The sequence below is a fragment of the Streptomyces sp. NPDC014623 genome, assembly GCF_043088245.1.
Lineage (GTDB): Bacteria > Actinomycetota > Actinomycetes > Streptomycetales > Streptomycetaceae > Streptomyces.
In genome coordinates this window covers 1-57,671 of sequence record NZ_JBIBZU010000026.1, presented here as the reverse complement: position 1 = coordinate 57,671, position 57,671 = coordinate 1, and the positions used below count along the sequence as shown (strand labels likewise).

At 71.1% G+C, this 57,671-nt stretch carries 43 protein-coding genes and 7 pseudogenes; 33 read left to right on the top strand and 17 right to left on the bottom strand.

Translation table 11 applies throughout. The features are described from left to right. The first annotated feature begins 372 nt into the window (after positions 1-372). From ACF1FZ_RS31035 to ACF1FZ_RS30975, 13 genes are all read left to right on the top strand, one after another. Positions 373-852 (top strand): GntR family transcriptional regulator, encoded by a 480-nt coding sequence (locus tag ACF1FZ_RS31035; RefSeq protein ID WP_391776709.1) that lies wholly within the window; start codon positions 373-375, stop codon positions 850-852. 252 nt (positions 853-1,104) lie between these two features. After that, positions 1,105-1,224 (top strand): keywimysin-related RiPP, encoded by a 120-nt coding sequence (locus ACF1FZ_RS31030; RefSeq protein ID WP_107069644.1) that lies wholly within the window; start codon positions 1,105-1,107, stop codon positions 1,222-1,224. A 4-nt stretch (positions 1,225-1,228) separates the two neighbouring features. Continuing rightward, positions 1,229-3,022 (top strand): asparagine synthase-related protein, encoded by a 1,794-nt coding sequence (locus tag ACF1FZ_RS31025; protein WP_391776708.1) that lies wholly within the window; start codon positions 1,229-1,231, stop codon positions 3,020-3,022. Between the two features lie 12 nt (positions 3,023-3,034). After that, entirely contained in the window at positions 3,035-3,286 is a 252-nt protein-coding gene (locus ACF1FZ_RS31020) for a lasso peptide biosynthesis PqqD family chaperone (RefSeq protein WP_391776707.1), read from the top strand. Beyond that, on the top strand, positions 3,283-3,723 hold the full coding sequence (locus ACF1FZ_RS31015) for a lasso peptide biosynthesis B2 protein (protein WP_391776706.1): 441 nt from the start codon (positions 3,283-3,285) through the stop codon (positions 3,721-3,723). The genes ACF1FZ_RS31020 and ACF1FZ_RS31015 overlap by 4 nt, the downstream gene beginning before the upstream one ends. Further along, complete coding sequence (locus ACF1FZ_RS31010) at positions 3,720-5,666, top strand: ABC transporter ATP-binding protein (RefSeq protein WP_391776705.1); 1,947 nt, start codon at positions 3,720-3,722, stop codon at positions 5,664-5,666. The genes ACF1FZ_RS31015 and ACF1FZ_RS31010 overlap by 4 nt, the downstream gene beginning before the upstream one ends. After that, positions 5,663-5,953 carry a helix-turn-helix transcriptional regulator gene (locus tag ACF1FZ_RS31005; protein WP_364940739.1) on the top strand — a complete coding sequence of 97 codons (291 nt, stop codon included), beginning with the start codon at positions 5,663-5,665 and terminating at the stop codon, positions 5,951-5,953. The genes ACF1FZ_RS31010 and ACF1FZ_RS31005 overlap by 4 nt, the downstream gene beginning before the upstream one ends. Before the next feature lie 123 nt (positions 5,954-6,076). Next, complete coding sequence (locus ACF1FZ_RS31000; protein WP_230071712.1) at positions 6,077-6,265, top strand: FDLD family class I lanthipeptide; 189 nt, start codon at positions 6,077-6,079, stop codon at positions 6,263-6,265. Between the two features lie 100 nt (positions 6,266-6,365). Beyond that, positions 6,366-7,703: a lanthionine synthetase C family protein gene (locus tag ACF1FZ_RS30995; RefSeq protein WP_391776704.1), complete on the top strand. Its 1,338-nt coding sequence runs from the start codon at positions 6,366-6,368 to the stop codon at positions 7,701-7,703. Positions 7,704-7,708: 5 nt separating this feature from the next. Beyond that, positions 7,709-10,810 (top strand): lantibiotic dehydratase, encoded by a 3,102-nt coding sequence (locus ACF1FZ_RS30990; RefSeq protein ID WP_391776703.1) that lies wholly within the window; start codon positions 7,709-7,711, stop codon positions 10,808-10,810. Beyond that, a complete protein-coding gene (locus ACF1FZ_RS30985) occupies positions 10,807-12,591 on the top strand; it encodes an ABC transporter ATP-binding protein (protein WP_391776702.1) in 1,785 nt (594 codons plus the stop codon). The genes ACF1FZ_RS30990 and ACF1FZ_RS30985 overlap by 4 nt, the downstream gene beginning before the upstream one ends. 9 nt (positions 12,592-12,600) lie before the next feature. After that, a complete protein-coding gene (locus tag ACF1FZ_RS30980) occupies positions 12,601-13,548 on the top strand; it encodes an LLM class flavin-dependent oxidoreductase (protein WP_391776701.1) in 948 nt (315 codons plus the stop codon). 76 nt (positions 13,549-13,624) lie between these two features. Beyond that, positions 13,625-14,830 (top strand): erythromycin esterase family protein, encoded by a 1,206-nt coding sequence (locus tag ACF1FZ_RS30975; RefSeq protein WP_391776700.1) that lies wholly within the window; start codon positions 13,625-13,627, stop codon positions 14,828-14,830. Between the two features lie 12 nt (positions 14,831-14,842). Here ACF1FZ_RS30975 and ACF1FZ_RS30970 read toward each other — a convergent pair whose 3' ends face one another. Then, positions 14,843-15,373 (bottom strand): hypothetical protein, encoded by a 531-nt coding sequence (locus ACF1FZ_RS30970; protein ID WP_391776699.1) that lies wholly within the window; start codon positions 15,371-15,373, stop codon positions 14,843-14,845. A gap of 1,665 nt (positions 15,374-17,038) precedes the next feature. Between ACF1FZ_RS30970 and ACF1FZ_RS30965 the strand changes: the two genes are divergently transcribed. From ACF1FZ_RS30965 to ACF1FZ_RS30950, 4 genes are read left to right on the top strand one after another with little or no spacing between them, the layout of a single operon-like run. Then, positions 17,039-18,649 (top strand): TIGR02677 family protein, encoded by a 1,611-nt coding sequence (locus ACF1FZ_RS30965; protein WP_391776698.1) that lies wholly within the window; start codon positions 17,039-17,041, stop codon positions 18,647-18,649. Then, positions 18,646-19,878: a TIGR02678 family protein gene (locus ACF1FZ_RS30960; RefSeq protein WP_391776697.1), complete on the top strand. Its 1,233-nt coding sequence runs from the start codon at positions 18,646-18,648 to the stop codon at positions 19,876-19,878. Before ACF1FZ_RS30965 ends, ACF1FZ_RS30960 begins: the two co-directional genes overlap by 4 nt. After that, the gene (locus ACF1FZ_RS30955; RefSeq protein WP_391776696.1) at positions 19,875-23,990 is read left to right on the top strand and encodes a TIGR02680 family protein; all 4,116 of its coding nucleotides are present in this window, start codon (positions 19,875-19,877) and stop codon (positions 23,988-23,990) included. The genes ACF1FZ_RS30960 and ACF1FZ_RS30955 overlap by 4 nt, the downstream gene beginning before the upstream one ends. Further along, on the top strand, positions 23,981-25,240 hold the full coding sequence (locus ACF1FZ_RS30950) for a TIGR02679 family protein (RefSeq protein ID WP_391776695.1): 1,260 nt from the start codon (positions 23,981-23,983) through the stop codon (positions 25,238-25,240). Before ACF1FZ_RS30955 ends, ACF1FZ_RS30950 begins: the two co-directional genes overlap by 10 nt. Before the next feature lie 553 nt (positions 25,241-25,793). Here ACF1FZ_RS30950 and ACF1FZ_RS30945 read toward each other — a convergent pair. Beyond that, positions 25,794-27,137, bottom strand: coding sequence for an endonuclease domain-containing protein (locus ACF1FZ_RS30945; RefSeq protein ID WP_391776694.1), 1,344 nt, complete (start codon positions 27,135-27,137; stop codon positions 25,794-25,796). A 491-nt stretch (positions 27,138-27,628) separates the two neighbouring features. Between ACF1FZ_RS30945 and tap the strand changes: the two genes are divergently transcribed. After that, the gene (tap, locus tag ACF1FZ_RS30940) at positions 27,629-29,887 is read left to right on the top strand and encodes a telomere-associated protein Tap (protein WP_391776693.1); all 2,259 of its coding nucleotides are present in this window, start codon (positions 27,629-27,631) and stop codon (positions 29,885-29,887) included. Positions 29,888-29,899: 12 nt separating this feature from the next. After that, complete coding sequence (tpg, locus tag ACF1FZ_RS30935; RefSeq protein WP_391776692.1) at positions 29,900-30,457, top strand: telomere-protecting terminal protein Tpg; 558 nt, start codon at positions 29,900-29,902, stop codon at positions 30,455-30,457. Positions 30,458-30,621: 164 nt separating this feature from the next. Here the strand turns inward: tpg and ACF1FZ_RS30930 are convergent, their stop codons facing one another. From ACF1FZ_RS30930 to ACF1FZ_RS30920, 3 genes and pseudogenes are all read right to left on the bottom strand, one after another. Further along, positions 30,622-31,065: a hypothetical protein gene (locus ACF1FZ_RS30930; RefSeq protein ID WP_391776691.1), complete on the bottom strand. Its 444-nt coding sequence runs from the start codon at positions 31,063-31,065 to the stop codon at positions 30,622-30,624. Positions 31,066-31,435: 370 nt separating this feature from the next. Then, positions 31,436-31,925, bottom strand: a pseudogene (locus ACF1FZ_RS30925) (transcriptional regulator); the annotation flags it as partial. Between the two features lie 205 nt (positions 31,926-32,130). Further along, positions 32,131-32,766 carry a TetR/AcrR family transcriptional regulator gene (locus tag ACF1FZ_RS30920; RefSeq protein WP_391776690.1) on the bottom strand — a complete coding sequence of 212 codons (636 nt, stop codon included), beginning with the start codon at positions 32,764-32,766 and terminating at the stop codon, positions 32,131-32,133. A gap of 147 nt (positions 32,767-32,913) precedes the next feature. Here ACF1FZ_RS30920 and ACF1FZ_RS30915 point away from each other — a divergent pair, with 147 nt between their 5' ends. The 3 genes and pseudogenes from ACF1FZ_RS30915 (at position 32,914) to ACF1FZ_RS30905 (ending at position 34,313) form a co-directional block, all read left to right on the top strand. Then, positions 32,914-33,672: an SDR family NAD(P)-dependent oxidoreductase gene (locus ACF1FZ_RS30915; RefSeq protein WP_391776689.1), complete on the top strand. Its 759-nt coding sequence runs from the start codon at positions 32,914-32,916 to the stop codon at positions 33,670-33,672. A gap of 200 nt (positions 33,673-33,872) precedes the next feature. Continuing rightward, positions 33,873-34,085, top strand: a pseudogene (locus ACF1FZ_RS30910) (IMP dehydrogenase); the annotation flags it as partial. A 45-nt stretch (positions 34,086-34,130) separates the two neighbouring features. Beyond that, positions 34,131-34,313 carry a hypothetical protein gene (locus ACF1FZ_RS30905; RefSeq protein ID WP_391776730.1) on the top strand — a complete coding sequence of 61 codons (183 nt, stop codon included), beginning with the start codon at positions 34,131-34,133 and terminating at the stop codon, positions 34,311-34,313. A gap of 231 nt (positions 34,314-34,544) precedes the next feature. Here ACF1FZ_RS30905 and ACF1FZ_RS30900 read toward each other — a convergent pair whose 3' ends face one another. Beyond that, positions 34,545-35,819 (bottom strand): cation:proton antiporter, encoded by a 1,275-nt coding sequence (locus ACF1FZ_RS30900; RefSeq protein ID WP_391776688.1) that lies wholly within the window; start codon positions 35,817-35,819, stop codon positions 34,545-34,547. A 226-nt stretch (positions 35,820-36,045) separates the two neighbouring features. Between ACF1FZ_RS30900 and ACF1FZ_RS30895 the strand changes: the two are divergent. The 3 genes and pseudogenes from ACF1FZ_RS30895 to ACF1FZ_RS30885 all read left to right on the top strand — a co-directional run. Next, positions 36,046-36,246: pseudogene (locus ACF1FZ_RS30895) on the top strand (conjugal transfer protein TraA); the annotation flags it as partial. After that, positions 36,241-36,437 (top strand): annotated as a pseudogene (locus ACF1FZ_RS30890) (C4-dicarboxylate transporter DctA); the annotation flags it as partial. The pseudogenes ACF1FZ_RS30895 and ACF1FZ_RS30890, both read left to right, overlap by 6 nt. 36 nt (positions 36,438-36,473) lie before the next feature. Then, positions 36,474-37,358, top strand: a complete 885-nt coding sequence (locus ACF1FZ_RS30885) for a hypothetical protein (RefSeq protein ID WP_391776737.1) — start codon at positions 36,474-36,476, stop codon at positions 37,356-37,358. A gap of 558 nt (positions 37,359-37,916) precedes the next feature. On the opposite strand, the gene ACF1FZ_RS30880 is transcribed toward ACF1FZ_RS30885, so the two are convergent. Further along, the gene (locus ACF1FZ_RS30880) at positions 37,917-39,287 is read right to left on the bottom strand and encodes an amidohydrolase (protein ID WP_391776687.1); all 1,371 of its coding nucleotides are present in this window, start codon (positions 39,285-39,287) and stop codon (positions 37,917-37,919) included. A 469-nt stretch (positions 39,288-39,756) separates the two neighbouring features. Here ACF1FZ_RS30880 and ACF1FZ_RS30875 point away from each other — a divergent pair, with 469 nt between their 5' ends. Then, complete coding sequence (locus ACF1FZ_RS30875) at positions 39,757-41,184, top strand: MFS transporter (protein ID WP_391776686.1); 1,428 nt, start codon at positions 39,757-39,759, stop codon at positions 41,182-41,184. Between the two features lie 84 nt (positions 41,185-41,268). On the opposite strand, the gene ACF1FZ_RS30870 is transcribed toward ACF1FZ_RS30875, so the two are convergent. The 4 genes from ACF1FZ_RS30870 to ACF1FZ_RS30855 all read right to left on the bottom strand — a co-directional run bounded on the left by ACF1FZ_RS30870 (position 41,269) and on the right by ACF1FZ_RS30855 (position 44,976). Beyond that, positions 41,269-41,856, bottom strand: coding sequence for an SMI1/KNR4 family protein (locus tag ACF1FZ_RS30870; protein ID WP_391776685.1), 588 nt, complete (start codon positions 41,854-41,856; stop codon positions 41,269-41,271). Positions 41,857-41,899: 43 nt separating this feature from the next. Next, positions 41,900-42,211, bottom strand: coding sequence for a transposase (locus ACF1FZ_RS30865; protein ID WP_391776684.1), 312 nt, complete (start codon positions 42,209-42,211; stop codon positions 41,900-41,902). 711 nt (positions 42,212-42,922) lie between these two features. Beyond that, the gene (locus ACF1FZ_RS30860; protein ID WP_391776683.1) at positions 42,923-43,759 is read right to left on the bottom strand and encodes a recombinase family protein; all 837 of its coding nucleotides are present in this window, start codon (positions 43,757-43,759) and stop codon (positions 42,923-42,925) included. A 311-nt stretch (positions 43,760-44,070) separates the two neighbouring features. Continuing rightward, positions 44,071-44,976 carry a helix-turn-helix domain-containing protein gene (locus ACF1FZ_RS30855; RefSeq protein WP_391776682.1) on the bottom strand — a complete coding sequence of 302 codons (906 nt, stop codon included), beginning with the start codon at positions 44,974-44,976 and terminating at the stop codon, positions 44,071-44,073. A gap of 158 nt (positions 44,977-45,134) precedes the next feature. Here ACF1FZ_RS30855 and ACF1FZ_RS30850 point away from each other — a divergent pair, with 158 nt between their 5' ends. Genes ACF1FZ_RS30850 through ACF1FZ_RS30840 form a run of 3 tightly spaced genes read left to right on the top strand, consistent with a single transcriptional unit; the run spans position 45,135 to position 47,133 of the window. Next, positions 45,135-45,920: an SDR family oxidoreductase gene (locus ACF1FZ_RS30850; protein WP_391776681.1), complete on the top strand. Its 786-nt coding sequence runs from the start codon at positions 45,135-45,137 to the stop codon at positions 45,918-45,920. A 41-nt stretch (positions 45,921-45,961) separates the two neighbouring features. Next, entirely contained in the window at positions 45,962-46,873 is a 912-nt protein-coding gene (locus tag ACF1FZ_RS30845) for an SDR family oxidoreductase (protein ID WP_391776680.1), read from the top strand. Between the two features lie 29 nt (positions 46,874-46,902). Further along, positions 46,903-47,133, top strand: coding sequence for a tautomerase family protein (locus tag ACF1FZ_RS30840; RefSeq protein WP_012013599.1), 231 nt, complete (start codon positions 46,903-46,905; stop codon positions 47,131-47,133). A 113-nt stretch (positions 47,134-47,246) separates the two neighbouring features. Here the strand turns inward: ACF1FZ_RS30840 and ACF1FZ_RS30835 are convergent, their stop codons facing one another. Next, positions 47,247-48,515, bottom strand: a complete 1,269-nt coding sequence (locus tag ACF1FZ_RS30835; RefSeq protein ID WP_391776729.1) for a transposase — start codon at positions 48,513-48,515, stop codon at positions 47,247-47,249. Then, a complete protein-coding gene (locus tag ACF1FZ_RS30830; RefSeq protein WP_391776679.1) occupies positions 48,451-50,232 on the bottom strand; it encodes a DUF4158 domain-containing protein in 1,782 nt (593 codons plus the stop codon). Before ACF1FZ_RS30830 ends, ACF1FZ_RS30835 begins: the two co-directional genes overlap by 65 nt. Positions 50,233-50,988: 756 nt before the next feature. On the opposite strand from ACF1FZ_RS30830, the gene ACF1FZ_RS30825 reads away from it, so the two are divergent. Both ACF1FZ_RS30825 and ACF1FZ_RS30820 read left to right on the top strand, forming a co-directional pair. Beyond that, positions 50,989-51,279 (top strand): helicase associated domain-containing protein, encoded by a 291-nt coding sequence (locus ACF1FZ_RS30825; protein ID WP_391776678.1) that lies wholly within the window; start codon positions 50,989-50,991, stop codon positions 51,277-51,279. A 121-nt stretch (positions 51,280-51,400) separates the two neighbouring features. After that, positions 51,401-51,703, top strand: a pseudogene (locus tag ACF1FZ_RS30820) (transposase); the annotation flags it as partial. 173 nt (positions 51,704-51,876) lie between these two features. On the opposite strand, the gene ACF1FZ_RS30815 reads toward ACF1FZ_RS30820, so the two are convergent. Continuing rightward, positions 51,877-52,845 (bottom strand): alpha/beta hydrolase, encoded by a 969-nt coding sequence (locus tag ACF1FZ_RS30815; protein WP_391776677.1) that lies wholly within the window; start codon positions 52,843-52,845, stop codon positions 51,877-51,879. Positions 52,846-52,948: 103 nt separating this feature from the next. Next, complete coding sequence (locus ACF1FZ_RS30810) at positions 52,949-53,266, bottom strand: putative quinol monooxygenase (protein WP_391776676.1); 318 nt, start codon at positions 53,264-53,266, stop codon at positions 52,949-52,951. 149 nt (positions 53,267-53,415) lie between these two features. On the opposite strand from ACF1FZ_RS30810, the gene ACF1FZ_RS30805 reads away from it, so the two are divergent. Both ACF1FZ_RS30805 and ACF1FZ_RS30800 read left to right on the top strand, forming a co-directional pair. Beyond that, complete coding sequence (locus tag ACF1FZ_RS30805; protein WP_391776675.1) at positions 53,416-54,321, top strand: AraC family transcriptional regulator N-terminal domain-containing protein; 906 nt, start codon at positions 53,416-53,418, stop codon at positions 54,319-54,321. Between the two features lie 159 nt (positions 54,322-54,480). Further along, positions 54,481-55,110 (top strand): annotated as a pseudogene (locus tag ACF1FZ_RS30800) (SDR family NAD(P)-dependent oxidoreductase); the annotation flags it as partial. A gap of 248 nt (positions 55,111-55,358) precedes the next feature. Here ACF1FZ_RS30800 and ACF1FZ_RS30795 read toward each other — a convergent pair. Both ACF1FZ_RS30795 and ACF1FZ_RS30790 read right to left on the bottom strand, forming a co-directional pair. Next, a complete protein-coding gene (locus ACF1FZ_RS30795; RefSeq protein ID WP_391776674.1) occupies positions 55,359-56,714 on the bottom strand; it encodes a hypothetical protein in 1,356 nt (451 codons plus the stop codon). Positions 56,715-56,769: 55 nt separating this feature from the next. Then, a pseudogene (locus tag ACF1FZ_RS30790) lies at positions 56,770-57,030 on the bottom strand (helix-turn-helix transcriptional regulator); the annotation flags it as partial. Positions 57,031-57,671 lie beyond the last annotated feature (641 nt).

Below are 57,671 nucleotides of genomic sequence, written 5' to 3'. Positions count from 1 at the left end.
TGATGCAGGGCTCCCGCACACACTCCGGTGCGAGATCCGGGCGGGATCCGGTACGTGTATCGCTGCGTTCTCCACTGAGGTGAATCTGCGCAACGCCCACTCTGGCCGAGCTGGTTGAAGACCGTCAAGCGCCGAGCTACGGTACCGCTGCACCGGCCGTCGACCGACGTGAAAGATCCAGATCACCGAAGAATCGACGTGAGTCGATGCCGGACCAGGAGGGAAGGCGGTGGCAGCCTTCGGCTTCCGACCCGACCACCCGGGAGCCGCCCGTCGCGCTGCCTCGACGCCAGGCCGATCTTCTGCGCCGGCGAGCCGACGGCACGGCGCGCGAGCTTGAGCACAACTTGAGCCTGAAGGGGGATCCACGACATGTCATTAGTGCCGGGAACGGCCCACATCCGCGCCCAGGCCAGCACCGGGGCAGAGCCGCTCTACGCCCGGATCCGGGCGCGACTCAGGATGGACATCGCCGCCGGACGATACGCCCAGGGGGAGCACCTCCCCCCGGCGGACCAGCTCGGCCGGGAGTACGGAGCCAACAAGAACACCATCCTGCGGGCGCTGCGGCTGCTGCGCAGCGAAGGACTTATCGACTTCGGCCGGGGGCGCGGCGCGGTCGTGCTCCACGGCACGCAGCCGATGGACCTCAACGACATCTCCGACCAGTTGCAGCGGGTCGTCAACATCGCCGACGTCTCGGGCATCCCGCGCGCCGCGATCATCTCCGCCATCGAGCGGATGCCCAGGGTGGCCGCCCGCCACGGGCGTACCGCGCGGCACGGCCGGCCGGCCTCCGGGGCCGCCGCGAGCCGGGCTGGTGTCAAGGAAGCTCATGCGGAGCGTGAGTAACAACCCAAGAAGACCATGCTGATCTACCACCCGCGGCCCACCGGATCCGGCTGAGCGGAAGGCTTCTCCTCCCAGGTGGCGACCCCACCGGAGGCGCGGGACCGTACCGACGGGCAGCACCACGGAGGGTGTTGGGCACCGGCCGCACCTTGAGCGGGCGGACGCCCGCGGCCGAGGATCCTCGTGAGCGGTCACCGCATCCCGGGACGGGGCCGGCTCGCCAGAAACCCAGCGAGAGAAGGGATCAGAACCATGGCCAAGAAGGTCTACGAGGTTCCGGCGCTTTCCAAGGCCGGCGACTTCCGCAAGGACACCGGCTTTCTGAAGCGCGGGCCGCACGAGCCCAAGGTCCGTCTGCCTCTGGGCTGGTAGTCCGATGCCAGGCCACGGCGAGGGTTGGTTCGCGCTGTTTCCGGACTGTGAGGCCGCCCTCGCCGTGGCCTCCCGCCTGGAACCGCGCGCCGCACGGACTCTCACACACCCGTCCGGAAACCCGTTCATCGTGGGCGACTGGGCCGGTTCCGTCCACGCCCGCAACAGCCACGGACTCTTCGTGGCGCTCCTCGGGCACACCCCGGTCGGCGCCGCCGAACTCGAGGCGCACCTCGCCGGGGTGCGCGAGATCGAGGCGCTCGACCGGCTGACCGCCCGCCTGCCCGGGGACTTCCACGTCGTCGTCGAGGCCCACGGCGAGATCCACGCCCGTGGCACGGCCGCCGGGCTGCGCCGCCTCTTCCACGCCACCACCGACGGGCTCACCGTCGCCGCCAACCGCGCCGACGTCCTGGCCCGGATGGTCGACGCGCCCGTCGACGAGGACGTCCTCGCGCTGCGCCTGCTGGACTTCGTCCCGCACCCGCTGGGCGATGTCCCGCTCTGGCGCGGGGTCCACGCGGTCGTCCCCGGCGAACTCCTCCGGTTCGGCCGCACCCCCACCCGCACCGCCCGCTGGTGGGAACCGCCGCGCACGCACGTCCCGCTCGCCGAAGGCGCCGAGGCGCTCCGCCGCGCGCTCGACCAGGCGGTACGGACGCGGGTGGAGGCGGCCGGCACCGTCAGCGCCGACCTGTCCGGCGGGCTGGACTCCACCACCGTCTGCGCGCTCGCCGCTCCGGTGAGCGCCGGGCTGCTGCCCGCGCTCACCATGCCGAGCCGGGACCTGGGTGACGACGACGTGCGGTGGGCGCGGCTCGCCGCCGCGGAGATCGACGGCCTCGACCACGTCCTGCTCGACATCGACGAGATCCCGCTCTTCTACAGCGGCCTGCTCGACGTGCGCGGCCCTGTCGACGAACCCCTGCCCACCATCCTCGACCAGCCGCGCCAACTCGTCGGCCACGACGCCCTCCTGGCCGGCGGTTCGCGCCTGCACCTGACCGGTATGGGCGGCGACCACGTCCTGTGGGGGCACCCGGCCCACCACCGCGACCTGCTGACCAGCCGCCCCCTCACGGCGCTGCGCAGCATCCGCGGCTACCGGGCCCAGAACCGCTGGTCGATGCGGGAGACGCTGTCGGTGCTCACCGACCGCCGCCCGTACGGCCAGTGGCTCGCCGACGCTGCCGACGAGATCACCGCGCCGCGTCCCGCCCCGCACAGCCCGGACGTTTTCGGCTGGGACATCCCGCCCCGCCTCCCCGGCTGGGCCACGCCCGACGCGGCCGCCTCCGTACGCCGGAGTCTGCGGGAGGCCGCCCGCACCGCCGAACCGCGCGGCGCGACCCGGGCTCTCCACAACGAACTCCACACCCTGCACCACGGCACGCGCGCAACGCGGATCCTGCACCAGGTCGCCGAACACAGCGGGCTGCCGCTGGCCAGCCCCTTCCTTGACGACGCGGTGGTCGAGGCGTGCTGGTCCGTCCGGTCCGAGGAGCGCGCCACGCCCTGGGACTTCAAACCACTGCTCAAGACCGCGATGCGCGGCCGGGTCCCCGACGCCCTGCTGCGCCGCACGACCAAGGGCGAGGCGTCGGCCGACGCGGCCAACGGCCTGCGCGAGAACCGGGGCCGGCTCGCCGACCTGTGGCGGGACTCGCACCTCGCCACGTCCGGGCTGGTCGACGCCGAGCGGCTCGTGGACATCACCCTGCGGCCCTCGTCTCCCGAACTGCGGCACGGTGGCCTCGACGCCACGCTCGCCTGCGAGATCTGGCTCCGCACCATTTGAAAGGGAAACGCGATGCAACTGCGCGAGGACGTGTCCTTGGTCGACACGGACTACGGCAAGGTCCTGCTCGACGGCGGCACCGGCGAGTACTGGGAGCTCAATCCGACCGGCAGTCTGGTCCTGACGGGCCTGCTCGTCGGCAGACCGGCCGGGGAGATCGCCGCCATGCTCTGCGCCGCGTTCGACGTGGACGGCGACCGTGCGACGGCCGACGTCACCGCGCTCCTGACCGCGCTGTGCGACGCCCGCCTGGTACGGCCATGAGCTTCCACCCCGTGCCGGAGACCCATACCGGGACCACGTTCGCACAGCGCGCCGCCGCCCGCCTCGCCGTGGCGGCGGCCCGCCCCCTGCTCCTGCTGTCCCCCGCCCGGCTCGGACGGTTCCTTCGCCTGTTGGCGCGTGGCGCGCGCCCGGCCGGACACAACCGTACGTACCGGGCGCGCCAGGCGGTCACCACGGTCAGCGCGGTGTGTGCGGGGCGTGAGGGCTGCCTGCCCCGGTCGGTGGCCACGGCGCTGCTGTGCCGGGCCCGGGGGGAGTGGCCCACCTGGTGCGTCGGCGTCCGCGCCGCGCCGCCCTTCGGCGCCCACGCCTGGGTGGAGGCGGAGGGTCTGCTGGTGGGCGAGGAACTGCCCGAGAGCTACTTCCGGGTGCTGATCAGCGTGGGCTCCCGGACCGAGGAGAGGAGCCGCCCATGACGGAACCACCCGTCAGCAGGCCCACGACCGACCCGCTCGCGACCGGGGACTCGCCCGGGCCCACCACCGCTCCCCGGGCCGAGCCTGTGACCGAGCCGACCGCCGGGGTTGCCGGGACCACCCGGGGCGATGAAGGAGGAGAGGACGCCGAGCCGCCCGAGGGCCCCCGCCCCGGCACCGGTGATCTGCTGCGGCTGCTGCGCGGCAGCGGCAGGACCGTCGGCGCCGCGCTCGCACTGACCTTCGTCGGCACCGTGCTCGGCCTGCTCCAGCCCCTTCTGACGATGCGTCTGATCGACCGGGTCACCGCCGACCGGACCTTCTCGCTGCTCGTCGTCGCGCTCGCCGCCCTTTTCCTCGCCCAGGCGGCGCTGGAGGCGTGCGGCCAGTACCTGCTGGACGTGACGGGCGAGAGCGTCGTGCGGCGCCTGCGCCGACGGCTTGTCGAGCGGCTGCTCTTCGTCCGGGTACGCGAGCTCGACGGCCGACGGGTCGGCGACCTGCTGTCGCGCGTCGGCACCGACACCACCGTGCTCCGCGACATGGTGGCGGGCAGCTTCGTGCAACTGGTCACCGTCTCCGTGACCGGCGTCGGCGCGGCCGGACTGATGCTCTGGATCGACCCGGTGATGTTCCTCGTCGTCGCCGCCACGCTGCTGGTCGCCGCCGTCCTCGTTGCCGGGGTGATGGCAGGCATCCGTACCAGTACGGAACAGGCCCTGGCCGGTGTCGGCGCGATGACCGCCGACCTCGAACGCGCCCTCGGCGGCATCCGGACCGTACGGGCCGCCCGCGCCGAGCCCCGGGAGGCAGAGCGCATCGGTACGGACGTGGACACGGCCTACACCGCGGGCGTGCGCTCGGCTCGGCTCGGTTCCGTCGTCGGGCCCGCCATGGAGATCGCGGTCAACGGGTCCTTCCTGCTCGTGCTGCTGATCGGAGCCGTCCGGGTCTCCGGCGGCTCCATGTCCGTCAGCGAACTGGTCGCGTTCCTGCTCTTCGCCACCTACCTCGTCATGCCGCTCGCGGGCCTCTTCAACGCGCTCAGCCTCATCCAGCGCGGCCTCGGGTCGCTCCGCCGCATCGAGGACGTCCTCCGGCTGCCCGTCGAAGGCTCCGAGGGGGCCGACCCGAGCGCGCCGGCCCCGGCCGCCGTCCCCTCCGGCCCGGTCTCCTCGCCCCTGCTCGACGTGCGCGGCGTCGCGTTCTCCTACGGGGACCGGCCCGTGCTGCGCGACGTCTCCTTCTCCGTGCCCCGGACCGGGGTCATCGCTCTCGTCGGACGGTCCGGCGCGGGGAAGACCACGCTTGTCTCGCTCGTCGAGAAGTTTTACGAGCCCGACCACGGACAGCTCCTCTTCGACGGCGAGGAGCTCCGCGGAGTCGCCCCCCGCGCCCATCGCGCCCGTATCGGCCTGGTCGAGCAGCATGCGCCCCTGCTCTACGGAACACTGCGCGACAATCTCACCTACGCGAGCCCGGAAGCCGACGAGGAGGAAATTCTCGAAACGCTGCGGATGGTGAATCTGGCCGAACTCGTCGAACGCCTTCCGGACGGCCTGGAAACCGCAGTCGGAGACCGCGGCTTCAACCTTTCCGGCGGCGAACGCCAGCGCGTCGCCATCGCCCGCGCGCTGCTTCCCAGGCCCGAACTCGTCCTGCTCGACGAACCCACCTCACAACTCGACCCGATCAACGAAGGCGACCTCACCGACATGCTCCGCGGCATCTCCCGGGAACGTGCGCTGCTCGTTGTTGCGCACCGCATGTCGACCGTGCGCGCGGCCGACCGGATCGTCGTCCTGGACGACGGCCGCGTCAGCGCCGTCGGCACCCACGAACAGCTGCTCACTGAGGACCCGTTCTACCGCAGGCTGACCACCGACCACCTCACGCGGCCGCTGGACAGGGCCGCCGCAGACAGGAGCGTCGCAGCACCGTGAGCGAGACCGAGACACCGCACGCCGCACCCGCCCGCGCGCCGGGCGGGCCGCACTGGAAAACGGCGCTGGGACGCGTCGGCCGGCTCACCCCGCGGGAGCAGGAGACCTTTCTGCTGCTCGCCGAGGGGCTCTCGAACGAGTCGATGGCGCAGCGCCTGCACGTCACCGAGAGAACCGTGCGCGCACATGTCGCCGCCGTCATGGAGAAACTGGAACTCTCGTCCCGCCTCGCCGTGTGCCTGGCTTCCTACGCATTCGCCACGGAAGGAATTCCCCGGCCGGTGTGAATATTGTCGCCACGGCCAATGGAAGAGACGAACGCGATTCGACAGGATTTCTCCAGCGCCGGGAAATCACCGGCGTCCCCGGCGGATTCGGCCGCCGGGAAAGGAACTCCGAAAGGAAGAGCCATGTCGGACGCATTCGACCTGGACGCCCGTATCTCCGCCCCCGCCGCCGGCCCCGCCGGTGAGCAGGCGCCCCCGCCGTCGATCTCGACGATCGCCACCCGCACCGTCTGCACCCGGGTTGGCTGCAGCGTCACCAAGACGTGTGCCTGCACCTCGATGTGCACGATCCTCTGCGTGGCCCCCAAGTAGGCACGGGCTGAACGTCTGACGGGTGCTGCCGTGGTGGAGACACGGCAGCACCCGTCGACGCAGCGCGAGCAGCACGCCGAACAGACAGGACTGGACTGACATGCACCTCGCCCACCACGGTACCGACACCTGGGCCGGCACGGCAGACCCCGCACTCGTGCGCCGCGCGCAGACGGCCGTCAGCCAGGTCGTGGCCGCGACCGCGACCCCCGCCCAGCTCGACGACCTCGCGCTCCGCGCAGCCGAACAGAGCGACACCTCCGGCGCCTGGTACCCGCCCAGTCTCACCCACGGCCTGGCCGGTTCGGCCCTCCTCCACCTGTACGCCGCCCGCGCCGGGCTCGGTGAACCGGAGACCGCGTACACCCACATACGCGAGGCGGTCCTGTCCACCCAGATCGAACCCCTGGAGCACCACGGCCTGTTTGCCGGCACCAGCGGTCTCGCTCTCGCCCTCACCGACATCGCCCGGGACGAGCCCCGCTTCGGGCCCAGCCTCGACCGGCTCAACGAGCAGCTCGCCGAGCAGATCCTCGCCGCGCCCCCGCACCGGATCGAGCGCTCCGTCAGCGACCTCGACTACGACCTGGTCACCGGAGCCGCCGGCACCCTCGCCCACCTCGGCGCCGTCCCCGATCCCTCGCCCCGGGTCGCCGAGACCGTCGCCGTGCTTGTGGACCACCTCGTCTGGCTCGCCGGACCCGCCGAGACCGACGGCACCCCGCACCGCTGGCTCATCACCCCGGCGCACTACCCGCCCGTCGGCGACTACCACGTCAGGTACCCGCACGGATATCTCAACCTCGGCCTCTCGCACGGCGCTCCGGGCGTGGCCGCAGCCCTCGCCGCCGCCTGGGAGGCGGGCCACCGCAGGCCCGGCCAGCGCGAGGCCGTCGCCCACCTCACCCGGTGGATCCGGGACCGGGCCGGCACCGACGAGCACGGCCCCGTTTGGGGCGACGGCGTCCCCGTCGACGAGCACGGCCACGAGGCCGCCACCGGCCGCGGACACGACCGGATCGCCTGGTGCTACGGCACGGTCGGCGTCGCGGGCGCCCTGCTGACCGTCGCCGAGGCAACCGCCGACGAGGAACTCCGCACCGCCGCCGTCGCCGCCTTCGATGGCGCGCTCGCCCGTGCCGGACACCTGCGGCCGCTCTCGCCCACGCTCTGCCACGGGCTCGCCGGACTCGTCATGCTCACCCTGGAGTTCGCGCCGCACAGCACCGCTGCCCGCGACCGGCTGCCGACCCTCGTCGGGGAACTGCTCGACGACCACGACGCGGCACGTCCGCTCGGCTTCGCCGACCTGGAGGACCCCGACGTGCCCGTCGACGACCCGGGGCTCCTCACCGGCGCCACCGGCGTGGCCCTCACCCTGCTCGCCGCCCTCGGCGAGCAGCGGCCCCTCTGGTTCCGCGTCTTCCTCGCCCGGTGATGCCCATGCCGTCCTACGAGCCCGCTGGCTTCTTCCTGCTGCGAGCCCCGGTCTTGCCCGCCCGCACCTTCCTCGACCTCACCGAGGACCCGGCCCGCACCCCGGGTGCCCTCGTCGAACGGGCCCGCCGCCCTGACGTCGCCCGCGCCCTGCTCGTCGCCAGCGAGGACCTGGCCGGCAGCCTTGACCGCCTCGACGAGCTGCCCGAGAAGCGCGTCCGCCGCCTCCGCTCCGGGCTGTTGCGCTACCTGACCCGCATGGCGACCCGGCCCACCCCCTTCGGAGCCTTCTCCGGCGTCGCGATGGGCGAGTTCGGCGCCGCCACCACCGCCCGGCTCGGCCGGCCCGAGGACCACCGGCTGCACGTCCGGGCCGACATGGGCTGGCTGCTGGCGCTCATCGAGAAGCTGGAGGAGGACGCGGACCTTCTGCGCCGGCTCCACCTCGTCCTCAACCCGACGGCCGCCCGCGCGGGCGACCGCGTCGTCCTGCCGCAGGCCGACAAGTACGGCCGCCACGACGAGCGGACCGTCCGCGTCCGGGCCACCCCCGCCGTCGACCTCGTCATGCGGACGGCCGCCGTGCCGGTCCCGTACGAGCGGCTCACCGCCGAACTCGCCGCCGCCTTCCCCGACGTGCCCGCCGAGACCGTCGAGGGCCTGGTCCGGCAGCTCTGGGACCTCGGCTTCCTCATCGGCGACCTGCGGCCGCCGCAGACCGCGGGGCGCCCCGAGCACCACGTCCTGAAGAAGCTGACCGACGTCCCCGCCGCCGCGACCACCGCCGAACGGCTCCGTGCCGTCGCCGACCTCGCCGACCGGGTTCACGACACCGCCTCGCTGCGCGCGCTCGCGGCGGCGCAGGACGAACTCGTGCCCGGTCACAGCGGGCGGAGCTATCAGGCCGACACCCTCCTCGACCTGCGCGAGCCGGTCCTCGACGCCTCGGTCGGACAGGCCGCGGCCGACGCCGTCGGCGTCCTGATGCGGCTCAGCGCCGCCCAGGGCAGGCGCGACCATCTGACGCGCTACCGCGAGGAGTTCACCGAGCGGTACGGCGCCGGGACCCGCGTTCCGGTCCTCAGCCTGCTCAGCCCCGACACCGGCCTGGACGCGCCGCCGACGTACACCAATCCGCCGCGCTCCATCGAGCTGCCCACCGCGCCGCCCGACGACACCGCCCGTCTGGACGGCGCGCTCGTCGAGTTCGCCCAGCAGGCGTGGTGGGACCGGGCCGACGAGGTCGAGCTGACCGACGCCTGGCTCGACCGGCTCGCCCCGCCCGGCCCCATGCCCGACCCGCCGCCCGCGATGGAGGCGTACCTCCAGATCCACTCCGCCGACCGGCAGGCCCTGGACCGGGGGGAGTGGCGGGCGGTCCTGCGTCACGACAGCCTCACCTACGGAGGACGCACCTTCGGCCGCTTCGGCCACCTGCTCGGCGAGGACGCCGTGGAACGGCTCCGGGGATACGCGCGGCGCGAGGAGGCCCTCTTCCCCGACGTCGCCTACGCCGAGCTCGCCTTCCTGCCGCCGTACGGCCGCGCCGCCAACGTGACGCTCCGCCCGGCCGTCCGGCCCTACGAGATCCCCGTCAACACGGCCCCGTCGGTGGGCCCGGACCGGGTCGTGCCGCTGGACGACATCCTGGTCGGCGTCTCCGGGGACCGCTTCCACCTGTGGTCGCGCCGGCTCGACCGGGAGATCGTCGTGGCCCAGCACCACATGCTCAGCCCGACCCTCGCCCCGAACGTCGCCCGTTTCCTGATCGAGGCGTCCCTGGACGGCCACATCCTGCCGACCGGCTTCCACTGGGGACCGGCGGAGGCGGCTCCGTTCCTGCCGCGTGTCAGCCGCGGCAAGGTCGTCCTGCGGCCCGCCCAGTGGCGGCTCGCCGCCGGCGCCGTCGACGACCTCGACGACCTCGACGGCTGGCGGGTCCGGTGGCGGGTGCCCCGGCACGTCTACCTCGTCGAGGCCGACCAGCGGCTGCTCCTCGACCTCGACCACCCCGCCTGCCGCGAGGAGCTCAGGGCGGAGTCGGCCAAGCGGACGAACGTCGTGCTGCACGAGATGCTGCCGTCCTTCGACGGCATGTGGCTCCAGGACGAGGCGGGCGAGCGCTACGCCGCCGAGGTCGTCGTGCCCGTCGTCGCCCGCGACGCCGTGCGCGCCACGCGAGCGCCCGTGCCGCGCCACCGCCGGGAGGTACCGGTGGAGCGCCATGCTCCCGGCGGCCCCTGGACCTTCCTCAAGGTCTACGCGGCGCCCGAACGGCAGGACGAGATCATCGCCGGCCCGCTCCTGGACCTGGTCGGAGAACTGGCCGCCCAGGAGCTCCTGGACCGCTGGTTCTACATCCGGTACGCCGACCCCTTCCCGCACCTGCGGCTGCGGGTGCGCGGCACCGACCCGGTCCGTACCCTCACCCAGGTCACCGCGTGGGGCCGGAGCCTCGTCGACCTCGGGCTCGCCCGCGACATCGAACTCGCCGCATACGCACCGGAGATCGCCCGTTACGGCGGCCCCGACGTCTTCGACGCGGCCGAACGGCTCTTCCGCGCCAACAGCGAGGCGACCGCCCTGCTGCTGTCCCGGCGGCTCGACATCAGGCCCGAGTTCCTCGCCGTCGCCGCTCTCGACACCCTCCACGTCCAGTGGGGCGTCGACCTCTCCCCGTACGCGGACCACGGCACCGGCCCGGACGAGGCCCATGTCCGCGACAGCCGCGCCCTGTTCCGTGCCCACCGCGACTACCTCTGCGAACTCCTCAGCCCCTGGGACCGCGACCCGCACCCGGAGGGCCGGGCCCACCGGTCTCTGCTCCAGGAGACCTTCGGGGCACAGGCGCCCGCGGTGGCGGAGACCGTGGAGGCGGTGCGAGCGGCCGCCCGGCAGGACGTCCTCGTCGGCTCCGAGGAGCAGGTCCTCGCCAGCCTGGCCCACATGCAGATCAACCGGCTGCTGCCCATCGACCTCGACCGGGAGGCCCGCAGCCACGCTCTGTGGGCCCACGTCCGACGCGCGCTCCGCGGCCGCGAGGCCGCCGCCGGCGTCCCGACGACGAGCACGGCGCACACGGCGGCGGCGGGGGAGGTGCGCGGATGATCTGGCTGCGCGTCAGCGGACTGTTCTGGCGGCTCAGTCCGCTGCGGGTGACGGCCTTCACGGTCGTCTCCGTCCTGCTCGCCCTGATCCCGGCCGCCCAGATCGGGCTCGTCGCCGCCGCCGTGCAGGGCGTGGCCGACGCCGTCACCGGCGACCCGGACGCCGGACGCACGGCTCTTCTCGCGGGCGGTGCGCTGCTGGGCGTGGGCCTGGTCAATCACGTCCTCGGCACCTTTCTCCAGTACCTCGACACCCTGCTGCGCCTGGAGCTCACCGCCCGCGTGGGCGAGTGGGTGATGCGCAAGGGAACCCGGCTCGACCTGGAGCAGTACGAGGACGCCGAGATCTACGACACGATGCAGCGCGCCTTCCAGGAGAGCAGCGGCGGCCGCGTCTACCAGGTCTTCACCCAGCTCCTGGAGGTCGCCCGGGAGCTGGTCACGCTGGCGACGGTCAGCATCGTGCTCTTCACCTGGAGCCCCTGGATCGCCCTGGTGATCCTGGTCTCGCCCGTCCCGTCCGTGATCTCGTACATGTTCTTCAGCCACAAGGCGTACGAGATCGAGTACGAACGGGCCCCCGACCGCCGTCGCCTGTACTACTACCAGCACCTCACGACCACCGACCACACCTACAAGGAGGTGCGCCTCTTCCAGCTCGGGCCGCACCTCCTGGAGCGGTACACCCGGCTCGTGCGGACCTTCTTCGACGTGGACCGGCGCCTTGCCCGCCAGCAGTCCGTACTCGGCGGTGTCCTCGGTCTGGTCAGCGTCGCCGCCTCGTCAGGCGCCGTGCTCTGGGCCATCCACACCACTACCGAAGCGGGCCAGGTCGGCCAGCTCGCCGGCTACCTCCAGGCGGTCGGCTCGATCCAGGTCTCCGCGCACGGCATGCTGCTCGGTATCGCCGCCCTCTACAAGGACAGCCTCTTCCTCGGCAACCTCTTCGCCTTCTTCGCCCTGCCCGAACGCCGGCTCAAGGGCGGCACCCGGCCCTTCCCGGACACGCTCCGCAAGGGCATCGAGTTCCGGGACGTGCGCTTCGTCTACCCCGGCACCGGCCGTGTCGTCCTCGACGGCGTCAGCTTCACCCTGCCGGCCGGTGAGTGCGTCGCCCTCGTCGGGCAGAACGGCGCCGGCAAGACCACCCTCGTCAAGCTCCTCACCCGCCTCTACGAACCGACGAGCGGGCAGATCCTCGTCGACGACGTGCCCATCGAGGAGTACGACCTCGACGATCTGCAACGCCACATGGGCGTCATCTTCCAGGACTTCATCCGCTACGAGCTGCCCGTCCGCGACAACATCGGCTTCGGCCGCGTCGAGGCCCGCGAGGACACCGCACGCATCGCGGAGGCGGCCCGCGCGGGCGGCGCTTCGGCGATCGTGGACGAGCTCCCGCAGGGCCACGACACCGTCCTCGGCCGCCACTTCGAGGACGGGCACCAGCTCTCCGGCGGACAGTGGCAGAAGATCGCCCTCAGCCGCGCCTTCATGAGGCGCGCCCCCGTCGTCGTCCTCGACGAGCCGACCGCGGCGATCGACGCCGAGGCCGAAGCCGAGATCTTCTCCCGGCTCCGGGACGTCGCCCGCGGCGCCACCTCCCTCGTCATCGCCCACCGCTTCTCCACGGTCCGGATGGCCGACCGGATCGTCGTCCTGGAGAACGGGAGGGTCATCGAGGACGGCGTCCACCAGGACCTGCTGCGAGCCGACGGCGTCTACGCCCGTCTCTTCCGAATCCAGGCTTCGGGCTACCTGACCGAAGCCGCGTCCTCCTGAGGCCGAACGATGCGCGTATCCGTCCTGTACCCCCTCATGCCGACGGACCCCGAGTCCCTCGTCCCGTTCGCCGCACTCGTCCGCGACAGCGGGGCCGTCCGCCTCTGGCAGGGCCAGTCGCTGAGCGCGGACACCCAGCAGGTCTTCGCCTATCTGGCCGGGCGGGGATACCGCGTCCCGGTCGGCACCAGCGTCGTCCTGATGCCGCTGCGGCACCCCATGGAGGCCGCGATCCAGTCCCGCTCCCTCGCGCTGCTCACCGGGCACCCCACCGTTCTCGGGCTCGGCCCCGCGACCCCGGACTTCGTCGCGGGACTGCACGGCAAGCCGTACGACAGCCCGCGCGACGCCTGCCTCGCCTACCTCCGGGAGGTGCGGCGGCTGCTCGGCCCCGAGGACGACGACGGCGCCATCCGGCTCCCCTCACTGGCGCACCCCGGCGTCAAGACCGGACTCGGCGTGCTGCGTCCCGCGCTCGCACGCGCCGCCGGGCAGGTCGCGGACGCCGCGATCAGCTGGATGACCCCGCACGGCTACGTCCAGGACACCCTGCTGCCCGCCATGGCCAAGGGCGCCGCCGAGGCGGGCCGCCCCGTGCCGCGGGTCGTCACCGTTGTGCACGCCGCCGTCGATCGCCCGCACCGCAACCCGTACCGTCTCGCCTACACGGCCGCACGCGCCCACCTCGCCGGACCCCACTACACCGACATGCTCCGCCGCGCCGGGCTGCGCGTGCACCACAGCCGCCCGAACCTCGGCGCCCGCGCCCTCGTCGACGCCGGCGTCTTCCTGCACGGCACCCCCCGCGAGATCGCCGCCGGACTGGCCGAATACGGACGCGCGGGCGTGGACGAAGTTGTCGTCAACGTCGCGGGCGTGTATTCCGACCATGGCCGAGAGGACGCCGTACGAGACCTCAGGGAGATCCTGACGGCGTGCCGTGAGGCCGAGAGCTGATACACGATCGCGTGCGGCGACACGGGCGGGCCGCAGGGGCCACGCCACGCCGCACGCAGGGAGGAGGGGCACCCCGGTGCCCGACGAGATCGCCCGCTGGCTGACCGAGCACGCCCGCCCCCTGGACACGCTGACCCCAGGTGCGCCCACCGACGACCTGAAGCCGCTGGGGGAGACGCTGCGCGGCGCCCGGATCGTCGGCCTCGGCGAATCCACCCACGGCACAGCCGAGTTCTTCCGGCTCAAGCACCGGATCATGGAGTTCCTGGTCCGCGAGGAAGGATTTACCACCCTCGCCATGGAGGCCAGCGAGTCCGCCGCCCGCGCTCTGGACGCCTACGTCCGGCACGGCGTCGGAGACCCGACGCGGCTCGTTGCCCGGCTCGGCTTCTGGACCTGGCGCACGCGGGAGATGGTCGACCTCGTCGAGTGGCTCCACGCGCACAACCGGGACCTGGCCGAGGAGCGCCGGGTCCGCTTCGTCGGCATCGACCCGCAGCGCGGCGCCGACTCGGTCGAGGCCGTGACGTCCTTCCTGCGCGCGCACGCGCCCGGACGCGAGGAGGACGCCCGCGCCCTGGAGGTCCTGATCCACGCCCGCCCCGGCTCGCGCCCCGACCCCGAACAGGAGCTCCGGCAGCGCGCCGAGGACGTCACCCGCCACCTCGCCGACCACGCCGACGCCGACGACGAGCTCGTGGAGCACGCGCGGATCCTTGTCCGCGCCGCAGATCTCGTGACCCGCTCGCTCGACCAGTCCGGCGGGGAGGAGAGCGCCTTCGCCGTGCGCGACCGCGCCATGGCCGATGCCGTCGTCCGCCTCGTGGACGCCGATCCGGCGGCCCGGGTCATGGTCTGGGCGCACAACGGTCACCTCGCGAAGGGCACGTACGGGGACCGGGTCACCGCGCTCGGCAGCAGGCTCCGTGAGCGTTACGGTGACCGCTACTACGCCCTGGCCCTGCTCTTCGGCAAGGGCTCCTTCCTCGCCCGCAGGGGCGACCACCTGCAGGCCCCTCCTGTACGGCACCGCATCGGCACCGGAACCCGGTCCATCGAGGCACGGCTCGCCGACGCCCTGAAGGGCGACTACTACATCGACCTGCGCTGCACCGCCCCCTGGCTGCACGCGCCACAGGCACAGCGCAGCTTCGGCGCCAACGTGCCGCGGTTCTCCTACCGCTTCCACACCGCGCCGCTCGTACCGGCGAAGGACTACGACGGCATCGCTTTCGTCGCCCGCTCGACCTGCTCACACCCGCTGCCGCAGGCTGAGAAATGAGGGCAGACCTGCTCACGGCCACATCTCCAGCAAGGCGTTCAGCGCCAGCTTCCACATCGGGTCGGCCCCCGTCCCGAAGGCGGCGGCGAGCGCGTACCCCACGGCGGCGTCGTGGGGCTCCGCGTGCTCGCCGCTGTTCGGCTCCTCCCACTCGGCGCTGACCGACCCGTCCCCGGTCGACGTGAAGACGCCAAGCAGACGGCCGTCGCGCAGCAGACGGCTGGTGCCCAGAGAGTCCGGCACCAGCAGATACCCGTGTGCCCGCGCCGAGGATTCGACCTCCACCCGGTAGGAACGCCGGGTCAGGAAGCCCTTCGCAGGGCGCAGGGCCTCGTCCGCGCCGTCCACGCTCAGGGTAAGCCGCCCCTGTTCGCGCGTACCGATCGGCACATGGCTTTCCGGCGGGGTACCGGCGCTCCGCCGGATCTCGGTGCGCGGCAGCCCGTCACCGCTCACCGTCACCGTCCCGCCCTCATGGTCGAGCGCGATGTGGACCACTCCGAAGAGCCGATCGGCGGCGGGCTCGTACGTGAACGCCTCCATCGGCACGCCCTCCTCTCCTCGTTGCCCGTGTTAATCATCGTCCGCCAGTCTCCGCGAGGGCGGCGAGGACGGAATCCTTTTCGGCCACGGAGTCGGATGTGCCGGGGAGAGCGTCGGGCGACCTGATCCAGGGAATGCCCGCGTCAAGTATCCAAAACGGGCACCGCGACTCAGCCGGTATACCGAGCTGCTTCCAAGTTCACCGCGCTCTCCCCGGTCATCCACACACGGTGCCCAGCGGTCACCGCGTTCCACTGCTCGACAAGAGGGCCCCACACTGAACAGGCCGACGTTCGCCGCGTGGAGCGCCGCTGATCGCTCCCCACGAGGGGCCACATGCGAGTACGTCGTGGCAGAGGGTGAAACGGTCCTTTGTGACGCTCGTCTGACGCTCTCGACGTCAGCAAGCAGGCTGGTGAGCCGAGAAGGTAGCTCTGACCTGCCGTTCTTCGGAATCCGGCCTATCCGACATCTTTTCGATGACTTCGCACGTTGAGTGCGTGGCGATTTTGGAGCCTGCGGCAAAGGGCGTCTGACCTGCGGTTTTGTGGTCCGGGTGGGTTGCTCGACCTGTTTCCCTCCGTGCGGCGGGTCGAGGGGACGGATCGCCCCTCGTGCCCTCCTGACCTGCGAGTTCATCAGGCAGGCGCTTGCGTCGGCGACGCCTTCAAGGTCTCGATCGGAGACTCTTGACGCTCATATGACGCTCGAACAGGAAGTCTTGACCGCCCGGAACTCTCCGGCTGGGGGCCCAGACCGAAAACCACGCTCGCCTGCCTCGACCTCTGGTGCACGGCCTTCATCTCGAGCCGTACGTCGAGATCGCCGCAGATCCGGGAGACCTCGCTCTTCGGTATGCCGGTGTCCGAGCCGAGCGCCTTGACCAGGTCGTCGACGTTGCGGGCAGAGTCCCGTTGCGGTAGTCGGTCCGAGTGGAAGCGCGATCGTTCCACGCCGTACCGATCCGCACGGTGACCTCGGCCTCGACCACTACCTGCAACAGCCGCTCGGCGACCCTCCTGGCGAGTTCAAGACCGCCCGCCGGGTGTAGTGACTCGCGCAGGCGAAGCAGGCCATGCCGGGGAGAGACCACCGTGCATCCCCTTGGGCCGACTGCCGGTTCCCCAAACAGTCGCACGGCGGCTGACCGCGTGGCCAGGGAGCGCACCCAGAACAGCCGATGCACACGACGACACGAGCAGGCGGACATCTCCGCCAGGATCTGCTGCACTTCTCCAGAGCACACCAGCGGTGCAGTGGGACGCCCGCACCGGAAGACGCTTGACCCCTGCCGATGGTCCGGTCCGCAGGATCCCTTCGGCTGTGTGAGTGCGCGGACCCGGGATCACCTTGGGAGCTGGGTCAAAGGCACCGACCCGTCCTCACCTCGACGGTCTGCCGAAGGCTGTGCGATGGCCGCGCGCGTACGGTCGGATGGTCGCGCGCCTGCAGCCAAGGGTATCGGCGGTATCCGACAGCAGGTCCCGTTCGGGGCAGGTCACCCTTGCCCCGAACGGATACAGCCCGCGGGCGGTCGGGAGACGCCCCTTCTCCGGCTTCGTCCTGACATCCTGAACCGGTCAGAACGGGGTGAATCGGCCGGTGAATCGGCCTGATATTTCGGTCTCTTTCCGAGGTTGCCGCGCCTCAGGGACAATGGCGGCGATGAATGTCACCGCCCCCAGTGCTTCCGCCGGCCCCCTTCCCGAGCCGTCGGGCTTCGGCCCCTTCGCTCATCTCACGGTGCCGAACACCCCGCTCTACCGCCACGTGATGCGGGCGTTCCTGACGGCCAAGGAGCGGTTCGCGGTCCACCTGCGGCCCGAGGACGTGCACACCGCGCTGCCGGCGGATGTCCGTCCCGCCGAGCCGGACGCCGTCGCCGGCGCACTCGACAGGCTCGTCGGCTGGGGCAATCTGCGGGCGGATCCCGATACCGCCCGGGTGACCGCGGTCGAGGACTTCTACCGGAAACGGTTCATCTACCAGCTCACGAGGGAGGGGGAGGCCGCCGAGGAGGCGCTGTCCGCCTATGACGAGGCGCTCGGGCGGCGCGGTGCCCTCCAGGCCGTGGCCCTGCACGACATCGTCACCCAGCTTCGCGCCCTTCTCGTCCTGGCTGCCGAGGAGCAGCCGGATCCGGCCAAAGCGCATCTGGCGCTCGACGCGCTGGCCAGCCGGTTCGCCGCGCTCGCCGACAACGCCCGGGCTTTCATGGGATCGCTCCAGCAGACCATCGACCTGCACGATGTCGAAGAGGCGGTCTTCCTCGCGTACAAGGACCGGCTCATCCAGTACCTGGAGCGGTTCATCCAGGACCTGATCACGCTGGGCGGACGGATCGCGCGGCTGATCCTGGAGCTGGAAGAGGACGGGAGGGTGGAGCCCCTGCTTCGCGCAGCCGCCGGACGGGAAGCCGTCGACGCCTCGCCGAAGGATGCCGCGAACGCGGAGCGGGAGATGTACGAGCGGTGGGCCGCCCGCTGGTCGGGGCTCGGCGCGTGGTTCATCAGCAGGGACGGGCGCGAATCGCAGGCCAGGCTCCTGCGCGGCCGGGCACTCGGCGCGATTCCCCAGCTCCTCGCCGTCGTACGAGCGCTGAACGAGCGCCGGGCCGGCCGCTCCGACCGGTCGGCCGACTTCCGTACGCTGGCGCGCTGGTTTGCCGAGGCGCCCGACGACGACGCCCGGCACCGGCTGTGGCGGGCCGCTTTCGGCCTCTATCCGGCCCGGCACCTCACCGTCGACGCCGACACCCTCGCCGTCCGGGCGGCGAGGCCCGTCCCGGCCGCCACTCCGTGGGCCGAGGCCGAGCCGTTGCGTATCAGCCCGCAGCTGCGCCGCACCGGCAGCTACGAGCGGCGCGGCAAGCCCCGCAAGGTCGAGGACCGGGAGGAGCTGCGGCGCTCGCTCGCCGAGACCGCTGCCAAGCAGGCCGCCGAGACGGCCGCCGCCCGCGCCCGGCTCGTCACCGAAGGCGTCACGCGCCTGTCCGGCCTCGGCGAACTCGACCCGGACTCCTTCGGGCTGTTCCTCCAGTTGCTCGGGGACGCCCTGGCCACCTGGCGGCCCGGTATGCGGCACACCACCGCCACCAGCAACGACGGCTCCATGGAGATCAGACTCACCGCACTCGCCGACGGTACGACCGCCGAGGTCCGTACCCCCGGCGGAGTCTTCAGCGGCCCGGACCACCTCATCGAAATCCTCGACCTGACGGACGGAGACGGCCTGGTGGGCGGAGACCCTCCGACGGACGGAGAACCTCGACGATGACCACACCACTCGCCGAAGTCCTGGACGGCCAGCACGCCGCCGAGCTGCGCAAGGCCGCCCGCGCCCTGCTCAAGCAGCCACTTCTGCTCGCGCGCGGCCGGTACGCAGACGAGTTCCGCCTCGCCCGCCGGCACGCGTCGGAGCTACGGGAGTGGTTCGACCGCAACACCGGCTGGGCGCTCCAGGCGGACACGGAAGCCGCGCGGCTGCGCAAGAGTCCCGGTGTCCTGACCGACCCCACCCACCCCGCACGGGACACGACCCACGGTGCTGCCCCCTTCACCCGACGCCGCTACGTCCTGCTCTGCCTCGCACTCGCCGCCCTCGAACGCGGCGAGGCCCAGATCGCCCTTGGGCGCCTCGCCGACCAGATCGTCCTCGACGCCGCCGATCCCCGACTCGCCGCGACGGGGATCGAGTGCGCCCTGGAACGCCGAGACGAGCGCCTCGATCTCGCCGCCGTCGTACGACTGCTGCTCGGCCTCGGCGTGCTGAGGCGGGTCGCGGGCGAGGAAGAGGCATACGTCAGCGGGGCGGGCGACGTCCTGTACGACGTCGAACGCCGGGTCCTCGCCGGGCTTCTGGCGTCCCGCCGCGGGCCCTCCACCGTCCACGCCGAAGCCTTCGACGACCGGCTCGCCGACCTCGTGGCCGAAACGGCCATGGACAGCGACGAGCTGCGCTTCCGCGCGATGCGCCGCTCGCTCACCCGCAGGCTCCTCGACGATCCGGTGCTCTACTACGACGACCTGAGCGACGCCGAACTCGGCTACCTCACCCGGCAGCGCGGCTTCCTCACCGCCCGGATCACCGAGCTGACCGGACTGGTCGCCGAGGTGCGGGCAGAGGGGATCGCCATGGTCGACCCCGAAGACGACCTCACTGACCTCCGCATGCCCGAACAGGGCACCTACGGCCATGTCACCCTGCTGCTCGCCGAGCACCTGGCCGCCGCCGACGGCCCCGTCGATCTCGACGAGCTTGCCCTCCGAGTCCGTGAACTCGCCTCCCAGCACGGCGGATTCTGGTCGAAGTCGGCCCGGGAGCCAGGTATGGAGACCGAGCTCGTCGAACAGGCCGTCGCCCGGCTGGCCGCGCTCGGCCTGGTCTCCCGTACTCCCTACGCGGTCGTGGTGCGACCCGCCCTCGCCCGGTATTCGGTCGGCGAGACCGTCATCCGCGAACCCGGTTCCGCCCCCGTGCCTCCGCAGCGAAAGGCCACCTCGTGACCCGCCTCCCCACCCCGCGGCGTTCCCGCTGGCAACCCCTGCGCATCGGGCTCGTCGACCTGTTCCACTACGACGTGGAGGAGTTCCGCTTCCGGGACGGGCGCCTGCTGCTGCGCGGCAACAACGGCACCGGTAAGTCCAAGGTGCTCGCCCTGACCCTGCCGTTCCTGCTCGACGGCGACCTCAGTCCGCGTCGTGTCGAACCCGACGGCGACCCTGGCAAGCGGATGGAGTGGAACCTGCTCCTCGGTGGCGAGCACCCGCACACCGAACGACTCGGCTACACCTGGATCGAATTCGGCAGGCTCGACGACGCGACCGGCGAGCAGCACTTCCGCACGCTGCTGTGCGGGCTCAAGGCCGTCAGCGGGCGGGGCATCGCCCGACACTGGTACGCCGTCACCCGCCAGCGCGTCGACCACGGCTCCACCGAACGAACGGAGGAGAGCTTCCGGCTCCTCGACGCCACCGGCACGGCCCTGTCCAGGGACCGTCTTGCCGAGACCGTCGCCGGGCACGGCATGGTGTACGACCAGGCCAAGGCGTACCGCAGGGCCGTCGACGAAGCGCTCTTCGGCCTCGGAGAGCAGCGCTACGCGGCCCTGGTCGACCTGCTCATCCAGCTGCGCCAGCCCCAGCTTTCCAAGCGGCCCAACGAAGCCGCTCTCTCCCGCGCCCTCACCGAGGCGCTGCCGCCCGTGGACCAGGCCGTCGTCGCCGACGTGGCCGAGGCGTTCCGCTCCCTGGACGAGGAGAAGGACGAGCTGGCCGCCGCGTCCGCCGCCGAGCGAGCCGCCTCCGCCTTCCTGGAGCACTACCGGCGGTACGCCCGGATCGCCACCCGGCGCCGCGCCCGGCTCCCTCGCACCGAGCACTCCCGCTACGAGCGCGTGCAGCGAGATCTGGCCGAGGACCAGGAGCGCCGAACCCGGGCAGAGGAGAAGCGAGCGGCGGCCGAAGAGGAGATCAGCTCCCTGGCCGAGACCGGTGAACGTCTGCGGGCCCAGGAGGCAGCGCTGCGCGAGGCGCCCGAGATGCGCGACGCCCGAGAGCTGGAGCACGCCGCCCAGGCCGTGACGCGAACCGGGCAGGCGGCGAACCGGGCGTGGGAGGACCAGCAGCAGGCGGACGCCCTATACACCAAGGCCCTCGGGCGGCTCGGCACCGCCGACAACCGGCTGCGTGCGGCGCGGGGCCGCGCTGAAGAGACCTGTGCCCACGTGCGGGAGCAGGCAGCCGCCGCGCACGTCACCCTGCCGGCGGACGACCTGCTGCCCGAGCCCGAATCGCGGCGGGCCGTCGGGGAAGCCACGGACCGCGCCCGGCGGGCGCTCGGCCACATCGAGGGCCGCCTCGAAGTGTCCGAGCAGGCCGCCGCCGAGCACCGCCGGGCGTCGGGCCGTCTCGACGAGGCGGAGACCGACCTCGCGCTGGCTGCCGAGACGCACGGCGAGGCGGAGGAGAACGCGGCGCGGGCGGGCCGGGCCCTCCTGGACGACGTACGCGAACGCGCCCGCGCCTGGAAGGAGCTGTCGTACGCCGACGCGACGGGCCTCCTGGACGAACTCCAGGAGTGGACCCGTCACCTCGACGGCCCCTACCCGGCGAGGGTCTCCGCCACCCGGGCGCACACTGCCCGCTCGGTGGACCTCGCCGACCAGGCGGCCGAAGCCGCCCGCGCGACCACGGAGCTGGCAGAGCGCACCGCCGAGGCCCGTCGCGAGCTCACCGCACTGGAAGCCGGCGCCGGACGCGAACCCCGGCCCCCGGCGACGCGCACCCCCGGCCTGCGCGAAACGCTGCCGGGCGCGCCGCTCTGGCGCCTGGTCGACTTCCGTGACGAACTGCCCGAAGCCGGCCGTGCCGGGCTCGAAGCGGCGCTCGAAGCCTCCGGCCTCCTCGACGCCTGGGTGCTGCCCGACGGCTCCGCCCTCGCCGTGGACGGACACGATGTCCTTCTCTCCCCGTCGAACGGACCGGTGAGCGGCCCCTCACTGGCAGACGTTCTGGGCCCCGCCGTGGACTACGGCGATGGGCGGGCCGCTGTCCTGGACGAGACGACGGTGACCCGACTGCTGGCCGCCATCGGCCTCGACGGCGGGGGAGGAGCCACGACATGGGCTGCACCCGACGGGCGCTTTCGGGTCGGTGCGCTCACCGGTACGTGGGCCAAGCCCGCCGCCACGTACATCGGCGAGGGCGCACGTGAAGCAGCGCGCCGGGCCCGGGTCGCGGCGCTCGGCATTGAACTCGCCTCTCTGCGCGAGGAGTCGGAGAATCTCGCAGCTCGGTCCGCGGCGATCGCGGCACGCCGGCGCACGCTCGACGCCGAGCTCGCAGACGTCCCCGACGAGTCGCCGCTCACCAGGGCACACGCGCTCGTCAGCGCCGCCGCCGAGACCGTGCGCAAGGCCCGTGCCCGGTACGAAGGGCGTGCCACCGAGGTCGTCGGGGCGGCTGAACTTGCCGAGCGGGCTGCCGCCGAGCTCACCGAGGCTGCCGCTGATCTGGGGCTGCCCGCCGAACGGGCCGAACTCACCGCCGTGCGTCACGCCCTCGGCTCCCTCGCCACCGCGCTGGCGGCTCTGTGGCCCGCGCTGCGCGAACAAGGGGAGGCCGCACGGCAGGTGGACGTCGAGCGTGCCGAGGCGGCCGAGGCGGAGCAGCGGGTCGTCGACCTCGCCCAGCGGGCGGAAGAGGCGACGCGCGAGGCGGCGGCGGCCGATGAGCGGCACCGGACTCTGCGTTCCACCGTCGGCGCCGCCGTCGCCGAACTCCAACGGCGCCTCGCCGAGACCATCGAGGCACAGCGGATCTGTGAGACCGACCGGAAGAACGCCGGGCAGCGTCACGCTCAGGCGGACCGGGAGGCGAGCCGGGCCGAGGGGCGGATCGAGCAGCTGGAGAAGGACCTCGCCGAAGTCGTTGACGCACGTGCGGAGGCCATTGCCGCGCTCCAGCGCTTCACGGCCACCGGCCTGGTCGCGGTCGCGCTGCCCGAGGTCACCGTCCCCGCCTCGGACGACGGCCACTGGGCCGCGACCCCGGCCATCGCGTTCGCCCGGGCCATCGACTCCGGCCTGTCGTCCGTCGACGACACGGACGCGGCCTGGGAACGCGTCCAGCGCCGACTCAGCGAGGAACTCAAGGCCCTTCAGGACACCCTGTCCCGGCACGGACACAGCGCGTCCGCCCGCATGGTCGAGGACGGCATGGTCGTCGACATCGTCTACCAGGGCCGTGAGCGCGCCGTGCCCGAACTCGCCGAAGCACTCGCCACGGAGGTTGGCGAGCTCACCCGCATCCTGTCCGCGCACGAACGCGAGATCCTCGAAACCCACCTGATCACCGAGGTCGCCGGCACCCTCCAGGAACTCATCGGTGCCGCCGAACGACAGGTGCGGGACATGAACACCGAACTGGAGGATCGCCCCACCTCCACCGGGATGAGACTCCGGCTGGTGTGGCGGGCCTCGCGCAAGGCCCCGTCCGGACTGGCCCAAGCTCGCGAGAGGCTGCGCCAGTCCGCGGACGCCTGGACGTCGGAGGATCGCGCGGCGGTGGGCGAGTTCCTCCAGGCCCAGATCGCCCGCCAGCAGTCCGACGACGGCCCGGGCAGCTGGCTCGAGCACCTCACTGCCGCGCTCGACTACCGCTCCTGGCACGAATTCGGCGTCGAACGCCACCAACACGGGCGCTGGGTACCCGCCACCGGCCCCGCCTCCGGCGGTGAACGCGTCCTCGCCGTGTCCGTACCGCTGTTCGCCGCCGCCTCCTCCCACTACGCCAGCGCGGGCAGCCCGCACGCGCCCCGCCTGGTCACCCTGGACGAGGCGTTCGCCGGCGTGGACGACGACTCCCGAGCCAAGTGCCTCGGCCTCCTGAGCGCCTTTGACCTCGATGTGGTCATGACCAGCGAACGGGAGTGGGCCTGCTATCCGCAGGTGCCCGGCATCGCCATCGCTCAACTGTCCCGGATCGACGAGGTGGCGGCGGTCCTCGTCACCCGGTGGGAATGGGACGGCACGCGACGGCAGCGCCGCGAGGACCCCGTACGTGACGCCCTCCAGGACGCGCCCGGCGTTGAGGAGCCCGAGTCGCTGTGGGGCTGACCCACGGGCCTGAGCCCGGCACCGAAGCAGTCGACAGCCCGCGGCTGGCCAGGCTGCTCGGCACGCCGGACCTCTCCTGGCTCGTCGAACGAGCACGCCGACGACTGGTGGCCGGGCAGCCCATGACTGGTTTCGTGTCCCTGGCCGATCCCACTCCGGCCCAGCGAGCAGCGGCCGAACGACTTCTCGCCCGGGCCCCCGGTGGCGGCAGGTCTCTGACCGTACGGCTGGAAGCGGTCGACGCTGTACTGCGCCGTTCGGGCGCTAGCCCGAACGGCCTCGCCGCCGCGGTCGCGGCGCTCACCGGGCCTGTCACATCGCTCGTCCAAGCCCGCCAAGAGGAGGAGGAAGCCTGGGGGAGGGCGCACACGCCGCTCGACGAGCTCGTCGCTACGGTCCCCGCGCTTGCGGAGTGGGCGGCCCGGATACGCGCCGACGGCCTGGCGCGGCGTCTGGGGCGCACACCAGACGTCACGTTCGGCCTGCTCACCGGTGTGTGTACCGCCCTGTACGCACTCCCCGCCGTCCCGGTCGTCTCGCTACCCGCCTTCGCTGCCCGGGTCCTCGGCTGGGCTCACGCCCTTGACGACGGCACACCGCTGGCCACCCTCACTCTGTCCGGGGCCCGTGCGCTGACCGGTTTCCACGATGGTCAGGGCGCCGAATGGCGACGTGAGGCCTGGGCCTCGGTGGGGCTGTTGCGGGACGAGCTGTCCTCGACCGTCCTGACCCTGAACCTGCGCGGCACGCCGGCCCTGGACCGCCTGGCCGAAGACGGCGAACCTTGTGTGCTCACCCTTCGCCAGCTCACCCGCAGCCCTCCGGCCGTCGCCGATCCCGTGGTGCGGATCTGCGAGAACCCGACCGTCCTCGCGGCGGCGGCCGACATGCTCGGCCCTGCCTGCCCGCCCCTGGTCTGCCTCCAAGGCCAGCCTTCCGCCGCCGCCCTCACACTGCTCCGGGGGTTGCACGACCACGGAGCGACCCTGTACTACCACGGGGACTTCGACTGGGGAGGGCTCCGGATCGCCGGCGTCCTTCGCCGCCGCGTCCCCTGGCTGCCCTGGCGCTACACGGCCGCGGATTACCGCGCCGCCGTGCTCCGCTGTGCCCAACCTCCGTTGTCACCGCTCGTCAGCACCCCGACGGAGACCCCCTGGGAGCCCGCACTCGCTACGGCCGTCGCCGAACTCGGTGTTCGTGTCGAGGAGGAGAGGGAGCTGGAGCTGCTGTTGTCCGATCTCACGTGAGGATCGTGACCGTACGGCTGGGCAGGGGCAGTTGAGAGTGAACCGTTCCGGGTTCGGCGGAGACATCAGCAGGGGCGGTGATGGGGTTCTCCCGGTGCAGCGCGAAGTCGTTGGCGTCCGAGACCGACGAGTTCCTCCGCCCGGGTGTGGGGTGTTGTCGGCCGGCGGGCCTGGCCCATGATGTTGGTCGGAAAGATGGTGCGGGGCATGACAGGTGAGCTGGCCTCCGGAGCCGGTGGGGGTGGACCCGATGGGTGACATGACTTCGGCGGCCTGTTCACCGGCTGTCGGCCATGACGCTCGTTTGACGCTCCAGGCCGCCACACGCAGGACGGCGAGCTGAGAAATGGTCTCTGACCTGGGCTTTTCCATCACGTGCTCAGGCCGACATCTTTCCGAGGACCCGCCACGTGAAGTGCGTCGCCCTCCTCGATCCCGCCAAGATAAGTCGCTGACCTGCGGCGCTGCGCATTTCGCCGGGACGTGCGGGGTGACCGTGCCGGGGCCGGCAGCTGCGAGGTGACGATGGGGTGCCGGGCCTGCCGACGCCCGCTCAGAACAGTGCCAGGCCCTCGCCGCTGGTGTCCACGACGACTGGCCGTGACTGGGCAGGGAGGCCGTCCAGGCGGTCAGGGCCGGCGGTGGCGGCCACGGCGGGGGCCGTCTCGGCCAGCCAGGTACGAAACCGCTCGGCGGCTTCGCGGTAGGGCACTCGCGCCAGGACGCGGTGCTCGCCGGAGGGGCAGAAGTCGACGGCGACAGTGAACAGGCAGGAACGGGGCGCGTTCTGACTGCCCGTCCACGACACACGCAGGACACCGCAGGGCTTGCGCCCGCCGGGGGCGCGGTGGGTCGGGCGCAGCGGTCGGCAGGCTGTGTGGGCGGTCCATGCGGCGAGGTGCGGCAGGGGCAGAGTGGTGCGTGCACGGCAACCGGGGCAGCGGTGCCAGTGGTGGAGCCAGGCGTCGGCGTGGGTGTGGAAGAGACGTGTGTAGCGGTTCGCCACGCGGATGTCGTTGCTGTACAGGTGGTCGGGGCGTTCCTGTGTGTTGCAGGACTGGCAGACGGGGGCGCGGACGTAGCCGTGTTCGTGGCAGTGGTCGAGCACGGTGGCGGGCGCGGTGCGGCAGACGGCGCACGCCCACCCCGCCACCCTGCGGGAGGTGCCGGGCTTCCTGCTGAGCACCGAGTACAGCTGGCCTTCCAGCTCTTTGCCGTACGGGCGCAGTGAGGCGGTGGGGCCCCCGGGGCTCGTCATCCGCCGGCCGTCGGTGTCCCGGACCTGCCGGGGACGGGAGGGCGGCTCGGTGCCGGCAGTGCCTGCCCGGTGGTCCCGTGCGGCTTGCACCCACTGTGTTTCGGCGTGCTCGGCCGCGTCCAGCAGCCTGACCACAGTGCGCGGCAGCCACCATGTGCGCTGCGTCCCGTCGCGGGTCCGTTCCACGAGTATCCGGCGCCAGTCGATCCCCGCCAGGTGGTGCGGCCGGCCGACTTCACGTCGTGCTGCCCGTCCGGGGCCGCTCGGCTCCTGCAGTTCCTCCGCGATGCGCCGACGCCAGCGCAGCGGCGTTTCCTCGCTGGACCGCTGCTTCGGCGCCCCACGGAACGGTCCGATGCGGACCAGGTCCTGCCGATCCGCCCCGACCGCGTTCAGTTCCGCGGCCGCCCGGCGCACCTCGACCTGCGAGACCCCCCACTGACCGCCGCCCGACCTCACCGTCGCCACCACGTGGCCGCCGAGCAGGACGTACCCCGCCCGGGCACGGGCAGGAGAGCAGGTGAACGCCCCGGAAGCCGTCGGCACAGCACTGCCGGCCGTCAAACCGACCCACAGAGCATCCGCGGCACCCAGGGTGATCAGGCCGTCCGTGCGACCGGGCATGACACGCTCCGACATACCCACAGGCTAACGGCGCCGACGCGACAACGGGCCTCCCAGCGCCCCGGTCAGCCGGGCCGCTGCCCGAAGCCCGCAGGCCGGCAGGGGGCAGGGGGCAGGGGGCAGGGGGAGCATGAGTGCGGTCGGGTCCAGCGCGGACAACGCCCTCGCCGGGACCTCCGAGACGGCGAGGCGGCCTTCGAGCGCGACGCCCCGCGAGGACGAAAGAGCCGGCCAGGCGAGCGCGGGACCCGACTCGACGCCTTGCTGGTTCCACCGCCACCACACCCGACGCCGGCACTCCCGTCTCGGACAACGCTCACCGATCGCCTTCGGGAACGCTCCCCACTTCACACCGACTACGCTCACACCGGCCGCATGACCCATGGTCAGGATTCGGGGGCAAGGCCCCATCCCACGCATCCGTACGCATATCGTACGCCATTCGTACGCCAGGTGGGCGCATATTGTACGTTTCGTGGAGTAAGGTGTGGGACAGGAGGTGCTCCATGTCCGAGTTGTTCGACGCGGTCGACGCACTGCTCGCGTCCCGCGCCACGCTCCCGCCCCCGGCGGAGCGCAAGCGGCTGCGTGCCGCGCACGGCCTGACGATCGATGAGGTGGCCGGTGCGCTGCAGGTGCGGCGGGCCACGGTGTCCGGCTGGGAGTCCGGCAAGACCGAGCCCCGCCCCCCGGAGCGCGACGCCTACGCCCGGCTGCTGGACAAGCTCGCGGAGCTCTACCCCGCCCCGGTCGGCGCGGCCACGCCCGTCCAGGACGCCGCGGCGACGGCCACGTTCAACGCCGCACCCGATCCGGCGGAAGCGCAGCCCCTGTCCACGGGTTCGGCGCCCGGGGCCGCGGACAGGACTGCAGCCGGGGAGAACACCCGGACCCCCGCCGCTGCTCCCGTCGCCGCTGCTCCGGCGGCCGCGCCGCGTCCGGCGCGCACCGCCAGGCCGGCGTCGTCGACGTCGCGCCGCGCGGGTCTGAAGAAGGCGGCCCCGGCCGGACCTCCGGCGGGCGAGAGCGACCCGCGGTTCGAGAACGGACCGCTGGCCGTCGTCGACGTCGAGGACGGGAAGATGCTGGCGTACTGCGTCGGCGGCCTGGTCCTGGACGCGCCCGCCAAGTCCCTGTCGGCCCTGGTGGACTGGACGCTCCAGGAGGCGAAGCTCGGTCAGCCGAAGCTGTCCGGCCCGGGACGGCCGGCCGACCCGCTGCTCGTGCTCACCGAGGCCGCCCTGGAGCGCTACGGCCTGCCCGTCGCGCTGACGGAGGAGGAGAAGCACGCCGGGCGGATCCCGGAGGGCCACAAGGTCATCAAGCAGCTGACCCGTGCCGACTGGAAGCTCACCAAGCGCGGTTTCGGGCCGTGGGCGCGGATCTACCGCCCCGTCAAGGGCTCGGACCGCCAGTGCGTCCAGCTGTGCGTCCCGTCGTGGAACGCGCTGGACACCCGGCACTGGGGCCACGCCGGACAGCTTCCGCCGGCGGAGCTCGCCCGGGTCCTGGGCGTGTACGCGTCGAGAGTGATGACGCCGCGCGGCTCCACCGCCGTCACCGGCCTGGAACTGATGACCGCGCTGCACCCGCCGACCCACGCCGTGCGGGACGAGGAGACCGGCGTCCTGCGGCAGGCCGGGACCAAGACACCCGGGTCGCTGGGCAAGGACCCGGTGGACTGCGCGCCGTGCGAGGCCCCCGACGGGCACCCGCTCCTCAAGGACCTGGCGCGCTTCCACGTGCGCGGCCCGGCGGAGAAGCTGTTCGAGGAGGCGTACGACTGGGCACGTCCGATGACCGATGCCGAGTGCACCCTGCGCCACCTGGTCGGCATCGACGTCAACATGGCCTTCGCCGCCGGCGCGAACGGGCTGAACCTCGGCCTCGGCGAGCCGACACACGTCAAGGCCCCCACGTTCGACCCGAAGCTACCCGGTTCATGGCTGGTCGACCTGAGCCACGTCGACCTGTCGAAGGTGAAGGCCGGCAAGGACAAGTGGGCGGAGCTGGACGGCAGCCTGCTGCCCTCCCCGTTCACGCCGAAGGGCGACCGTCCGACGGGCCCGGCCTGGTACGCGACGCCGACCGTGGCGTACGCGGTGGAGCTCGGCTACGACGTCGCGCCGACCGAGGCGTGGGTCCGGTACGACAACGGCCGCTACCTGGACGGCTGGTACAACCGGCTCCGTGACGCCTTCCTCGCCACGATGGCCGACCTCGGCGTCGACGCCGACCTGTCGCCCGCCGACTTCCTCACGGCGATGGACGGCTACAAGGAGCGCGACCCGGAGCTGGCGGTCGTCGTCTCGGCGGTCAAGGCGACGGTCAAGGGCGGCCTGGGCAAGCTGCGCGAGCGCCCGCGCGGGGAGGGCTGGCGGCCGGGCGAGCCGTGGCGCGCCCTGTCCCGCCCGACGTGGCGGCCCGACATCCGGGCGGCGGTCATCGCCCGCACCCGCATCAACCTCCACCGCAAGATCGTCAAGCACGCCGCGTTCACCGGGCAGTACCCGATCGCGATCCTGTCCGACTGCGTCGTCTACGCCGCCGACGGGCCCTCGCCGCTGGACTTCCTGCCCTACCGGGAGGGCAAGCCGCTGCCCGGCGGCTTCAAGCTCGGCATCAACCCGGGCCTGGTCAAGCACGAGGGCACCCAGTCCGTCCTGTGGGGCGAGGAGGTCCGCGAGCGGTTCAGCGCCCCGGAGCTCAACCTCGCCCGGTACATCAAGGACGGCACCGTCACCGACGTCGACAACGGAGAGTAGGAGAAGGCCACGATGAGCCTGATCGGGGACGGCCTGGAGAAGGCGGTGCAGAAGGCGTTCACCCGCCCGGCACCGAAGAACGCGGGACCGCAGATGCGGTACCTGGTCAGACAGCTGGGCGGCACCAAGCCGGTCGCCCGGCTGCTGCGCATCTCCCAGCGCACCGTGGAGCGGTACGTGAAGGACCAGATCAAGAAGCCCCGCCCGGGCCTCGCCGCGCGCCTGGATCGCGAGGTGAAGAAGCGCTGGCAGCCACAGATCCGGGCGAAGGCCAAGGCGAAGGCGGCGAGCACGGACGGCATCGTCATCGACACCCGGGCCCGCCTCGGCTACACCGCGCCGATCGGGTCGACGGACCAGGACCGCATCCGGCACCTGACCATCGCCCTCCCCCCGGTCTACGCCGCCCGCCTCTTCGACGCCCAGGAGCAGGGTGCCGGCGACGCCCGCCTCCAGGACATCACCGCCGAAGCGCTCAAGGAGGTCTACTTCCAGGACGGCGGCCGCCGCGCCGGCTCCCTGGAGGAGGTCCGGTTCACGGACATCGAACACCTCGAGTTCGACCTGTAGCAGCCGTAGCCCGGACAGCACACGAGCCCGGACTGAGGTGACTGAGCGGGGTGGTTGGCGCTTGAACACGCCGGTCGGCGGCTGAGCTGAGCCGAAGCGCGGTGGTGGTCACCAAGGCAGGCGTGTTGTCACGAGGGGCGACGAAGGGAGCGTGCGCGGGTGCTTCACCGCAGGGAAAGGCGTCGGCGCACTGCCACGAGGGTGCCTGTGACGAAGGCCAGGAACAGGACCGCGAGACCGGTGAAGATGACGGGATTCACCCAGCCCGGGGCCAGCTCGGTTCCGGCACCGTCCGACGTGACGCACTGAGCGCTGACCGGCAGCGTCCACCGCGTCACCACATGATCGCCCGATACGCCCTTCGACGCGCACATCTGGTCCGGGTCCAGGATGTAGAACCCCGACATCACACCCCACGAGTACGCGCCGTACGCCGCCGCGCCGGCCAGGACCGCTACCAGAGCGCAGGTGGCGACGCCGGGCAGGTGCCCGGCCAGGACCGGCTGCCGCCTACAGACCCGCCGGACGAGCGAGACGGCAGCGCCCAGGCCGATGCAGGGCGCCAGGAACGGCCCGAAGGTCAGGGCAATGAACAGAAGGTCGTCCATGCCTGCCCAGACGGCACCCAGGCAGGGCCGGTTCCACCGATCCGCCTGAGCGTTCCGTGTGGCGACCGCACCCCACCGGACTGTTCAGGCCACACGACGGCGGCCGCCCGGGCCGGCGACCAGCAGAGCGTCGGAACCGGCGACAACCACCCTGCTCCACGTGCCGCCGGAGACAGGTAACGCGCCGACTTCGTGGCAACCGCTGTGCTTCATGTGATCGATGCTGCAGGCCGGTGGACGCTCTTCCTGACGACATCTGTCGTGCTTCGGCACACGAGCGCGGTGGTTGGCGCGCAGGATGGCGTCCGGATCACCCTGATCAGGCCTCTCCGTGTGCGCTCGAGGTGGCGGATTGCCACTGTCCGGCGCGGATGATGAGGGTGAGGCCGGGTTCGGCGGCCATTTCCAGTGCCTCGTAGGCGAAGGAGAGGTCGCCGAGGGCCCGGTGGTGGAAGTGCTTGGTGCCGGTGCCGTGGTGGCGGACGTCGTGGGCCTCCAGCGGGTGCGGAAGTCGTCTCTGCGGGTGGACAGCTCGCCGGCGAGGCCGTCCAGGCCCTTGTCGTGGGGATTGCGGCCGGCTCCGGTGCGCAGGACGGCCACGGCGATGTCGGCGGCCAGGTCCCAGTCGGGGCAGAAACGGCGCGAGGCGGGGTCGAGGAACTGGTAGCGGGCCAGGTCGGCCTGGTTGCCGGCCGTGGCGCAGACGTCGTCGTAGAAGGCGCGGGCGAGCTGGTCGGTGGCGAGCAGGTCCATGCGGCCGTTGCGGACGAAGGCCGGGCCGGCGGTGACGGCTCCAGGACCCGTCGCGGGCTCCGGTGCGCGGTCCAGGCCCGGGTGGTGCGGCGGCGGGGCCGGGTGGGGGTCCGTACGGAGGACCGGCTTCTGTCTGTCGTCAAACCCTGTCGGCGATCACCATCGGATCTGATGGGAATCGCGCCGCCGCGAACCCCCGGATTGCACGGGTTCATCGGACGCGTCGCCCGCCATCGTCTGCCGACAGGCATCGCGGGTGAGGGCGTCGCGGTCTTCGGCACGGCGCGCCGGTGCCGGAGTTCTGGCTTCGGGTCAGGCCGGCGGGCCGGGGGCGTATCTGGCGAGCATCGTCTGGACGGCCTCTTCGACGGCGTTGTGGATGTCGGAGGTTGCGGGATTCCAGCCGGTCAGCAGCATGCGGGGCCACAGGACGTAGTTAGCGATCATGCCGAGGAACTGGTTCGCGGCGCTCTCGGCGTCGGGCACATCAGCGTTGCCCGCCTCATGCTCGGATTCCAGGTAGTGCTGGACGGAGGCGAAGTAGGGCAGTTTGCCGAGCTGGAACTGCATCCGTCCCAGCTCGGGGAAACGAGGCAGTTCGGCGATGACGATCCGGAACAGGCCTGTCATGCGGGGCTGGCCGATCAGGTCGGCGTAGCGGTGGCCGATGGCTGTCAGCCCGGAGCGCAGGTCTCCCGCCTGTGGCCGCGCGGCGGTATCGCCGACGTCGCGCTGCCAGGACTCGGTGACGATGGCCTCGAAGAGGGCCGCCTTGGTGGGGAACTGCTTGAACAGGGTGGACTTCGAGACCCCGGCCGCTTCGGCGATCCGTGCGAGGGAGGTGCCGTCGTAGCCACGGTCCAAGAACAGTTCTGTGGCCGCGGAGGTGATCGCCTCGCGCTTCTGCCGGGCGAGCCTGCGGTGATGCGCGGTGAGTTCTGCTGCCATGCGGAGATTATGCCGCACCCCCGAGGCGAGTCACTTGACTCGCCTCGGGAGGGCCGCTTACGGTGCACCAGCAAGGCGAGTCGAGTGACTCGTATCTGATCCGTGGCACCTGGGCGCATCCTGGTTGTCGCACGGTGGAGGAAGTTCATGACAATCGACAAGATCGCTTTGGTGACCGGTGCGAATCGCGGCCTCGGGCGCAGCGCGGCCCTCGCCCTGGCCGCACGCGGGGTGAGGGTCGTGGTCACCCACCGCGGCGATGCGGCCGGGGCTGAGAAGACGGCGGAACAGGTGCGGGCCGTGGGCGGGACTGCCGCTGTTCTCCGGCTCGACATCAGCGACATCTCCTCCTTCGCGTCCTTCACCTCCGAACTGGGCGCGCAGCTGGAGCGCTGGGGTACTTCGCGGCTCGACATCCTGGTCAACAACGCGGGAGTGGGAGTCTTCGGGCTGCTGGAGACTGTCACGGCCGACGACTTCGACACGGTGATGGGCACCAACGTCCGGGGCACGTTCTTCCTCATCCAGTCGCTCGTGCCGCTGCTGGCCCAGGGCGGCCAGGTCATCAACGTCTCGACGTCACTGACCCGCCACACCAGCCCCGCCACCTCGGTCTACTCCGCCTCGAAGGCCGCCGTCGAAGCTCTGAGCCGCACCCTCGCCGCAGAACTCGGACCTCGCGGCATCCGGGTCAACTCCATCGCCCCGGGGCCGACCGCCACCGACTTCAACGGCGGAGCGATGCGGGACGACGCCGGAATGCGCCAGGTCCTGGCCGGACAGACCGCGCTCGGCCGCGTCGGCGAACCTGAGGAGATCGGCGACGCCATCGCCACGCTGGTCTCCGAGGGACTGCGCTGGGTCACCGCCCAGCGCATCGAGGTCTCCGGCGGCGCCCTCCTGTGACGCCGGGCGACGGCCGGTAGGGAAGCAGGCGGTGAGGGCCCCGACTCACTCCGAGCCGACCGCCTCGTCCAGCTCCGGCGCCTCAGGGCCCCGAAGCGGGCGCAGAGGCGCCGGCGGCCGGAAGGGCGGCTGTGAAGCTGTAGCGGCCGAGCAGGTTCAGGTTGCGGTGCTTGAGCGGGGAGAGCCGGGCGATGTCTTCGCCCGGGCTGCTGGCCGTGTCCGACGTCATGGGCACCGGCTGGTGGGCCGCCGACGCCGCCGAGGTCGAGCCCGGCTCGACAGCCGTGGTCGTCGGTGCCGGCGCGGTCGGCCTGTGCGGGGTGATCGCCGCGAAGGAACTGGGCGCACAGCGGAGCATCGCCATGTCCCGGCACGAGAGCCGCCAAGAGCTCGCCCGGGCGTTCGGTGCCACCGCCCGCGCCTTCGCCCGGGCGGGTGCCGCCGTCGGCCTCGCCGACATCGACGAGACGGCCGTGGCCAACGCGGCGAAGGAGTTCGCCGACGCCGGCCGCCGGGCCCTCGCCCTGCTCTGCGGCCCCACCGACGAGGACCAGGCCGCCGCTGCCGTCGACCGCACCGTGGAGACCTTCGGCCGACTCGGCACGGCCTGTACGGCGCTCGGTCACCACTGCGACCACTGAGGTTGAACTCGGGATGTCGTGCTGCTGGTCGGGCAGACCGGATGGTCAGGCCGGTCCCGGTGGGACAGCCGTCTTCCCGCCTCGGACAGCGATCACCCCTCGCTTACGAGAGCACCTTCCGAACCACATCAACCACCTCGGCCCGGGCCGCACGGGCGTGTTCAAGACCCGGGGCCGAGCCCCCTCCCACTCCGCATCGGACATGCGGTCCGCGTTGCTGCCGCTCGTGCGTCACCGGTTCTCCTTTCTCGGGTGCGTGGCAGTGGTGCGCAGCCTGTCGAGCCGGGCGACGACCGGCCCTGCTGTGACTCCGTGCAGTACCACCGAGGCAAGCACGGTGAACGTCACCACCGCCCACAGTTCCCGCGCCGGCACGGGGAAGTCGTGCTGTCCCAGACCGTAGGCGAGGTAGTAGAGCGAACCGATGCCCCGGATGCCGTAGCCCGCGACAACCCACCGTTGCTCGGCGCGTAGAGGGCTCCCGAGCAGCCCGGCCCATCCGGACAACGGCCGGATCACCAGCAGGAGCACCAGCCCGGTGACAGCGCCCTGCCAGGTCAGAGAGGCAAGGCCGCCCAGTGCGATGAACGCGCCCAGCAGAAACAGCAGCACTGCGGTGAACAGGCGCTCGATCTGTTCCACGAAGTCGTGAAGGATGTTGTGGAAGCCGTTGGCGCGTTCTGCGGCCCGGATCGCACACGCGGCGGTGAACACGGCGAGAAAGCCGTAACCCCCCAGCAACTCGGTCACCCCGTAGGCCAGGAAGGTGGCACCCAGTGCGACGAAGCCTTCCCGATGTTCGGACATGCGCAACACCGGTGAGCGGGCGTGGAAGAACAGCCAGCCCAGCAGCCGGCCGACGAGCAACCCGCTCAACAAGCCCACAGTGCACTTGAGAGCGATGTCCTCCATCGCCCATGTGCCGACCCAGGTGGCCGACCAGCCGCTTCCCGCGGCAGCGGCCAGCGCGACCGCCGCGTACGTCAAGGGGAAGGCGAGCCCGTCGTTGAGGCCCGCCTCGCTGGTGAGGGCGAAGCGCACCTCGTCCTCGTCGTCCTCGTCCTCGGTGGGCTCACCCACCCGCACCTCCGAGGCGAGCACCGGATCAGTCGGAGCGAGGACGGCGGCCAGCAGCAGGGCGACGGCAGGCGGCCAGTCCAGCAGCCACCACGCGACAAGGGCGGTGGCAACGACGGTCAACACCATCGTGATGCCCAGCAGGCGCCAGGTCGTACCCCACCTACGCCAGCCCACAGGCCGGTTGAGCGCCAGCCCGGCGCCCATCAACGAGATGATCACTCCGACCTCGGTGATGTGTTCAGTCAGCTGCCGGTCTTCGACCGGATCGATCACAGGCAGCGGCAAGGGCAGCAGGTACACGCCTACGCCAGCCACCAAGAACAAGAGAGGCATCGAGAGCGGCCGGCCGGCCACCACCCGGGGGAGCACTGCCGCGAGCAGTGCTCCGGCTCCCAACCACGCGAACACCGCATCGCTGATCGTCACTGCGCTCCGCCCGTCCTTCCGCCGCATCGCCCGGTGGTCCCGCACCCGTACCGCATGGGACCGCGGCCAGCCGTCTCCGAAGATCACATGCCTGCGTGGGACCGGCACGATCTTGATCTCAGCTCACGTACCCACTATTCAGCGGCACAGCGGAATGAGCCGCACATCGTGCCGGCAAGCGGATATCCGCCCGGTGAACGGGCGGCGTCGTCTCTTCCGCGGTGTGATGGCCGGTGACGGCCACCGCCCTGCGGGCAAGACGCCGCGCGCCGTCCAGGACGAGGCCGGTGTTCCGCCCGGGGGCTGGAGGAGCCGGGACTCGGCCGTGGCCGTTCCCAGGGCCGGGGACGTGGTGACCGAGCGGCAGGCCGAGCTGCTCCTGAGGGAGGGCGGGCACCCGGACGCCGACCGGATCGAGGACGCGCTGTCTGCGACCGCCTCGGCCCTCGGGATCATCCCGGCCGGTGCGGTGGCCCTGCTGCTCGAGGTGGGCCGGATCATGGACACCATGCGAGTGGCCACCGGTCTCCTCGGCGGCTGCGGCGCTGTGTTCGCCGTGTCCCGGAGGAGGGTGCACTCGACCACGACCGCGTCCACAAGGTCCTCGACGGCGGGATCGCGTTTCGTTCCCGAGCGGGAGACGCCTTCCTCCCGATGGTCAGCCGGGACGGCCGCAGGATCGCCTGCCTGTCGACGAAGGCCGGCGGGACCTCGTTCTGGCACGACGTGGACCGTGCGGGTAAGGACGAGACGGCGGTGCTGGGACCGGAAGGCAGCGTCCGCGGCGCGGAGTTCGGGTACGAGGGGGCGATGTTACCCGGGTACCTCGGTCTCGCGGACCTCTCCCCGGACGCCCGCGAGGTGGTGACGTCGGCGAACGGGCGCGTGCCTGTCGAAACCGCTCGGCGTTCGCGACCTGGGGCTCACACGAACGGACCCCCGGGCTTCACCGCCTCCTTCCACCCGGAGCCGGGGCACGTGCAGCTCGCGATGTACGGCCAAGGGTTCCTCCACGCCTTCTCTCTGCGCACGGGCCGGGAGAACAAGGCACTCGGCACCGACCTGGGACCGGAAGCAGACTCCTCGGTTCCCGGCCGGACCGGGAACTTCGCCTCCGTGCGGACCAAGGGGTCCATGATGGAACTGTGGTCGGTCGGGCGGACGGGAAAGCCCCCGCAGCGGGTGCTCGGCCCGATGGGGCCCCTGAACCCCTGGGAGTACCGGGAGGGCTCCCAGGACGACAGCTCGGTGCATTTCCTGGCCAACGGGAACTCCGTACGGTTCCAGGACGCGGCGGACCCCGAGGGCCGAGGTGAGTCCCACGTGTTCGCGGAGGAGCAGAAGTTCCTGGCGGTCTCCCGCGACGGCAGAACCCTGCTCCGCACCGTCGGCAAGAACACCGTGGGCATCCTCCACCTCGATCCGGCGCTCTGGAAGAAGGAGCTGTGCGACATCCTCGGCCGTGACCTTTCCGGGAACGAACGCCGGGGCCTGCCCGTCTGGCTGCCGGACCGGATCTGCCCGCCGGGCGGCCGCTGAGCGTTTTCAGCTTGCCCTCTCCGGGGTGAGGACAGCCCTGGCGGCTGACGTCATGCGGTGTCCTGGACCGCCGCGCCCGGGCCACTCGCGAAGCCCTCCGTACCGCGATCGTCACCTGGACCGGGCGGAGCTGCCGCCGACGCCGACGACGACTACGGCTGGGCCGTTTGACCCCACCGAGTTCGAGACCACCATGAGACCCGCCGCCCTCGTGGCATGAGCCCCCGCTGCCACCTGTCCGCGCGGCAGTCCCGCGCCAGCTGGTGCGCGGTACCGGGGGTCGTTCTGTGCCAGGGGGCCGGCACGCCTTGGCAGGTGACAAGAGAATGAACAGCCGTGCGGGGCGTGCGGGAGCATGTCACGGCGCGTGCTGTCTCCACCGCATTCCCTCGGGCGACGGATGCCGGCGTGTGCCGGACTGCCCCGCGCGGTACGCCGACGGTCGCGGCCGTGTCGCGGAGGTACGGGCGGCCAGGTAGAAGTCCAGGACCGCGTCGCCGCCCGATTCGGTCAGCCCCGGTGGCCCCGAGGGGACCCGGGTCCAGGTGGGCGGCCGGGTCAGGTGTCGTACTCCTGGATGCGCCGTCCGTGCTCGCGTGCGGTCAGCCCGGGCAGCCGGTCCGTCAGTTCCCGTACCACGGCTTGCACGTCGAGGGTGAGCAGGACGCGGTCCCGCATCAGGACGCGGCCGTCGACGATTGTCGTGCGGACGTCGGCCGCGCGGGAGCTGTGCACCAAGGTGGCGGCGAGGTCGTGGACCGGTTGGGTGTGCGGGCCGGTGAGGTCGACGAGGACGAGGTCGGCGCGTCGGCCGGGGGCGAGGGAACCGATCCGGTTCCTGAGGCCGACCGCGCGGGCGCTCTGCGAGGTGGCGTGGTGCAGGGCCTGGCGGGCGGTCAGCCAGCGCGGATCGCCCTCGGTGGACTTCTGTATCAGGGAGGTGAGCGCCATGGCCTCCCACACGTCGAGGGAGTTGTTGGAGGCGGCGCCGTCGGTGGCGAGGCCGACGGGGACGCCTGCCGCGCGCAGGGCCCGTACCGGAGTGGTGGTCGGCCAGGCGAACTTCAGATAGCCGCGGGGTGCGGTGGCCACCGCCGTACGGCCGTCCGTGCGTTCGAGCAGCGGCAGGTCCCGCTCCAGGATGCCGGTGCCGTGGGCGATGAGCAGGTCGGTGCCGAGCAGGCCGGTGCGCTCCAGGATCTCGATGGGGGTGCGGCCGTACCGGGCCAGGCTGGTGTCGGTCTGGTCGCGGTTCTCGGCGGCGTGGATGTGGACGGGCAGGCCGTGTGCGCGGGCGAGGTCGGCGGTGGCGGCGAGGTCGGCGTCGGTGACGGTGTAGGGGGCGTGCGGGGCGAGCGCGGTGGTGATGCGGCCGTCGGCAGTGCCGCGCCGGGTGAGCGCGAACTCCAGGGACGCCTCGCGGCCCCGGGGGCCCTGGTCGGAGAAGTACGCCTGACCGAGGTGGGCGCGCAGTCCGCACTCGGCGACGACGTCGGCGACCGTGTCCATGTGGAAGTAGTGGTCGGCGAAGCAGGTCACCCCGCCCCGGATCATCTCGGCGCAGGCGAGCCGCGCTCCCAGTTCCACATCCCGCTCGGTGAGGTTGGTCTCGACGGGCCAGACGACGTCGTTGAACCACTCCTGCGTCGGCAGGTCTTCGGCGAGCCCTCGCAGAACCACCATCGGGGCGTGTGTGTGGCAGTTGACCAGACCGGGCAACGCGATCTGTCCGGGTGCCTCGATCCGTGTCACGGCCGGCACGTCCCGCGCGGCGGCAGCCGTGGTGACCGCGTCGATCACCCGGTCGCGGATGACGATCGCGGCGTCCTCGCGGAATCCGATCCGTTCCGCGTCGTCGTGCACCAGGACCGCACACCCGGTGACGACGAGGTCGGCGGGAGAACCGCCCGGAGTTGCGACATCGCTCATGGAACCAACGTACGGGCCGCCGTACGGCGCGGCCGGGAATCGCATCGGGTACGGCCGGCCGGAGACGGGGTGTGCCGGCCCTTGCCGCGTCCGTGGATGTGGCACAGGAGCCGCTGCGGCGAGGTGCGGGCATCGGGCCGTAGCCAGCAGGTGAGGCCGATGGCCGGGAACAGCGGCCGTCGGCAGCCCTGGCAGCGGGACTTCGGTCAGGGACCGCCGCAGCCGGCCGGCGCCGGTCTCTCCACGGGCCACCACCGCATAGACCCTCCGGCGACCGCGTTGGTGTTCGCTCGCTGTTCCATAATCCCATATTCTGGACGATATCTAACCGACCTGTGAGATGCGTGAGATCGTTACGGCGCCCGCACCGGTCACGCGGCCTTGCCACGGGGAGACCTGCGCCGCCGTGCGGGACCGCCGGCCCTTCACGTCGGCGGCCGCATTCCGCCCTCGTGTGAAAGTCCCAGAGATGTACGCTCCCACCACCGGGTCCGCCCAGACCCCGTCGCAGTCCCCGGTCGATGCCGTGCCCGCCAACTCCCGGTCCCGCGTCCTGATCGCCAGTCTCATCGGCACGACGATCGAGTTCTACGACTTCTACGTCTACGCGACCGCCGCGGTCCTGGTCTTCCCGAAGCTTTTCTTCCCGAGCAGCGACGCGACCACAGCCCTGCTCTCCTCCTTCGCGGTCTTCGGCGCGGCGATGGTGGCCCGCCCGATCGGCGCGATCGTCTTCGGCCACCTCGGCGACCGTCTCGGCCGCAAGGGCACCCTGGTGGCCTCGCTGCTCACGATGGGCATCGCCACCTTCCTGATCGGCGTTCTGCCGACGTACGCGCAAGCCGGCTGGGTGGCCACGGCACTGCTGGTGCTGATGCGGCTCGCGCAGGGCTTCGCGCTCGGCGGCGAGTGGAGCGGCGCGGCCCTGGTCGCCACCGAGAACGCACCCGCCGGGAAGCGCGCGCTGTGGGGCACGTTCCCGCAGCTGGGCGCTCCGCTCGGGTTCATCATCGGCAACGGCCTCTTCCTGGTCATCGGCGCGCTGCTGCCCTCCGCGGCGGGCGCCGACCCCTCGCAGCCCTCCGACGCCTTCCTGAGCTGGGGCTGGCGGATCCCGTTCCTGTTCTCGGCCGTCATGGTCGCGATCGGTCTGTGGGTACGCATGCGCCTGGTCGAGTCGCAGGTCTTCGCGAAGACGCAGGAGACCGGCAAGGTCCGCAAGCTGCCGCTGGCCACCGTCTTCCGCCACCACTGGAAGCAGCTGGTCCTCGGCAGCTTCGCGATGCTGGCGACGTACGTCCTCTTCTATCTGATGACGACGTTCTCGCTGAGCTACGGCCGCACCGCCGAGGACGCGGACGTCCCGGGCCTCGGCTACAGCTACACCACGTTCGTCCTGATGATGATCTTCGGTGTGCTGTTCTTCGCCGCGTTCACCCTGGTCTCCGGCCCGCTCGCGGACAAGTACGGCCGCCGCAGGACCCTCGCCTGGGTCACCGCCGGCATCATCGTCTTCGGCCTGCTCTGGGTGCCGCTGATCAACCTGGGCACACTCGGCGTGGTCCTGTGGCTGGTCCTCGGCTTCACCCTGATGGGCACGACGTTCGGCCCGATGGGCGCGATGCTCCCGGAGCTCTTCCCGACCAGCGTCCGCTACACAGGCTCCGGCATCGCCTACAACGTCAGTTCCATCCTCGGCGCGGCCGTCGCCCCGTTCGTCGCGGTCGCCCTCTGGGAGGCCGGCGACGGCTCCCCGTGGCTGGTCGGCGTCTACCTCTCCGTGATGGGCGTCCTCACCCTGACCGCCCTCCTCATCGGCAAGGAGACGAAGGACGTCGCCCTGGACGAGGGCGAGGCCCCGGCGACCCCCGCCCGGGCCGAGGCCCCGTCCGCCTGAGACCGTGTCCTGCATGGTCTTACTCACCCTGATTGTTCATGAGAACTGGTTCTGGCTCACTTCCCGTGGAGTGGTTACGGAGAGTCAGGTCTTCGGGGCCATGCGATGGCGGTCTGGATGGGCGCGAAGTCGGGGCGAAGTGAGTTCCAGGGCCCGGTTGTCGCGTCCGGCGCTCATGTGGTTGAGCCAGCGTGCGTACCAGTCGAGGAAGTCGGGGGCGGAGGAGACGTTTGGGCCCCAGTACCCGTCGGTGTTGCCGATGAGGACGCGGCCGGTGAGGGGGCCGGTCACCGCGACGACGCATACGTCAGTGCAGCCCATCTCGATGATGTGGAGGAAGAGATCGCGGCCGTGGGCCCTGGGTTCTGTGCCCTTGAAGCCGCGGGGTGTCCCTGGTTCTCCACGCGGATTCATGACCAGCAGGGAACACCGTTCCAGAGGCATGAGGCCGTAGAACGGCGCCGCGCCTGAGCCGCCGATGCGCGTGAGGAACTGCCGGTAGGCGCCGGGCAGGGCGATGCCGTGCTCGGCCTCGAACGCAGCGACGCGTGCTTCCGCCAGCTTCGGACCGAGGCGGAACTCGTGTTGCTCTTCCCCGAAGGAGTGGCTGCGCAGGGGTTGGAACGGGATCGCGGCCAGCTTGCGACGCAGGCGGGATAGGCGGGGATCCATGGTGCATCTTCTCTCGTCCCCGTCACCCTATGGGTGGCTGTGGTCAGCTGGCCAGAAGAACCCTCTTCCGCAGGAGAGCGAAGCCGGCCCGGCCGAACATCTGGCGCTTGAGCATCTTGATCCGGTTGACGTGTCCTGCGACCACGCCTGAGTTCCAGGGCAGGGTGAGCCCGGCGATGACGGCGTCGCGGTCACGCTCGATGCCTGCGGCAAGGGTGTGGAGGCTGGGAAGGTCATCGCGCCGGACGGCATCAAGCCACTGCGGCAGCCGTTCGCCCTGGCGCTCGGTGAGCATCTGGGCGAAGGACCGCACGTGAGTGGTGAGGGCGTCGAGTTCGTGGCAGTGGACCAGCACGGCCTTGAGCCGAAGGTGGTCGATTTCCGGGAGGGTCCCGGAGCGCCGGAGGATCCAGCCGGCGACAACGCGGGGTGACGGTGGCCGAGCTGTGACGACGCCAGGAGAGAGCCGCTTCTCCCGGAAGTAGGCTGCAGCGCGACCTGGCGGACGAGTAGCACGCTCCACTCGCACGGGTTCGCGTCAGCGCCGCGAACCCGTGCGAGACGAGAGAGCCGCGGCGGGTCTGCAGCAACATCGGGTCCCCGTCACCGAGCGGGGTGAACAGAAGTGCCCGGAAGCCGTCGAACTTGGGCTGGAAGGCGATGGTGCCGAGTGGGAGAGTGCCATGGGCTTGCGCGAGCATCGGCTCCACCGGCGGCTTCAGAACCCCCTGCAGGCTCCCTCCGGGGCGTCGGGGGCGGGGTGTCAGGAGTCGGGGTGGGCGTCCGTACGGCCCCGGACTCCCAGCTCTGTCCCCAGGGGCAAAGTAGCCGTCTGTGATGTTCAGGCCGTTGGTTCGACGGTGTCCGGCGGCTCGCCCGTGCTCCCAGGCGGTGAGCACACGCTCACGGCTGTCCGTTTCCTCTACGAGTCGGATGACCACGTTCTCGTCGCTCCCGTAGTGCCCGACCCAGCCTCGCCATGTCCGCCGGGCGGCGGTGCCGGCGGCCCACTCCCCAGTCACCTTGGGGCCGTTCGCGGTGAACCGGAGGACCGTACGGTACGTGGTCACGCGTTCACCTCCACAACGGCTGTGGCCTTCTGCGCGTCGTACTCGCGGAGCATCCGCATGACGGTCGCGGGCGAGGGGTGCTGGCCCTTCTTCTTGCCGGTGGTGATGACGAGCCGTTTAGCGATGTCACGCAGGCTCATCTCCTGCTCGCGCAGGTGGAGGGCCATGGACAGCATGGACTCGTCTGCGACGCTGGCGCCGCCGATGGTCTTGCCGCGCTTGCGGGCGGACTCGTGGCCTTCGAGGGTGCGGTCGCGGATGTACTCGCGTTCCATGCCGGACATGGCGGCCAGCACCGTGAACACGATGCCCGAGGGATCGTGGGAGCCCTTCAGTTCCCCGGTGAGGAACTCCAGGCCGACGTCGCTGGCCTTCAGTTCCTCGGCGAGCATGGCGAGTTCGATGCCGCGGCCGAGGCGCTTGTGTTCGTGGACGACGAGGGTGACGGCGACGCCGGAGGAGCGGATCTCCCCGGCGAGTTTGACGGCGGCCTCCAGTTCGGGGCGTCTGGTGGCGCGGGTGGAGATTTTCTCCGAGAAGACGCGGGTCACCTGGGCCTCGGTCAGGGAGTCGAGCTGCGCGTCGAGGGACTGCCGGGCGGTCGAGGCGCGGGCGTACCCGAGGCGGACGTGCCCGACTGGTTCGGCGCCGGCGCTCACGGGCCGAGGCAGCTTGGTCCAGACCGAGCCGGGCTTGCGCACGGCGGGGGTCGGCACGCTGAGCGTTTTGGCGAGTTGGGGCACGAGGCGGAAGCGGGCGGTGTGGTACTGGATGGCCACCTTGCCCTTGCCGGTGCGGCACGGCGAGCCGGCCGGGGCGGCGCAGGTGGACATCGGGCAGTCGTGCGATTCCACGCGCTTGAAGTCGTCGCTTACGGCCCCGACTGTTTCATGTGACGGTTCATCCCGTCGAGTCGTCTGCAACAACCCATGAAACTGGGAAAGCCCAGCATAATCGGCGCGCGGGGCCGAGTTTCACGAGTGACCGCCTATGAAACACCCGCACTGCCGCACCCGGTCAACTTGCCGCTGTGAGTACCATCCCGTGAGCGTGGGGAAACGGGAATCAAGGGGGTAATCGTGAACCCTGGGCCGGAGAACAGCCACGCCTTGCTGGGAAGGCGGTCCTCCCTCTGCGGCGCGGGTCAGCGCTGCGATCCGGATTCGGCCGCGGACAAACCCTCCGGTGCCGTGCCGTCGGTGACGCTCAGGTCCTGGGTTCCTATGACGGACAGCAGTTCCAGCTGCTCGGCTCCCCGGCTTCCGGGCGGCGCGGTGAACCACAGCAGGCGTTGGCGTCCGTCCTCGCTGAGCAGGTTGTAACAGTCGAGTTCGATGATGCCGAGCGTGGGGTGGACGATTCTCTTGTGGTCCATGCGGCGCACCGCGACGTCGTGGGTGTCCCAGAGAGCTGCGAACTCCTGGCTACGGCGGCGTAGCACGGCGACCATCTTCGTGACCTCCGCGTCCCGGCCGCGCCGGGCGGCCGCTGCCTGGAGGTCGGCCACGAACACCCGGGAGTGGTGCGGGTGATCCTCGACCGGGTACCTCTCGCGCGCATGAGGGTCGGTGAACCAGCGGTACACGAAGCTCGCCGCCGGGCTGCGGTGCGCCGGGGACGTGCCGAGCAGGGTCCGGGCCAGCTCGTTCTCCACCAGGGTTTCGTGCAGGTCGGTGATGACGCGCGCGGGGGTGTTGGACAGCCGGTCCAACAGTCCGAGAAGCGCGGGCTGCACGTGTGCCGACGGTCCGTGTGCTGACGGCGGGACCGGCCGCTCGGCCAGGTGAAACAGGTGGTCGCGCTCGTCGCCGTTCAGGCGCAGGGCTCGGGCGAGGGCGGCCAGGGTCTGGGCCGAGGGCTGCACGCCGTTCTTTGCGCTACCGCGCTCCAGCTCGGTGTAGTAGTCGGCTGACAGCCCTGCCAGCTGGGCGACTTCCTCGCGGCGCAGCCCGGGGACGCGGCGGCGCGGGCCTTGGGGGAGACCGACCTCGGCGGGTCGGACGCGGTCGCGGCGTGTCCTGAGGAAGGCGCCGAGTTCTGGAAGGTTCACCCCTTCATGGTCGCTCGCGCGCCGAGCCGTAGCCAGGGGGTGGCATCCCCTGGGTAAACGCAGCCCTGGCTAGGGGTGGGGGACCGGCCGATTGTGGAGGACGCAGCAGGGCGACGGCGAGACCGCGACCCGACACGCATCCACCACAGGAGTCAGTAATGCCTATCCCCACTTCCCTCGACGGGCTCGCTGCCCCGGCCCAGCCCTCCGCCTCACCCCGTGTCGCGATCGTCACCGGCGGCTCGCGCGGAATCGGCCGCCAGACCGTCGGCCGGCTGGCCGCCGACGGGTACGCCGTCGTGGTCGGCTATGCCGGCAACCAGGACGAGGCCGAAGCCGCCGTAAAGGAGGCCGCCGCCATCGGCAGCGTCCGGGCGATCGCGGTACGCGCCGACGTCGCCGACGAACACGCCGTCGCGGCTCTGTTCGACGCGGCCGAGGCAGAGTTCGGCGGTGTCGACGTCGTCGTGCACGCAGCCGGGCGGGCACACATGGCGCCGATCGCCGAGCTGGACCTGGCCGTCCTGGACGACCTGCACCGCACCAACATCCGCGGCACGTTCGTCGTCGTCCAGCAGGCCGCCCGTCGGGTGCGTCCCGGCGGGGCGATCGTGACGTTCTCCACGTCCGTGGTGGGGCTGGCCTTCCCGAACTACGGCGCGTACTCCGCCAGCAAGGGCGCGGTCGAGGCGCTGACGCTGATCCTGGCCCGGGAGCTGCGGGGCCGGGACGTCACCGCCAACGCCGTCGCGCCCGGCCCCACGACCACCGAGCTGTTCCTGGACGGAAAGGACGAGGAGACCATCGCCCGTCTGGCCGCCCAGCCCCCGCTGGAGCGCCTCGGTACCCCGTCCGACATTGCCGAGGTCGTCGCGTTCCTGGCCTCCCCGGCCGGCCACTGGATCAACGGACAGGTCGTCCGCGCCAACGGCGGAATCATCTGAACCGCCCGCAGCCACCCCATGGATCAACGAAAGGCCCTGTCATGAGGAACGACGGCACCGGAAAGGCCATCCTGGTCACCGGGGCCTCCAGCGGCATTGGGGCGCTGTCCGTGCGTGCGCTGGCCCTCGCCGGGCACACCGTGTACGCGGGCATCCGCCAGATGGCGACCCGTAACGCGACCGCGGTGGCCGACCTGGCGCGCTACGGCACCGACCACCAGGTCGACGTACAGGCCGTCGAGCTGGACGTCACCTCCGAGGACTCCGCCGACGCCGCAGTCGACCGGATCCTCGCCGAGCGCGGCCGGCTGGATGTGGTCGTGCACAACGCTGGGCACATGGTCCTGGGCGCCGCTGAGGCGTTCACCGCTGAGCAACTCGCGGAGTTGTACGACGTGAACGTCCTGGGCACGCAGCGCGTCAACCGCGCCGCCCTGCCGAAGTTGCGTGAGCAGGGCTCGGGGCTGCTGGTGTGGATCGGCAGCTCCAGCACCCGCGGCGGCTGCCCCCCGTTCCTGGCCCCGTACTTCGCCGCCAAGGCCGCGATGGACGTCCTGGCAGTTAGCTACGCCGCCGAGGTGCTCCCGTTCGGCATCGATACCGCGATCGTGGTGCCCGGTGCGTTCACCACCGGCACCAGCCACTTCACCAACGCCGGCGCCCCCGCCGACGCCGACCGTGCGGAAATCTACGACCAGCGTCACCGCCCCCTGATGGGCGATCTGGGCAAGCGCCTGGCCGCGCTTATCCCTTCGGACGCCGATGTGACCGACGTCGCTGAAGCCGTCGTGCACCTGGTCGCGATGGCACATGGCACTCGGCCGCTGCGCACCCACATAGACCCCAGCCGAGACGGCAGCGAAGTCGTCTGCGCGGTCGCCGACCGCGTCCGCGCCGACTTCTTCCGCCGCCTCGGACTGGACAGCCTGCTCACCGCAGGCAGCTCCCTGTAACGCCCCACTGAGAGAAGGAACAACCAGCCATGCCTTTCGCGAACTTCAAGGTCCCCGAGAAGACCCTCACCCCGAAGCAGAAGGAGGAGATCGTCACCCGCACCACGGAGCTGTACGTCGAGATCTACGGCGAGCGCGCCCGCAACAACACCATGGTGCTGGTCGAAGAGGTCGCCGACGGCGGCTGGGGCATCTCCGGCAACGTGCTGACCCTCGCCATGCTCGGCGAGGCGACACCGACCGACACCAGCGACGCCTGACCGCACCGGCCGCCATCCGGCCAGGACAGCACCTCGAAACCGACGGCCGCCGGGTCGAGCGTCCGGCCACACGGCCTCGTTCATCCGGGGGCCGGTGAGATCAGCGAAGCCCTTCATTGTGTCCCCGTACTCGATCGGTCGGCGATGTCCGCCGGGGTGCGGGGACGGGGCACGGCAGCGGTCGGCAGGTCGAGCCGCTTGTCCATGTCCAGGCGGAAGGTGCCGTACGGGTTGACGTTCGACCAGAACAGCGCGGTCAGCCCGCGCCGGTCCTCCTCGCTCAGATTCTTCGCCCAGGCCGGCTCGGCGAGCACCTGCTGAAGCAGCAGGGTGTTGACGTGCACGAGACTGCTCTGGAGCAGGTGCAGGGCGAGCATCGAGGTCTCGGCGTGCTCCTTGTCCGGGCCGGTCAGGGCGCCGTCCTTGCCGTAGTGCAGGACCGTGTTGGCGCTGTTCCAGTTCTCCACGACCTGGAGGCCGCCGTGGATCTCCCGGCGCAGGCCGGGGCTGGCCAGGTAATCGCAGGCGAAGACCGTACGGACCGCGCGGCCCAGTTCTTCGAGCGCGGCGTAGGTGGGATGCTTCGGTCCGCCGCGGGTGAAGCGCCGCAGCACCTGCTCGGCCTCCGTCGTCCCCAGGCGCAGGGCGGTGGCGTACTTGACCATCTGGTCGTACTGCTGGGCGATCAGGTTCCACTTGATGGCCCGGGTCGTCAGCGAGCCGCCGAGCGCGGGCCAGCCGGGCGGGGTGTCGTCGGGCCGGTACAGGCGGATGCTGCCGATGTTCTTCAGCCGGGGCAGCAGACGGAAGTTCAGCAGCTCGGTGAACGCGAACCCGACCACAGACGCGCCGTGCGTGTCCACGTAGTTCGACTCGATCTCGGCGTCCGTGCAGTGCCGCAGCAGGCCCTCGATCATCGCCGCGACCTCGGAGGAGGAACAGCTCTTGAGCTGGGAGTAGATACAGACGTTCTTCTTCTCCACGTGCCAGTACACCATCACGCCATTGCCGCCGTAGCGGGCGTGGTACTCGGTCATGAAGTTGCTGGTCCAGGACCCGAACTTCTTCGAGTCCGACGCGCACGCGGTGCCCTGGCCCCACCAGGCGGCATCCCGGGTGGCGAAGGTGTCGTTGACCAGCTTCCGCACGGCGGCCCGCAGGTTGTCGACGGTGATGAAGTGCCGGCGCACGTGCCGCAGCGCCGCCTCGGTCTCACCGTGCTCGCCGGTCGCCACGATCGCGCGGATCCCCATGTTCGTGCCCAGCGCGAACAGCGCCAGCAGCAGACGGCGCTGGAGGACGGCCCGGTCGATGCGCTCATACGCGGCGACCGAGGCGAACTCGTCGGTGAAGCCGGTGAGGAAGTCGGCGTTCTTCAGCACGTCCAGCAGATCGAGCACACCCCAGCGGCGTACGACCTCCTCCTTCAGCGCCGTCAGGCCGGTGGGCTCGTCCAGCTTCTCCAACTTCGGCACTTTCATCCACGGCTCCCCGTGCCGGGTGGTGACCTTCACCCCGCCCGCCGAGCCGTCCGCGAGCGCGGCCGACAGCCGGTCCAGGCCGTTCGTCATCCGCCGCTTCAGGTCGCCGATGAACGCCTGCGGGTCCATCGGCTGACGGATCGCCGCGTAGTGCACGATGCGGGTGGCCTCGAAGTCGCCGGGCAGGTCGTCCTCCGGGTTCTGCCAGCGGCCAGCGCCCTCGATGTAGATCTCGCGGCGCCGGATCGCGTCCTGCAGCGCCACCAGCACGCACAGCTCGTACGGGATGCGCTCGACCTTGCCCTTGTCGTCCACGACGGCCTCGCGCCCAGTCCTTGCGCACCACGCCGCCCATCGGCACCGTGTCGCCGGCGTCGTAGAAGCGGGTCTTGCCGTCGATGCCGGCGTACTTCTCCAGCAGCGCGAGCGCGTCCATCACCGGCCGGTAGGCGGTGTTGTTGCACCTGAAGCCCAGCGTCTTTAGCAGCGGCGGCAGCATCTGCCGGTAGTAGTTGCTGTACGAGGAGCGCAACGTGGTGCGGACCTTGGCCTTGAACACCTTCTCGTTCGCCTTGGCCTCGGCGACCAGGTCGCGCAGCGTCTTCTCCCCGACCACCGGATACAGCGCCGTGCGCACGAGCTCGTCGGGCTGGCCGATCGCCGCGTCGGCCAGTTTGAAGAGGATGCCCTCCGTGCCGCGGACCTTCTTCAGCTCCGCCGTCAGCTGCCTCTCCACCCACCGCTCGGCACGGGCGTTGATTTTCTGCACCAGGGCGATCAGCAGATCCCCCAGGGCATCGGTGATCTCCGCCTGCCGGGACGAGCACAGAGCCGCGAGCAGGGTGATCCGCACGTCCTCGGCGGTGTCGCGAAAGTCGGAGGGGTACATCTTGATCGCCCGCGCCCGCCATGCGGCCAGCAGCTTCTCCGAGCAGTCCGTGAACAGCCCGTCGGGCAGGCCGAGTCTGCGCACGTCGTTCAGCTTGCTGATCTCCGTCAGCAGCGACTCCAGGCTGACCGCGCCCGGGTCGCGCTTGAGGGAGGCCAGCAGGGCGGCGCCGTCCTCGTTGTCCTCGGCCACCAGCGCCAGCAGCCGGGCCACCCCCACGTCGCCCAGGCGCTCGATGGTCCGCGCGCACAGCGCCTTCTCCGCCCGGGTCTGGGCCGCGGTGATGATGCGGTCGACGCGCCCCGGCGGCTCGATGCTCCGCTCCCGGCACTCCACCAGCAGGGCCTCGCGCAGCCGGTCCTCCACCAGTTCGACCGGGCACACCTCCTCGGCGAGCCACGCGATCAGCTTCTCCTCGTCCGCCCGGGTGGCGGGCCGGAACTTCAGCGCCTCACGGATCTGCTTGCGATGGTTCTTCGCCGACCGGCTGGTCAGGTCGTACTTCGCGAACTCGGCCGCTGGCACCTTCACCAGCCCGGCGACGTACTCCACCGCGGCATGCGAAACCTCCTCCAGCAGATCCGGGAACCGGCCCTCCAGCTCGAAGAACTTCAGCAACAGCGAGAAGCCGAGCCGTGTCGATCCGCTCTTGTTCGCCACCAGGTCCCAGTCGCCGTCCACCAGCGTCCAGCTCGCCAACAGCTCTTCCGGCGACCACTCTTGCCGCACACCCGCCCCTTCCCTCGGCCTGCCCCGGGCTTCACACGGACGGCTCAACGAGGCGCCCGAGAGCGAGGAAACGGGTCATCTGACTATCCGAAAGCTACCCGCTGGTTACTTTGCCCCTGGGGACAGAGCTGGGAGTCCGGGGCCCGTACGGAGCGCCCACGAAGCCCCGCAGCATCCCGCGGAAGGGGCGAGAACCGGTGGCCCTTCCCGTCGGTGCTCCAGTGGCGATCGGCCTCGCAGTCACACGCGTAGAGCCAGCTCTCCGGAACGAGCTCACCCGGATGCCACGACACACGTTCTACGACACCCCGCCCATCCACACGTCCCAGGGACGAAACCGCCGCCACTATCCCCCGCACAGCACGCCGACGGGCCGCCGCGGTTTCCCCCGCCGGCAGTCTCACTCATTCACCGTCCGTGACGCGGCCGCTTCGATGCCTGATGCCCGCAACTTCCGTGCCAGGAGCCCTATTTCGGGCAGGGTCCCTGAGTACTGGTTGGCCAAGACCTGCTCCAACACGGCCCGGACGCCGTCCAGGCCGATGCCGGAGTTCCGCCCGCAGTACTTGCATGACGGCGGCGTTCCTCGTTGGCTGAGTCACCCGCAGCCTTGCCCACTCGTGCTCGGTGAGCAGTCGGCCACGCAGTTCTTCCGGCAGGTCACCGCCACACACAGCCAGGCCGAACCCGCAGGCCGGACACGTCGACTCAACCTCCCACCGCAGTTCCTGGCCCGGCGAGCACGGTGACCTCCGCGTGCCGTTCACGTTCCGGGTGCCCGCCGTCGGCGACCAGGAGGCGGAAGCCACCGGGTGGCCGGCCTCGCTCGCCGGGTTCCCGCTCGGGCAGTGGACCGCCGACGCCCGCCTGTTCTACGCCCGCGGCGACATGGACGAGGACCGCATCGCCCAGCTGGAGAAGCTCGGCATGATCTGGTCGCACTACGACGTCGCGTGGGAGGAGGGCCTGTCCGCCGCACGCGAGTGGGCCGCCGAACACGGGCACCTCCTGGCCCGCTGGACGCCATCTTCCAGGGAGCGAAGGTAGGCATCTTCCTGAAGAACGCGCGGGCCGCCGCCCGCAAGGCCGCAGAGATCGGGCAGCGGCGTGCCGAGGGGCTGCCGGTTCACAGGCCATCTCATTTGGATGAATCGGTATTCTGTGAGTCATGGTGGGGATCGTCGAGCGGCTGGTGCCGGACGAGTTGTGGGAGTTGTTCCAGCGGGTGGTGCCGGAGGCGCCGTCGCGGCCGCAGGGCGGTGGTCGGCGCCGTCACGGCGACCGGGAAGTGCCGGCCGCGATCGTCTTCGTGGCCACGTCGGGTTGTACCTGGCAGCAGCTGCCTTCGGCGTCGTTCGGCCCGTCCGGAGCGACCGCCCACCGGCGCTTCTCGGAGTGGTCACAGGCACGGGTGTGGGCCAGGCTCCACCGCCTGGCCCTCGACGAACTCGGTGCCCGCGGCGAGCTGGACCCACCGCCGCGACCGCCTGCCCGACACCTACCGCGCCATCGCCGACCCCGGCTCCGACCGCACCGCCCAAGCCTGAGCAACGGTCCTCAAACGAACCAGCACACCCCACCCGCTATCACGCACCGACTCGTTAGCCAAGGCTGAAGCGTACGACCGAAACTCGTCGACTTCACCTATGCGGCGGGATTCGTGGGCAGGAGCCGGGCGAGCCAGTCCGTGCGGGTTCGGCGGGCTGTGGCCGAGATGTGTGCCTGCGGGTACAGGGCGTCGAATCCGTGGCAGCCGCCTGCCCAGACGTGGAGTTCGGCCTGGCCGCCGGCCGCCCAGATGCGGGTGGCGTAGTCGGTGTCCTCGTCGCGGAAGACTTCGGCGGAGCCGGTGTCGATGTAGGTGGTCGGCAGGCCCGCGAGGTCGTCGGCCAGGGCGGGTGAGACGTATGCGGGTACCTCGTCGTCGGTGAGGTCGCCGAGGAGGCAGCGCCATCCGAATCCGTTCATCTCGCGGGTCCAGACGCCGGGCCCGTTCGAGTACTGGAGGCTGGAGGTGGTGGTGTTGCGGTGGTCGAGCATGGGGCCGATCAGGACTTGGGCAGCGATCGTCGGGGTGCCGAGGTCGCGGGCCAGCAGGGTGATGCCGGCGGCGAGGCCGCCGCCCGCGCTGGCGCCTGCGACGATGATCCGGGCGGGGTCGATGCCCAGTTCGGCGGCGTGGTCGGCGATCCAGAGCAGTCCCTGGTAGCAGTCGTCGACCGGGGTGGAGCCGGTGGACTCGGGCGCGAGCCGGTAGTCGACGGAGACCACGACGGCGCCGAACTCGTCGAGCCACTCCAGCGGGATGTCGATCTGTGAGAAGCGGTCGCCCATGACCATCCCGCCGCCGTGCATCCAGTAGACGCAGGGTGCGGCAGCGGTGCGATCGCTGTTCTTGGGGCTGAAGACGGACAAGGGGATCGGGGTACCGTCCGGACTCGCAACGGTGACCTCGCGCCGGTCGATAGCGCGGCCTTCGAGGAGGGGTTCGACGGGCATCGAGGAGAAGGGGCGTACCTGCGCCAGTACTTCCGGGCTGAGCTGGGACATCAGCGGTGTGTCGGCCAGGAGTTCATGCAGTTCAGGGTCTAGGGAGGGACGTGCTGTGGTCATGGTCGTTGCCTCTCGTGGGTGGTGGCGGGACGGGCGGGCGAGGATGGGGGCCGCCTCGGTGGGCACCGAGGCGGCAGAGGCTGGGGTGTGGGGTGTTCGCGGGTCAGAGGGTGGATTTGCCGCGGACCGGAACGTAGTCGGTGTACTCGGAGTCCTTGGCGAGCAGCGGGTCGATCTGCGCCACGATGGCCTGGGCGGTCTTGCCGGCGAAGACGCGGTGGTGGTCCTCCTCGCTGGTCCAGCCTTCGGCGACGTGGACGACGTCGGGGTCGGACGCGGAACGGGAGACGAGGTAGACGAGGCAGTATTCGCTCGCGCCGGGGCTGCCCTCGTTCAGCCCGGTCAGCAGCAGGTCGACGAGCTGGTCGCCCATACCGGGCCTGGCGGTCAGGGTGGCGCTGAAGCCGTAGTTGGCAATCATGGATTCCTTCTCTTTCTCTTCGGTGATGGAGTGCGGTGATTCCATTCAAGTGGGTTGACCTGCGGAAACGTTAGACCGATACTCGTTCGCACTTGCACGATCCTCGCGACTTTGGGAACCGCAGCGCGGAATGGTGCTGCAATGGACGCATGTACCTCGAAGAACTCCGCACCCTGCTGGCGCGCCATGCGCGGCCCGACTGGACCACCGCCGTCGACGGCGTCCTCATCTCGAAGGTCGACCGCCCTGATCCGCCGACGCCTTCGATGTCCGGCACGCTCCTGGCGGTCATCGCGCAGGGCGCCAAACGCCTCGCCCTGGGTGAGAAGGTGTTCGAATACGGGCCCGGGCAGTACCTGGTCGCATCCGTCGATCTGCCTGTCACAGGGCAGTTCACCCAGGCCGACCCCAAGCAGCCGGCGCTGGGGTTCGGTCTCGTCCTGGAACCGTCCTCCGTTGCCGAGCTGCTGCTTGAGGCCGGGCCCGGAGACGCCCCCCGGAGCAGCGGGGGCGCGCCGTCGGGGATCGCCGTCAGTGACGCTCCGGCCGCGTTGCTGGACGCGGTGGTCCGGCTGTTGCGCCTGCTCGACGAGCCCCGCGACCGGGCCGTACTGGCCCCGCTGGTCAAGCGCGAGATCCTGTGGCGTCTGATCACCGGCGAGCAAGGTGCGACGGTTCGCCAGCTCGGCCTGGCCGACAGCAGCCTCAGCCACATCTCCCGGGCCGTGCGCTGGATCCGCGAGCACTACGCGCAGCCCTTCCGGGTCGAGGACGTAGCGCGGCAGTCCGGCATGGGCGTCTCCGCCTTCTACCGCAACTTCCAAGCGGTGACCGCGATGAGCCCCATCCAGTTCCAGAAGCAGATCCGGCTCCAGGAGGCCCGGCTGCTGCTCGCCACCCACCCCGGAGACGTCACCGGAGTCGGCCACCGCGTCGGCTACGACAACCCGTCGCAGTTCAGCCGGGAGTACCGCCGCCAGTTCGGCGCACCCCCCAGCCAGGACGCCGCCCGCCTGCGTCAGGCCGTGCGTGCGCCAGCAGGTCTTCTGCCCTGAGCTGGGTGGGCTTTACTGGAGGATCGTGTAAGGAGTAGCGAGGATAGTTCTACTATCTCCGCAGGTCAGAACGATTCAATGGGATCACCGGTTCTCCCGTGGAGCAGGAAAAATCCTGCCCGCCCGTATGGATCCCACCACATCGCAAAGGGGCGCAATATAAAGACAGTTCTGATCACTGGCACCTCATCCGGGTACGGGCGGGCGACCGCCCTCTACTTCCATGCGCAGGGATGGAACGTCGTCGCGACGCCGCGTACGCCGCGTACGGACGTCCTGCCCGAGTCCGACCGGCTCCGTGTCGTCGAGCTCGACGTGACCAGGCCCGACACCATCGCTGCCGCGCTGGAGACTGCGGAGCCCGTCGACGTCCTGGTCAACAACGCGGGTGTCCCGTTGATCGGCGTGTTCGAGGGCACCCCCATGGTCCGGGTACGGGAAGTCTTCGAAACCAACACGTTCGGCGTGATGGCGGTGACACAAGCGGTGCTGCCCCAGTTTCGTGAGCGCGGCTCCGGGGTGGTGGTCAACGTGACCTCCAGCGTGGTGCTGGGCCACATGCCGCTCACAGCCGTCTACAAGGCGAGCAAGATGGCCGTCGAAGGGTTCACCACGTCCCTCGCGCTCGAACTCGCGCCCTTCGGCGTCCAGGCGAAGACGGTCGAGCCGGGCGCCTGCCTGACGACGAACTTCACGGCCAACGCGGCCAAGGCGGCGAACGGGGCGCCGCTGGACGAACTGGTCCCGGCGCCCTACGCGCCATGGGCGCAGAAGGCCATGGGCGACTTCACGTAGCGAGAACTGTTTTGTTCCGGACTGTCTGCCAGAGATCGGGTGTAGGTGCGTGTGGGGGCGGGGGTGGGCGGCGTCGGGCGCTCGGCGCTTTGGTCCGCCCGTGCCCGCCCGTTCCGCCCTCTGGGCGGGCCAGTCGCCGACGGGTGGTGCGGGTGGGGTTATCGGGGCGGTGCGTGGGTCGGCTGCCCGGCTCGTACAGGGCCGGGGCAGGGCTCGGGCCGGGCAGCCGGAGGGGGCGTGCGTCAGCTCGTCGAGGGGTTGACGGTGAGGGTGGCCGTGTTGTTCGTCAGGTCGGGGTCGAAGGTGCGGACGGCGGGTTCGTAGGCGTCGTTGTAGAGGGCGGCGCGGGCGGTGGCGTTCGGGATGACCTCGTCGATGTGGAGGGTGAAGGGGAAGGTGTGGGTGGCGGGCTTGCCGGATTCGGTGAGGTAGATGGGGGTGTTGCAGCGGTAGCGGGTCTCGGACTGGGACCAGCAGGCGTCGGGGGCGGAGGCGACCGAGGTGCCGGCGGGGATGTCGATGTCGACGGTCGCGGCGGGTTCGCCCGCGCCGAGGGAGGCGACCCAGGCGGGGCCCGCGTTGTGGACGGTGACGGTGGCGGGGACGGTGTCGCCGGCCGCGCCGGAGACGGTGGAGGCGGTCAGCCGGTAGTCGGCCTGGTTGACGGTCTTCACCGTGAAGCTGCGGTACGGCTGGAGCTCGTCGGAGGGGGCGGCGGCCGGGGTGAGGTTCAGCTCCGGGCCGGCGCCCGGGGTGAAGGCGCGGCCGGCGCGGGCCTCGGCGAGCGCCTGCTCGGAGTAGGGCTGCGCCGAATAGTCGACGCGGTCGAAGAGGGCCATGTCCTTGGTGCGGAACTTCAGCGGGAGGGAGTGGTACGAGCCCGGGGTCGTCCGCTCGTCCAGGACGCAGAGGAACGTACGGCCGGTGACGGCGTTCGTGGACTCGCAGTTGGAGGGGACGGACATGCCGAGGCGGATGCCGCGGGAGGTGAAGACGGTGAGCAGGGTGCGGTCGGCGGTGCGGTTGCCCTGGTTGCCGAGGACGACGGAGGAGTCGAAGGGCTGGTCGGGTGCCATGCCGGTGCGGTACTCGGCCTGGGTGAGGCCGAGCGCGGGGCCGTCGTTGACGGCGACGTAGGTCTCGCCCGGGTAGGCGTTCATGCCGCCGGCCTGGGCGGTGTAGCGGACGTAGCCGTCGTTGCCGTCGGTGGCGCCCGGCTTGGTGGTCAGGCCGATCCGCGCGGCGGGGGCGTTGGCGCCGCCGGGGAGTTCGGGGGTGGTGCAGACGGCGGTGGTCTCGTTCTCCGGGCGGCAGTTCGCGGGCCAGGTGACCTCGGCGAACGAGGCGACTCCGGAGGCGTCGACGGTGAGCGTGCCGGCCGGGACGGTGGTCGCCGTGTTGTCGTGGCTGATCTGCACGGTCAGCGACTGCGACGGTGCGGGGGAGCCGTCCTCGGACGGGCCCGCGAGGGTGATCTCGTACGGGTCGGACCAGAGCCACAGGGCGTCGGAGGCGGCCGCGGCGGGGGCCGCGGCCGGGCCGGTGACGGCGGCGAGCGCGCCGAGTGCGGCGGCGGAGGCGATGAGCGTCTTCTTCACGGGGATCAAGACAGCGGAGATCGGCGGATGGTTGTACGGGGGAGGAGGGCCGGTTTCAGTCCGCCGGGTCGGCCGTGCGGTCGTCGAGGATGTCCGAGCGGGCGATGAGGTAGCCGAGTTGGGCGCGGCTGCCGCTGCCGAGGGCGGCGGAGAGTTTGGCGATGTGGCCGCGGCAGGTGCGGACCTTCATGCCGAGGCGGCGGGCGATCGCTTCGTCGACGTGGCCCTCGACGAGGAGGTGGGCGATGGCCGGCTGGGTGCCGGTGATCCCGTTGGGGCGGGCCCCGTAGGGGGATTCCTCGAACCAGGGGGTGGCCTGGCGCGAGCGCCCAGGCGATGGCCGACACGATTCGCGCGACCGAACGCCCTAAACAGCACCTCACCGCCGCCTGGACCACCCCGTTGACCATGATTCCGGCCTCCGCGGTCGGATACCTAACGATGATCTACCTGGACTGGTACGGCGGCATCGCCGTTCTGCTCGCCTTCGCTCTGCGACGTATCTACCGCAGCAAGGGCAGCTCCTGGGCCACCGGAGCGGCCGGCGAGCGGCGCATCGCACGGATCCTCCTTCCGCTTGTCCTGAGCGCCAAAGCAGAAACGGCTCCTCCCAGCTCATACCCCTCACCCTCCCCCGAAATCCGGCGACTGATCCACCGCCTCACCCACCGCCGCCCCGCACCCATCGAACACGTCCTGCACTGGTCACACCGGCGATGCCACCGACAACACCAAGCTCGCCTCAGCCACTACAAACGACGTGGACACACACCACCCGAAACTGCCCGGCCATCAGGCCAAAGACCGTTGCAGCATTAGGTCCGATGGCGACTTCACCGTCACCGCGCGCATGTCCGGTGTCGGTGACGATGACGGCGACTCATGGCTGCGGCTGTACGGACGGGTACCGGTCATCTACGACGAGTGGCGGCAGGAGCGGCCCTCACTCCGCGTCGG

Coding starts and splice junctions, on each gene's coding strand:
- ACF1FZ_RS30990 (WP_391776703.1), top strand. CDS start 7,709: ATGCCGTCCTACGAGCCCGCTGGCTTCTTCCTGCTGCGAGCCCCGGTC.
- ACF1FZ_RS30875 (WP_391776686.1), top strand. CDS start 39,757: ATGTACGCTCCCACCACCGGGTCCGCCCAGACCCCGTCGCAGTCCCCG.
- ACF1FZ_RS30840 (WP_012013599.1), top strand. CDS start 46,903: ATGCCTTTCGCGAACTTCAAGGTCCCCGAGAAGACCCTCACCCCGAAG.
- ACF1FZ_RS30815 (WP_391776677.1), bottom strand. CDS start 52,845: ATGACCACAGCACGTCCCTCCCTAGACCCTGAACTGCATGAACTCCTG.
- ACF1FZ_RS31025 (WP_391776708.1), top strand. CDS start 1,229: ATGCCAGGCCACGGCGAGGGTTGGTTCGCGCTGTTTCCGGACTGTGAG.
- tpg (WP_391776692.1), top strand. CDS start 29,900: ATGAGCCTGATCGGGGACGGCCTGGAGAAGGCGGTGCAGAAGGCGTTC.
- ACF1FZ_RS30960 (WP_391776697.1), top strand. CDS start 18,646: ATGACCACACCACTCGCCGAAGTCCTGGACGGCCAGCACGCCGCCGAG.
- ACF1FZ_RS30810 (WP_391776676.1), bottom strand. CDS start 53,266: ATGATTGCCAACTACGGCTTCAGCGCCACCCTGACCGCCAGGCCCGGT.
- ACF1FZ_RS30930 (WP_391776691.1), bottom strand. CDS start 31,065: ATGGACGACCTTCTGTTCATTGCCCTGACCTTCGGGCCGTTCCTGGCG.
- ACF1FZ_RS31015 (WP_391776706.1), top strand. CDS start 3,283: ATGAGCTTCCACCCCGTGCCGGAGACCCATACCGGGACCACGTTCGCA.
- ACF1FZ_RS30945 (WP_391776694.1), bottom strand. CDS start 27,137: ATGTCGGAGCGTGTCATGCCCGGTCGCACGGACGGCCTGATCACCCTG.
- ACF1FZ_RS30850 (WP_391776681.1), top strand. CDS start 45,135: ATGCCTATCCCCACTTCCCTCGACGGGCTCGCTGCCCCGGCCCAGCCC.
- ACF1FZ_RS31030 (WP_107069644.1), top strand. CDS start 1,105: ATGGCCAAGAAGGTCTACGAGGTTCCGGCGCTTTCCAAGGCCGGCGAC.
- ACF1FZ_RS31010 (WP_391776705.1), top strand. CDS start 3,720: ATGACGGAACCACCCGTCAGCAGGCCCACGACCGACCCGCTCGCGACC.
- ACF1FZ_RS30980 (WP_391776701.1), top strand. CDS start 12,601: ATGCGCGTATCCGTCCTGTACCCCCTCATGCCGACGGACCCCGAGTCC.
- ACF1FZ_RS31035 (WP_391776709.1), top strand. CDS start 373: ATGTCATTAGTGCCGGGAACGGCCCACATCCGCGCCCAGGCCAGCACC.
- ACF1FZ_RS30880 (WP_391776687.1), bottom strand. CDS start 39,287: ATGAGCGATGTCGCAACTCCGGGCGGTTCTCCCGCCGACCTCGTCGTC.
- ACF1FZ_RS30870 (WP_391776685.1), bottom strand. CDS start 41,856: ATGGATCCCCGCCTATCCCGCCTGCGTCGCAAGCTGGCCGCGATCCCG.
- ACF1FZ_RS30920 (WP_391776690.1), bottom strand. CDS start 32,766: ATGGCAGCAGAACTCACCGCGCATCACCGCAGGCTCGCCCGGCAGAAG.
- ACF1FZ_RS30845 (WP_391776680.1), top strand. CDS start 45,962: ATGAGGAACGACGGCACCGGAAAGGCCATCCTGGTCACCGGGGCCTCC.
- ACF1FZ_RS30915 (WP_391776689.1), top strand. CDS start 32,914: ATGACAATCGACAAGATCGCTTTGGTGACCGGTGCGAATCGCGGCCTC.
- ACF1FZ_RS30995 (WP_391776704.1), top strand. CDS start 6,366: ATGCACCTCGCCCACCACGGTACCGACACCTGGGCCGGCACGGCAGAC.
- ACF1FZ_RS30965 (WP_391776698.1), top strand. CDS start 17,039: ATGAATGTCACCGCCCCCAGTGCTTCCGCCGGCCCCCTTCCCGAGCCG.
- ACF1FZ_RS30985 (WP_391776702.1), top strand. CDS start 10,807: ATGATCTGGCTGCGCGTCAGCGGACTGTTCTGGCGGCTCAGTCCGCTG.
- ACF1FZ_RS30970 (WP_391776699.1), bottom strand. CDS start 15,373: ATGGAGGCGTTCACGTACGAGCCCGCCGCCGATCGGCTCTTCGGAGTG.
- ACF1FZ_RS31020 (WP_391776707.1), top strand. CDS start 3,035: ATGCAACTGCGCGAGGACGTGTCCTTGGTCGACACGGACTACGGCAAG.
- ACF1FZ_RS31000 (WP_230071712.1), top strand. CDS start 6,077: ATGTCGGACGCATTCGACCTGGACGCCCGTATCTCCGCCCCCGCCGCC.
- ACF1FZ_RS30805 (WP_391776675.1), top strand. CDS start 53,416: ATGTACCTCGAAGAACTCCGCACCCTGCTGGCGCGCCATGCGCGGCCC.
- ACF1FZ_RS30885 (WP_391776737.1), top strand. CDS start 36,474: ATGGTCAGCCGGGACGGCCGCAGGATCGCCTGCCTGTCGACGAAGGCC.
- tap (WP_391776693.1), top strand. CDS start 27,629: ATGTCCGAGTTGTTCGACGCGGTCGACGCACTGCTCGCGTCCCGCGCC.
- ACF1FZ_RS30860 (WP_391776683.1), bottom strand. CDS start 43,759: ATGTCCACCTGCGCCGCCCCGGCCGGCTCGCCGTGCCGCACCGGCAAG.